Below are 56,739 nucleotides of genomic sequence, written 5' to 3'. Positions count from 1 at the left end.
GTGCCGAGGAGGTCGTCCACGTTCGGCACCAGCATCGGGCGCTGGATGCCGCGGAGCTCCTCGAGCACGTCGGCGTCGGATCTGCCGCTCACCGAACCCGGGTTCCACTCGACCTCGAGGGCGCGGACGGCGTTGATGCACTGACCGAACGTCCCGGCGCGAACGGCGACCCCGGTCGGGATGGTGACGACGTGCGTCACGCCCGGCATCGCCTCGACGTCCTTCTGGTTGCGGACCGATCGCACCGTGCCGTTGTGCTCGGGGGCGCGGCAGACCATCGCGGGAAGGGCGTCCGGGACGTCGAGGTCCATGGTGAACTGCTTCGTGCCGGTGACCGCGTCCAGGGCGTCCTTGCGACGCTGCGGGGTGCCGATGACCGCGAAGTCGGACTTCGGCTTGAGGTCGACGTCGACGACCTTCGTGACCAGTGCCGCGGCGGAGGTGGCGAGCTCGCCGTAGGAGATGGAGGCACCGCCGGGGGCGGAGATCACCCCCTCATAGACGGAGAGGGTGTCGTGAGGCTGCGCGAGCGCGATCGCCGCGGCGTCGAGCAGCGCGCCACGGGCGATGGCGGCGGCGACACGTACGGGCGTGTACATCGCGTGGATCGTGTTGGAGCCACCGGTCATCTGGTTCCAGATCAGCTCGGGGCGCGCCTTCGACAAGGTCACGTTCACCTTGCTGAGCGGCAGGTCGAGCTCCTCGGCGATCAGCATCGCGATCGAGGTGGTGATGCCCTGGCCGACCTCGGCGCGGGGCAGCTCGAACGACGCGGTGCCGTCCTTGTCGACCACGACCTGGATCAGGTTCGCAGTGGGGCGGGCGGCATCGGTCAGCAGGTCGTTGAGGTCGTAGAGGTCGGCCGGCTGCGGCACCCCCGGGACGACTGCCGCGGCCGGGTTGCCGAGGCCGATCCCGAGCTGGGCCGCGCCGGTGACGGTGGCAGCGGCCACGAGGTAGCCGACGAAGCGACGGCGTCCGATCTCGTGCTCGGCCAGGCCCGATACCGACAGGCCTGATGACGTCTCGGGATGTGTTGACAAGGCGGTTACCTCCGTTGGCCCGGTCGGGTCCTGGTCACGTTATGTGCGGTCTGTCACACCTGTGTCGCCATGGAACGCCAACTTCGTTGACTTTCCGCGCCACCGTCGCGGCGGAGCGCGCCTGGTGTGATTCCGAAGCGTGAGCGGAAGGTCCGGGCGAAGTGGGAAGGGTCGGGAAAGCCCCAGCGCGCGGCGATCGCCGCAGTCGAGAACGATGCGTGGGCCGGGTCGAGCAGCGCGTCCCGGATCGCCAGCAGCCGGAACTCCCGCAGATGAGCCATCGCGGAGCGCGGCTGGTCCTCGAAGAGCCGGTGCAGGCTGCGCGGCGAGAGTCCGTGGGCGGCCGCCACGGCGTCGTGGCCGAGACAAGGGTCGGTGGCGTGCGCCTCCACGTAGGCGATGATCCGGGTCCGGAGCACCTCCCCCGGGTCGGCCTGCTCCACGCCGCCGACCAGACACGAGAGCAGCTGGATGGCGGCCTCGCCCAGATGCGCCGCTCCCCCGGCCTGCGGCACCTCGCGGACAGCGCTCCCCAGCAGGTGCCCGAGTACGCCGGTCCGGCCGTCGACCGACGTCCAGCCGCGCGACATCGACCGTTCGATCACGGCGTCCGACGCCGCCAGCGCGCGGCGCGGAAGCGTCATCGCGAGACACTCCCACCCCTCGTCGAAGCGCAGCTCGTAGGGGCGGCTGGTGTCGTAGATCGCGATGTCCCCGGGTGTCAGGACGAGCTCGATGTCACCCTGCCGGACGACCGACTGCCCACGGCGCTGGACGCACACCTTGAACGGATCGTCGGGTACGTCCGCGAGGGAGCGGCGGGTGCGGCGTACAACCTGCGGGGTGCCGCCGACGCGGAACGCATCGACGCGCCCCAGACTGGCGTGCTCGATCGCTCCGGTCAGCGGGCCAGGTGCCACATGGCCAGGTGGCAACCGCTCCGACTGCAGTCCCGCGAAGGCGTCCGCCAGCGCGGTCCGCCACCTCTCCGACATGTCGCCCGAGTCCCCATGCGTCATGCCGTGATCTTGCGTACGCCGCGGGTCGGGCGGTACCCCCGTACGAGGGGCGTCAGTCGATCAGGCCGGCCTCGCGCGCCATCCGGACCGCGTGGACGCGGTTGTTGGCGTTGAGCTTGCGGGTGGCGCTCTTGAGGTAGGACTTCACCGTGCTCTCCACGATCCCGAGAGCCTCGGCGGCCTGCCGGTTGCTGCTTCCGAGCGCCACCTGACGCAGGACGTCGAGCTCACGGGCGGCCAGGCGTACGGCCGGAGCGAGCTGAGCCGGCTGCTTCTCCCCCGGCGCGGCGGTGAGCCGCAGGACCATGGCCTCGAGGCGGCTGCGGACCTCGGGGTCGAGCACTTGGCCGGCCAGGTCGGTGAGCTCGGCCGCCATCTCCCGGCGTTCGGCGAGGTCGCGCTTCGCGGCCGTCTCGTCCGGGGTCGCAGGTCGAGTCGGCGCGGGCGCCAGCCGGGAGAGCCGGTTGCGGACCTCGTCGTCGATCAGGATCTCGCGCTCGAGGGTGCGGATCAGCGGACGTAGAGAGTCGAACCAGACACCGCCGAGACCGAGCCGCGAGCGGGAGGCGAGGTAGATGAGCATCCGCGGGGCGCGGTCGACCAGGATCGGCAAGGCGGCGACGGTCTGGATCTGCTCCTGAGCTACGGCGGTGTCGTAGAGGTGGGTGATCCCACGAGCGGTGTAGTAGTGGTCGACGGAGCCGGGCTGGCGGGTCTGCAGGGTCTTCCCGCCCAGGCCTTCCCCGTTGACGACCCGCAGGCCGCGCAGCGAGGCGCCCTTCGCGCCACAGGTCGCGGTGATGTCGATGGCCGTGCCGTCGCCGCGCACCGGCCCACCGAAGGCGAGGTCCAGCCCCGACGCGGTCCGGAAGGAGGCCAGCGTCTGGGCGATCCGGGACCCGTCGTACGGCGCCTCTGGGGCGATGGCGGTGCTGCTCATGACGTGAGCGTAAGTGACGACCATCACAGGCAACAAGAGGCACACCCCCTCTTTCGAGGGCACTCTTCCGGGGGTATCGGCCAGGTGGTGACAGTCCCACACTCGGTTCACCAATCCGAGTAGGAGGCACGATCATGGCCCAAATCGCGGCTGACCGAGCCGAGGTCGACGGGCGCACCATGCGCCGCGTCGCGACGGCGTCACTGACCGGCACCACCATCGAGTTCTACGACTTCCTCATCTACGGGCTGGCGGCAGCCCTCGTCTTCAATGCCGTCTTCTTCCCATCCATGGGCGGACCCGAGGGCACCCTGGCCTCGATCGCGACCTTCGGAGTCGCGTTCGTCTTCCGGCCGTTGGGGGCGATCCTCTTCGGCCACTACGGCGACCGGATCGGTCGCAAGGCCACGCTGATCACCACCTTGATGATCATGGGCACCTCGACCTTCGCGATCGGCCTGCTCCCGAGCGTGGAGTCGATCGGCAAGGGCGCCGTGGTGATCCTCGTTCTGCTGCGCGCACTGCAGGGCATCGCGCTCGGCGGCGAGTGGGCGGGCGCCGCACTCCTCACCACCGAGTACGCCGCCCGCGGCCAGCGCGGGCGCTACAGCATGTTCCCGCAGCTCGGCCCCAGCCTCGGGCTGATCCTCGCCGCCGCAGCCATGCTCACCACCTTCCGCCTGATGGAGCCCGCCGCGTTCGCGGCCTGGGGCTGGCGGATCCCGTTCCTGGCCAGCGCCGTCCTCATCGCGGTCGGCCTCTGGGTCCGGCTGAAGATCGCCGAGACGCCGTCGTTCAAGAAGGTCCAGTCGACAGGCGCCCGCAGCACGCTGCCGTTCGTCGGCTGCATCCGTGACCAGTGGCGGCAGGTGCTGCTCGGCGGCGGCATCATGGCGGTCGTCTTCGGCGCCTTCTACACCGGCGCCAGCTTCATGGTCGCGCACGCTGTCGGCACCCTCGGCCTGAGCATGAGCCAGGCCCTGCTCGGCGTCATCGTCGCGGCATTCGCCATGAGCGTGACGGTCATCGCCTCCGCGTGGCTCTCCGACGTGCTCGGCCGCCGGGTGGTCCTGCTCATCGGCGCTGCCTTCGGCCTCGTCGCCGGCCCACTGTCCTTCGCCATCATGGAGCCCGGCAGCTTCGCGAGCTTCGCCCTCGGCAACAGCCTGATGCTGTGCGTACTCGGCCTCAACTACGGTCCGATCGCTGCGTTCCTGCCCGAGATGTTCCAGGCGAAGTACCGCTACACGGGAGCCGGTCTGGGCTACAACATCGCGGGCATCCTCGGCGGCGCCGTGCCGCTGGTCATCGCCGAGGACCTACTGGCCAGGTGGGGCACCGACGGCATCGCGTACTTCCTCAGCGCCCTGGCCGTACTGAGCATCGGCTGCCTGCTGGTCGCCAAGGAGACCAGCCGCGTCGAGCTCGACGCGGAGCCCGCACTCGCCTGATCCGGCACCCGCTCACCCTCCTTCGGGGGTGGGGCTGCCACCACGGTCTCGGTCATGCTCGCGGCATGACCGAGACCTCATCCATCACCGCATCGTCGGCCCGTGGCGACATCGACGTTCCGCTGCTCGAGGAGACGATCGGAGCCAACTTCGAGCGCACCGTCGCCCGCCACGGAGACCGTGAGGCGCTCGTCGAGATCGCCACCGGCCGACGCTGGACCTACGCCGAGCTGGACGCCGACGTCGACGCCCTCGCGGTCGGCCTCCGCAAGGCCGGCATCGGCAAGGGCGACCGCGTCGGCATCTGGGCTCCGAACTGCGCCGAGTGGACGATGGTCCAGTTCGCCACGGCCAAGATCGGCGCGATCCTGGTCAACATCAACCCCGCCTACCGGACCCACGAGCTCGCCTACGCGCTCAACCAGTCCGGAGTGCGGCTCCTGATCAGCGCGACCGAGTTCAAGAGCAGCGACTACGTCTCGCTCGTCGGCGAGGTGGCGGGCGACTGCGGAGCTCTCGAGCAGACGATCTTCCTGGGTACGCCGAAATGGGACGCGCTGCTGGCCGCCGGCCGTGGCGAGCTGCTGGCCGACCACGTCGACTACACGCTCGACCCGAACGACGCGATCAACATCCAGTACACCTCCGGGACCACGGGCTTCCCGAAGGGCGCGACGCTGTCGCACCGCAACATCTTGAACAACGGCTTCTTCGTCACCGAGGCGATCCACTTCACCGAGCAGGACCGGCTCTGCATCCCGGTGCCGTTCTACCACTGCTTCGGCATGGTGATGGCCAACCTCGGCTGCACCACCCACGGCGCGACCATGGTCATCCCGGGCCCCGGCTTCGACCCGGCCACGACGCTGCAGACGGTCCAGGACGAGAGGTGCACGGCGCTGTACGGCGTGCCGACGATGTTCATCGCGATGCAGGACGACCCGGGCTTCGCCTCCTACGACCTCTCCACGCTGCGTACCGGGATCATGGCCGGCGCGCTGTGTCCGATCGAGGTCATGAAGCGCTGCGTCAGCGAGATGCACATGAGCGAGGTCTCGATCGCGTACGGCATGACCGAGACCTCGCCGGTCTCCTGCCAGACCCGCACCGACGACGACCTCGAGCGGCGCACCGAGACGATCGGCCGGGCGGCTCCGCACGTCGAGATCAAGATCGTCGACCCGGCCACCGGCGAGGTGGTCCCCCGCGGCACGGCGGGCGAGTTCTGCACCCGCGGCTACTCGGTGATGCTCGGCTACTGGGACGATGAGACGAAGACCGCCGACGCGATCGACGCCGACGGCTGGATGCACACCGGCGACCTGGCCGTGATGCGCGAGGACGGCTACTGCGTGGTCGTGGGAAGGATCAAGGACATGGTCATCCGTGGCGGCGAGAACATCTACCCCCGCGAGATCGAGGAGTTCCTCTTCACCCACCCCGACATCGCCGAGGCCCAGGTCGTGGGCGTTCCGGACGAGAGGTACGGCGAGGAGCTCTGCGCCTGGATCCGGATGCGGCCCGGCGCGGAGCCGCTGGACGCCGAGGCCGTCCGCGCCTTCGCCAGCGGCAAGCTCGCGCACTACAAGGCACCGCGCTACGTGCTGCTCGTCGACGAGTTCCCGATGACCGTGACCGGCAAGGTCCGCAAGATCGACATGCGCGAGCAGAGCGTCGCTCTGCTCGGGCTCTGAGCCGCCGATGAGCTATTGGCACAGGACCGGTCCGCGCACCTTCGCCCCGACTCGGCACGTCGGAGGGGCCTGGGACCTGGACACGCAGCACATCGCCACCCTGCTCGGCATGCTCGCGCACGAGGTCGAGCGGGATCGCGACGCCCGCCGTGACGACGGGCTCCAGATCACCCGGATCAGCTACGACATCCTCGGCACCGTCCCGCTCGAGCCGGTCGATATCGAGGTCACCGTGCTCCGCGCCGGACGCACCATCGAGCTCGTCGAGGCCCGGGCCTGCCATGGCGCCCGGCCCGTCGTGCTCCTCCGTACCTGGCTCACCGCCGGCTACCCGACCGCGGAGCTCGAGGGCACCCGGCACGAACCGATGCCCGCACCTGACGAGGTGCCGGCCTGGGACATGACCGCGCTGTGGGACGGCGGCTTCATCGCCTCGGTCGAGGTACGCCGCCACGACCTCGGCCCGGGACGGGCGCAATCCTGGGTACGTACGGCTCACCCCCTCGTCGCCGACGAGGAGGTGAGCCGGCTGGCGCAGGTCGCCGGGCTGCTCGACATCACCAACGGCGTGGCCGTCCGGGTCGATCCGAAGGTGGTCAGCTTCCCCAACCTCGACCTGACCGCGCACCTGTTCCGTGCTCCAGCTCCTGGCTGGTTGGGGCTCGACACGACCGTCTCGTTCGGCCCGGAGGGCGCCGGCGTGACCACGTCCGTGCTCCATGACGAGCAGGGCGCCTTCGGCGTCAGTACGCAGTGCCTGACCGTCCGTCCCTGACGGCTCAGCTGGCGGCCGCGACCGTGACCGGCGCGGTCGACCTGCTGGCACGCCGGTCGGCGGTGAGCATGACCAGGGCGACGATCACGGCAAGGGCGTAGAAGCCGGTCGCGACGTCGAAGACGGTCGAGTAGCCATGGGCCTGGGCGACGGCGTCCGGCGCGGGGTCGTGGTGCACCGCGCTGCCGTAGACGACGGTTAGGAGCGCGAGTCCGATCGAGCCACCTATCTGGTGGGCGGTGTTGACCAGGCCGGACGCGGCGCCGGCGTCGCCCTGGTCGACTTCGGCCATCCCGAAGTCGGTGAGGAGGATGATCGCGATGCCCTGGCCGATGCCCAGCACCAGCAGCGGCGGCAGGATCGACGCCACCGGGGTCGTCGCGTCGATCCGGCTCAGCCACGCCATCCCGATCCCGGCCGTGACCAGGGAGGTCAGCAGCAGCACAGGCTTGCTGACCCGCGGTCCGGCCCAGCGCACGGCGTAGACCATGGCGAAGAACATGCCGGTCATCGGGACGTAGACGAGTCCGGTGGCGAGCGGGCTGAGGCCGCGTACGTTCTGGAGATACTGCGAGAGGAAGTAGAACGTCGAGAACATCGCGCCGACGATCAGGATCCGGCCGATGTACGCCCCGGAGCGCTGCACGCTGAGGAAGAGTCGGAGCGGCACGATCGGCTGGGCGGCCCGCAGCTCGATGAGCACGAAGGCGACGAGCAGGACCACTGAGGCGGTCAGCGGGACCAGGGTTCGAGCGCTGCCCCAGCCGATCTCGGCTGCCTCGACGAGGCCGTAGACGAGTGCCGACATGCCGATGGTGACGCTCAGCGCGCCGAGGATGTCGACCCGGCCGGGACGGGGCTCGGTCTCGGGGAGGTAGCGCGGTGAGAGGGCGAGGATCAGGATCCCGAGCGGAACGTTGACCAAGAAACCCCAGCGCCAGGAGAGATACTCGGTGAAGACGCCGCCGACGATGATACCGACGCTGGCTCCGGCACCGATCACCGCGCTGTAGATCGCGATTGCCCGGGTGCGCTCCTCGGGCTCGGGGAAGCTCGTGATCAGCAGCGCCAGGGTGGACGGGATCGCGAAGGCCGACGCCAGCCCCTGCAGCGTGCGCGCGGCGATGAGGAGCTCGGCCGACGGCGCGAGCCCGGCCAGGAGCGAGGCGGCGGTGAAGAGCGCCGTGCCGGCGATGAACACCCGGCGTCGGCCGAGCAGGTCACCGGCTCGTGCGCCGAGCAGCAGGAGGCCGCCGAAGGCGAGCACGTAGGCGTTCTGGATCCACGACAACGAGGAGTCGGTGAAGCCGAGCTCGGCCTTGATGTGGGTGAGCGCCGTGGTCACGATCGAGGCGTCCAGGGTCATCATCAGCTGGCAGCCGAGGATCACCATCAGGACCACCACTCGGTTACGGGCACCGGCGCGCGGGGGTGTCGGAGACATGTGTGCACTTCCTAAGTAACTAACGAGTTGGTTATTTCAGTGAAGCACTGACTGCCACGAAATGCAACTAACTAGTTACTTGCTTTAGGGTGGGTGCATGGCCAGAGACTCCGAGGCGACCCGTGTCCGCATCCTCGACGCCGCCGAGGCCGAGTTCGCGGCGTACGGCATCGCCGGCTCGCGCGTCGACCGGATCGCGGAGACGGCGCTGGCGAACAAGGCGCTGATCTACAAGTACTTCGGCACGAAGGACGAGCTCTTCGACGCCGTCTTCGCCCACCGGGTGCTCGCGTTCGTCGACGAGGTCGAGTTCGACGCCACCGATCTGCCCGCCTACGCAGGGCGGTCCTTCGACCTCTACGAGCGCTTCCCCACGACGCTTCGGCTGACGACCTGGTATCAGCTCGAGCGCCCGACCGGGCAGCTCCCGGCGATCGTCGCCTCCAACAACGCCAAGCTGGCCAAGATCGAGGAGGCGCAGCAGGCAGGGAAGCTGACGACCGCCTACTCGCCGCTCGAGCTGCTCACCGAGGTGCGCGCTCTGGCGATGAGCTGGCACCTGCACACACCCGAGCTCGCCCTGGTTCGCCGGCCGAGCCGCGCTCGGTGTCGGGAGATCGTCGTCGAGAGCGTCCGGCGCCTGGTGGCTCAGGACTGACGGGAGAAGAAGTCCTCGTAGCGGTGCTCCCCCGGCGGCCGCTGGTCGACGACCTCCTGCTCGCGGGTCCGGAGCTCGACGCGCCGGATCTTCCCCGAGATCGTCTTGGGCAGGTCGAAGAACTCCAGGCGCCGCACCCGCAGGTAGGGCGGCAGGTGGTCGCGGGCGAACTCGAGGATGGCCCGGGCGGTCTCGGCGGTCGGCTCGTGGCCGGCCGTGAGGGAGACGTACGCCTTGGGGACAGCCAGTCGCACCGGGTCCGGGGCGGGCACGACCGCCGCCTCGGCCACCGCGGGGTGCTCGATCAGGACCGACTCCAGCTCGAAGGGCGAGACCTTGTAGTCGGAGGCCTTGAAGACGTCGTCGGTGCGGCCGACGTAGGTGATGTAGCCCTCCTCGTCCCGGCTGGCGACGTCGCCGGTGTGGAAGAAGCCACCGCGCATCGCGTCGGCGGTGCGCTTCTCGTCGTCGCGGTATTCGGTCATCAGGGTGGCCGGTTTCGCCGAGAGGTCCAGGCAGAGCTCGCCTTCACCCGGTCCCTCGATCACGGTCCCCTCGATCGGGTCGACCAGCACGACCGGGACACCGGGCAGCGGGCGACCCATCGACCCTGGACGTACCGGCTGACCCGGGCTGTTGGCGACCGTCGCGGTCATCTCGGTCTGCCCGAAGCCGTCCCGGATGGTCAGGCCCCATGCCTGGTGGACCTGACTGATCACCTCGGGGTTGAGCGGCTCACCGGCACTGATCGCCTCGCGCAGCGACCCGCAGCCGCCGGAGAGGTCGGCCTGGATGAGCATCCGCCACACGGTCGGAGGTGCGCACATGCTGGTCACGTGCTCCTCCCGAATCCGCTGCAGGAGCGTGGCCGCCTCGAAACGCGCGTAGTTGAGGACGAAGACAGTCGCTCCGGCGAGCCAGGGCGCGAAGAAGTTCGACCAGGCGTGCTTGGCCCACCCAGGGCTGGAGATGTTCATGTGTACGTCGCCGGGGCGGAGACCGAGCCAATACATCGTCGACAGGTGCCCGACCGGGTAGGTGTAGTGGGTGTGCTCGACCAGCTTCGGACGGCTCGTGGTGCCGCTGGTGAAGTAGAGGAGCAGCGCGTCGGTGGTGGCGTTGCCGGGGTGCTCGACCGGCTCCTGCGACTCCGCGGCGGCCGCGGCGTAGCCGTTCCAGCCCTCCCGCTCCCCCACGCTGATCCGTACGTAGTCGCCCGGGACGCCATCGAACTTGTCGGCGTCCTCGGCGTTGCAGACCACGGCCTTCGCCCGGCCCCGGGCGAGCCGGTCGACCAGCTCGGCGGTGCCGACCGCGGTCGTCGTCGGCATCAGCACCGCACCGACCTTCATCGCCGCGAGCATCGTCTCCCACAGCTCGACCTGGTTGCCGAGCATGACGACCACGCTGTCGCCCGAGCCGACGCCGAGACGCCGAAGGTAGCGGGCCACCGCGTCCGAGCGGCGCGCCAGCTCGTCGAAGGAGTACGCAGCCCGCGACCGGTCCGACTCGGCGATGACAAGCGCCGGAGCGTCGTTGCCTCGAGCCATCGGGTCGAACCAGTCGTGGGCGAAGTTGAAGGTCGCCCCGACGTCGGGCCAGCGGAAGGTGTCGAGCGCGGCGGCGTAGTCGAGGCGCTGGGCGATCAGCGCGTCGCGGGCGGCCAGCAGGGCGTCGGTCGAGGTCGAACGAGTCATGGCGGTCATCATCGTCGCGAGGCCGACCCCCGCCCTACCCCCGGAAGAGGGGGCTAACGCTCCAGTCCACCGACGATCACGGTCGGCTCGACGTCGACGGGGAAGTTCACGCTGCTCGCGATGAAGCAGTCCAGGTGGGCCTGGCGGTGGGCGGAGGTCGCCGCCTCGATCATGGAAGCGTCGGCGACGGTGACGACCGGGTGCAGCACGGCTCGGGTGAAATGCCCGCCGGTCCCCTGAGTCTCCATGGTGGCGGTCGCGGCGTCGTGGTAGTCGAGGACGACCACGCCCACCGTCACCGCCTGGTGCAGGTAGGAGAGCATGTGGCACTGCGCCAGCGAGGTCAGCAGCAGCTGCTCGGGGTTGTGCCGGCTCGCGTCGCCGCGGAAGGTCGGATCGGAGGAGCCGAGGATGTCGGGCAGGCCCTCGATGCGTACGACGTGGTCCCGGGCGTAGTCGCGGTAGCCGCTCGTCCCGGTGCCGCGGTTGCCCGTCCACTCCACCGAGACCGTGTAGTCGTGGGTCAAAGCCATGCGCACACGCTAGCGCCGGGCCACCAACCGGCAAGTATGCGCGGCGCGCCACACGGTTACCGCCCACGTCATGACCCACCTGACACCCGCTGAAGGAGAACGCACGCGCACCGGTCCTGGGTGGTGGCGATCCGCCGTGGTCTACCAGGTCTACCCACGCAGTTTCGCCGACGGGAACGGTGACGGCGTGGGCGACCTCCGCGGGATCAGGCAGCGCCTCGACCACCTCGAGTGGCTCGGGGTCGACGTCCTGTGGATCTCCCCCGTCTACCCCTCTCCGATGGCCGACAACGGCTACGACGTCAGCGACTATCACGATGTCGACCCGACGTACGGCACCCTCGCAGAGCTCGACGCGCTGATCGCCGACCTTCACGAGCGCGGGATGAAGCTCGTGATGGATCTCGTCGCGAACCACACCTCGGACGAGCACCCCTGGTTCGTGGAGTCGAGCTCGAGCCCCGAGAGTCCCAAGCGTGACTGGTACTGGTGGCGCGACGAGCCCAACAACTGGGGGTCGTTCTTCTCCGGGCCGGCCTGGACCTACAGCGAGGGCAGGGCCGCCTACTACATGCATCTGTTCACCAAGAAGCAGCCGGACCTGAACTGGGAGAACCCCGAGGTGCGGCACGCGGTGTACGAGGTGCTGCGCTGGTGGCTGGACCGCGGCGTCGACGGCTTCCGGATGGACGTGGTGAACCTGATCTCCAAGGACCCGGAGCTGCCGGAGGCACCGGTCATGCCTGGGCAGCGCCACGGCAACATGCGGCAGTCGGTGATCGACGGGCCGCGCGTGCACGAGTTCCTCGCCGAGATGCACCGGGAGGTCTTCGACCGCTACGACCGCGACCTGCTGCTGGTCGGTGAGACCGGCGAGACGACGGTCGAGGAGGGCCGGAAGTACACCGATCCGGCACGCCGCGAGCTCGACATGGTCCTGCACTACGAGCACGTCGAGATCGACCACGGCACCTTCAAGTGGGACGTACGCCCCTTCGACCTCGGTCGCCTCCGGGATCGGCTCGCGGCCTGGCAGGAAGGTCTGGCGGACGTGGGCTGGAACAGCCTCTACTGGGACAACCACGACCAGCCGAGGATCGTGTCGCGGTACGGCGACGACGGCCGCTGGCGAACCGAGTCGGCCAAGCTGCTCGCGACCGTCCTGCACCTGCAGCGAGGCACCCCGTTCGTCTACCAGGGCGACGAGATCGGCATGACGAACTTCCCGTTCACCTCCATCGACGAGGTCGACGACGTGGAGGCGGTGAACTACTACCACGAGGCGATTGCCCTGGGAGTGGATCCCGAGGACGTGATGGCCTCGCTGCGGGCGATGTGCCGCGATAACGGACGTACGCCGATGCAGTGGGACGCCTCCCCCGCGGCCGGCTTCACCACCGGAACGCCCTGGCTCGCGGTCAATCCGAACTACCCCGAGGTCAACGTCGCCGCCCAGATGGACGACCCGGACTCGGTGCTCTCGCACTACCGCCGGCTGATCCGGCTACGACACGAGGACCCGGCCGTGGTCGACGGCGACTTCACCCTGCTGAGCGACAGCCATCCGCAGATCTTCGCGTTCCGCCGCCGCCACGAGAGCGGGCAGCTGGTCGTGCTCGCGAACTTCAGCAGCGACGAGGCGGACCTGGGCGAGCTCGTCGAGGAGAGCCGCGGCGAGCTCGTGATCGGGAGCGGCAGCGGCCCGGTGATGGCACCATGGGAGGCGCGGGTCCTCCGCCGTTGAGCCCTACGGCTGAGCGGCCTCAGCCGTCGTTGAACAACCAGGCCGCGGTGTCCGGCGGCAGCTCGGAGGCGAGTGGCTCACCGCTGCAGATCACGACGTCGCCGTGCGGCAGCGGCGCAGGCACCGCGCCGCAGTTGATGACGACGCTCAGGCGGCCACGCCGAAAGGCGATGACGTCCTCGGGCGCATCGAGGAACTCCACCTCCTCGTCGCCACCGAGGGCGTAGCGGCGACGGGCCGCGAGCGCGGACCGGTAGAACTCCAGCGTCGAGCCGGGGCTGCCGGTCTGCGCAGCGACGGTCAGGTTTGCCCATTGAACCGGCTGCGGTAGCCACGGCTGGCCGTCGCCGGGGCCGAAGCCGAAGGGCGGAGCGTCACCGCTCCACGGCAACGGCACCCGACAGCCGTCCCGGCCGTTGCCGCCCTCCGCCCACGGGTCCTGCTGGTGCTCCGGCGGCAGCTCGACGTGCGGCAACCCGAGCTCCTCGCCCTGGTAGAGGTACGCCGACCCCGGCAGTGCCAGCATCGTCAGCGTCGCCGCGCGGGCGCGGGCCAGCGCCTGCTCCCCGTCGCCGTAGCGCGTCCGGTGGCGTACGGCGTCGTGGTTGGAGAGGACCCAGGTCGGCCAGGCGCGGGAGGGACGCAGCGCCTCGAGCGTCGAGGTGATCGCGTCGGTGAATTCGCGTGCCGACCAGTGCGACTGCAGCCACCGGAAGTTGAACGCCTGCTCGAACTCGTCGCTGCGCAGGTAGCCGCGCAGGTCTGCCGGCCCCTGGGTCCACGCCTCGGCGATCAGCATCCGCTCGCCCGGGTAGGACGCGACGAGATCGTGCCAGTCCCGGTAGACCCCGTGGACGTCCGGATGGTCCCACATCGGATCGTCCTCGATGCCCTCGTCGTACATCACGGCCGGGTCGGAGTTGGGTGATCGTCCCTCCGGGACGTGCTGGTCGCGCAGCGCCTTGACCAGGCCGTGGGCGACGTCGACACGGAAGCCGTCGACGCCGCGGTCCAGCCACCACCGCATCACCGAACGGAACTCCTCGGCCACCTCGGGGTGGCGCCAGTTGAGGTCGGGCTCCTCCTCGTCGAACATGTGGAGGTACCACTGCCCGTCCTCGACGCGTGTCCATGCCGGCTGGCCGAAGACGGATCTCCAGTTGGTCGGCGGCTCCTCGCCGTCGGGCCCTCGACCATCGCGGAAGATGTAGCGATCGCGCTCCGGCGACCCCGGGTCGGCCGAGAGCGCCTCGGCGAACCACGGGTGCCCGGAGGAGGTGTGGTTGGGGATCAGGTCGATGATCACCTTCAGGCCGAGCTCGTGCGCCTTGGTGAGCAGGTCCTCGGCGTCGGAGAGGGTCCCGAAGAGCGGGTCCACGCCGCGGGGGTCAACGACGTCGTACCCGTAGTCGATCTGCGGCGAGGGATAGAACGGCGAGAGCCAGATCGCGTCCACGCCGAGGTCTGCCAGATGGTCCAGCCGGGAGGTGATACCGGCGAGGTCGCCCGTGCCGTCTCCGTCCGCATCGGCGAACGATCGCGGATAGATCTGGTAGGTCACGGCCTCACGCCACCATGGAGCATCCACGGGAGCCCGGTAACCGGATGCCGCCCAGGTCATGCCATTGTCGGAGTCAGTGGTCGTGGTCGGCCGGGTGCAGCTGGGGGCCGGTCACACCGCAGTGCGTGCACGTCTCGATGTGCATCCGGTGGTCGTCGGGCTGGGGTTCGGCGGCGAGCGGACGCCGTACGAACACCGCCGCGAGCGCCGCGCCGAGGATCAGCAGGCAGGCGTTGATGATCATCGCCATGCCGTAGCCCTCGTCGAAGGTCTCGGGGTTGGTGTAGTCGGCGCCGGCGATCCCGACCGCGGAGGGGATGACGGCGACGGCCAGCAGCCCGGCCGTCCGGGCCACCGCGTTGTTGACGCCCGAGGCGATGCCGGCATGCCGGTCGTCCGCGGCGTCGAGCACGGTGGCGGTCAGCGGCGAGACCAGCAGGGTGAGCCCGATGGCGAAGAGCAGGACTGGCGCGAGGACGTCGAGAACGTAGGACGCGTCAGTTCCGATCCGCCCCATCCAGAGTGCGCCGCCGGCCGCGAGCAGCGGCCCTAGCGTCATCGGCAGCCGCGGACCGATGCGCTGCGCCAACGCGCCCGCACGGGACGAGAAGAGCAGCATCACCACGGTCACCGGCAGCAGCGCCGATCCCGCGGCGAGGGGCGACCAGCCACTGACGATCTGGAGCTGGAGGACGAGCAGTACGAAGATCACGCCGAGCGCGGCGTACACGAGCAGGGTGACGGCGTTGGCCGCGCTGAACTGAGGGTTGCGGAACAGCTCGAGCGGGACCAGCGGGTGGGTCGAACGGGCCTCGACGACCACGAAGGCGACCAGGCAGGCGACTCCGAGCGCGGCGGTCGCCACCACAGAGCCGACCAGGCCCACCTCGCCGGCCCGGGTGAGCCCGAAGGTGAGAGCGCCGAGTCCGGCCGCGGCCAGCACCGTGCCGGTCAGATCGAGCCGGCCGCTGGCATCCGGGTCTCGGCTCTCCGGGACGTGGCGCAAGGCGACGATGACGATGAGCGCCGCGACGGGGACGTTGATGAGGAAGACCAGCCGCCAGTCGATCTCGACCAGCCAGCCGCCGACGAGCGGTCCGACCGCGGCCGCGACGCCGCTGAAACCCGACCAGGCGCCCACGGCCGCGGGCCGGTCGTCGACATGGAACGACGCGGCGATGATCGCCAGGCTCCCCGGAGTCAGCAGCGCACCGCCGACCCCCTGCAGCCCGCGGGCGGCGATCAGCAGCTCGATGTTGGGAGCCAGCCCGCACAGCAGCGACGCGAGAGCGAACCACACCACGCCGATCAGGAACACCCGGCGCCGGCCGAAGCGGTCGCCGAGGGAACCGCCGAGGAGGATCAGCGCCGCGAGGCTCAGCGTGTAGGCGTTGACCGTCCACTGCAGACCGGAGAAACCTGCGTCGAGGTCCTCGCCGATCCGGCCGAGGGCGACGTTGACCACGGTCGAGTCGAGCAGTGCCAGGCCGGAGCCAAGCACCGTCGTAGCCAGCACCCAACGGCCGCGAGACGTGCCCAGCCGGAGAGGAGCCCGATCACTCGGAAAGTCCTGCATGATCGGGCTCCTTCCCTCGGCGACACAGACGCGGTGCCAGCAGTATCCCAGTCAGGTGCCTACTGGTCCGCCACCCACGTACGCAGCCCCGTGCCGTGCTGGTCGAGGGTGGGCGGCGCGGCGTGGTCGGTGGGGGTCACCTCCGACCCGTCGGTGAAGAACCGCAGCGGCGGTCCGGGAAGGGTCAGATGACCGAGGGTGGAGTGGTCGACGTCGATCAGCAGACCCTGGCTGGCGGTCTGCTCCCAGGCGTAGACCTCGTCCAGGGAGCGCACCTTGCCGGCCGGGACGCCGGCCTCGGCGAGCTTGGCGAGCAGCTCCTCGGCCGGCCAGGGCGCGAAGAGCGTCTCGACGAGCTCGACGACCTTCTCCCGGTTGGCCGCTCGCTCGGGGTTGGTGGCCATCCCCTCGAGGTCGGGTGGGATGTCGAAGGCGGTGCAGAACCTCCGCCAGAGCCCTTCGCTCCCGACCGCGATCTGCACGGTCCCGTCGGCGCAGCGGAACAGGCCGTACGGCGAGATGCTCGGGTGATGGTTGCCCTGGGCGCGGCCGACCTCGCCGGCCACGGTCCAGCGGGTGCCCTGGAAACCGTGGACGCCGACGACCGCGGAGAGCAGCGAGGTGCGTACGACGGTGCCTCTGCCGGTGCGGTCGCGCTCGTGGAGAGCGGCGAGCACGCCGTAGGCGCCGTACATCCCGGCCAGCAGGTCGGCGATGGGGGTGCCGACGCGTTGCGGGTCCTCGGGACCCGACCCGGTGAGCGACATCAGCCCGGCCTCGCCCTGGGCGATCTGGTCGTAGCCAGACCGCCCACCCTCTGGGCCGTCGTGGCCGAACCCGGTGATCGAGAGCACGACCAGGCGCGGATTGCGGGCCTGGAGCTCGTCGATGCCGAGGCCGAGCCGGTCCAGGACGCCGGTGCGGAAATTCTCGATGAGCACATCGGCCCGGTCGACCAGACGCAGCAGCACGTCCTTGTCGTCGGTGTCCTTGAGGTCGAGGGTGATCGACTCCTTGTTGCGGTTGGCGGAGAGGAAGTACGTCGCCTCCCGCTGTCCCTCCTCCCCCACGAACGGCGGGCCCCAGCCCCGGGTGTCGTCGCCGCGTCCGGGCGCCTCCACCTTGATCACGCGGGCGCCGAGGTCACCCATCATCATCGCGGAGTGCGGCCCGGCCAGGGCGCGGGAGAGGTCGAGAACGACGACGTCGTCGAGCGGTCCACGCATGCCCGTCACCAGCCCGGGAGGACCATGGTGGCCCAGACGAGGAGGGGACCGACGAGCACCACGATGACGCTGTAGCCGAGGATCTGCTTGTAGTAGCGCTCCTCGGTGATGGTCTCGGGCCGGTTGGCCAGCATCAGCGCGCCGTTGGTGGAGAACGGGCTCACGTCGACGATGGTCGAGGAGATCGCCAGCGCGGCCACGAACATGGCTGCGGAGATCCCGCCCTCGGCGATCAGCGGCACCGAGATCGGGATGATGATGGGCAGCAGCGCCGTCGAGGAGGCGAACGCGGAGACGACCGCGCCGACGTAGCAGAGGATGAGCGCGCCGATAGCCGCGACACCCAGGCCCGCCGCCCAGCCACCCACGAACTCCGGCGCTCCGGCGGTGTTCAGGATCGTGGCGTACGTCGAGACGCCGGCGACCAGGAGGACCGTCGGCCAGGCGATCTGGCGGATGGCGTCCTTGTGCTGGCTCGGCGAGAGCGCCGCGAGCACGGTCGCCGCGGTGATCGAGGCGAAGCCGATGTTCTTGTCGAAGAACAGGGCGACGGCGGCGACGATGACGAACGCGGCCAGGGTCAGGACCTGCTCGGTGCGGATGCCGGCCTTGGTCCCGGTCGGGGCGACGGTGCCGTAGCCACGGGCCGGGACGGTCACGCCGCCCTCGTGAAGCTCACCCGGTACGCCGGCGGCGGCGCCCGCCGCCTCATCGGGGTCGAGCCGCATGCTCATCAGCGATCGCCCGCCGAGCAAGAAGAACAGGATCGTCGCCATGATCAGGTTGACCACCAGGCTGGCCACGAAGATCGTCATCTCGCTGGAGGGCAGGCCGTTGTCGACCATGACTGAGTTGGTGATCGTGCCGTAGATGCTGATCGGCGAGAAACCGCCGCCCTGAGCACCGTGCACGACGAACATGCCCATCATCAGCGGGTTGATCTTGTAGCGGCCCGCGAAGCCGAGCGCCACCGGCCCGATGATCGCGCAGGCCGCCGGGCTGGCGGCTCCCATGGCGGTCAACAGCGCGGTCACGCCGAACATCACCCACGGGATCAGAGCGACCCTGCCGCCCACCGCGCGTACGGCACTACTGACGATCAGGTCGACCGTGCCGTTGTTCCTCGCGATCGCGAACAGATAGGTCACGCCTATCAGCGTCAGGATCAGGTCGGCACTGACTCCGGCCAGGATCTCCTTCTCGTCGAGGTTCAGCGCGAACATCCCGACCAGCCATGCTGCGACGTACGCCAGCGCTCCCATGTTGATCGGCAGCAACGTGCCTGCCACGAACAAGGCGACCAGCGCGATGATCGCCACCCATTCCGGTCCCATCGGACTTCCCTTCTGTTTGGCCCCCGTCTGGCACCGGTTGTGATTCGCATCACTGTCGGCTCAGTGGACTAGCCAATAGGACAATCGGCCGAACGTCAATACCCTGTAGCCATGAGTGAGTCCGCGCGCTTTCCACGTCCACTGCAGCGAACCCGCCTGTACGAGCAGGTCGCGGAGCAGATCACGGCTTGGATCTCGGAGAACGATCTGAAGTCCGGCGACCGATTGCCGCCGGAGAGACAGCTCGCCACCAGCCTCGGGGTGAGCCGAGCGACCCTCAGCCAGGCGCTGGTCGCGCTCGAGGTCATCGGCGTCGTCGCGGTGCGCCATGGCGACGGGACGGTGCTGACCGACAAGCCGCGCGTCGAGCGCATCACCGATGCGATCCGGGCGCACGCGGAGCGGATCCCTGACGTCATTGAGGCGCGTGACGCGCTGGAGACGAAGATCGCCGCATTGGCGGCCGAGCGGCGTACGCAGGAGGACCTGGACCGCATCGACGCGGCGCTGAAGGCGATGGACCGGGACATCACCGGCGGCGGGCGCGGTGTCCACGGCGACGAGCTCTTCCACCAGGCGGTGACCCAGGCGGCCCACTCCCCTCTGCTCGAGCAGATGATGTCCGAGATCAGCGAGCTGATCCGCGAGACCCGCATCGAGTCGCTCTCCCAGCCCGACCGCCCCCGGACCTCGCTCGCCGGGCACCAGAAGATCGCCGACGCGATCGCCGCGGGCGACGCCCAACGTGCCGCCGCCGCGATGCACGGCCACGTCATGCTGGTCAGTGACGTGGCGCTTCTCCGCGACGCATGACGCCGGTCGACCAGCTCGTGGTGCTCGCCGCGGGCCTGGGCGCGGGCATCCTCACCTCGACCGTCGGCGTCGCCTCGCTGCTCAGCTTCCCCGTCCTGGTCGCGGTCGGCCTCCCGCCGGTCGTGGCCAACACCTCCAACACAGTGGGGATGACGCCGGCCGGGCTCAGCGGCTCCTTCGGCTACCGGCGGGAGCTGGCCGAGCATCCGCGCGTGACCGCGGCGGTGCTGATCACCGCGGGCGCCGGCAGCATCGCCGGAGCGTTGCTGCTGCTGTGGTTGCCGGGATCGGTCTTCGAGGCGGTCGTGCCGTGGCTGATCCTGGGCACCTGCGTACTCGTGGGGGTGCAGCCGCGGCTGAGCCGGTTCCTGCGCCAGCACGCCGCCGATGCCGAGCCGCGGGTGCGGATTTCCGGCTTCACCACATTGTTCGCGACGCTGACCGGCGCCTATGGCGGCTACTTCGGCGCCGGGTCCGGGGTGATGATGATGGCCGTGCTCGGGCTCGGGACCGATCTGGAGTTCCGTACGGTCAACGCGCTCAAGACGTTCGCGGTGATGGCCTCGAACGTGGTCGCGACGGTGATCTTCCTGGCCATCGCCGATCTCGACTGGCGGGCCGTCGGCCTGCTCGCCGCAGGATCGGTCGTGGGTGGGTACGTCGGGGCGCACATCGGTCGCCGGCTGCCGGCCACGGTCCTGCGGTCACTGATCGTGGTCGTCGGGATCGGCGCCGCGACGCTCATGATCGTGCGCTGAGACCCCACGACCCGCACGGCGTCAGAACGGTGGCTTTCCCGTCCCGGCGATCCGGAACCGTCCCCAGGGGTCGATGTCGGAGAGCCGTCCCTCGGCCTCGCCGTGGTCGGTGCGGACGGTGACGCTCTGGCCGTTGCGTACGCCTTCGATGGCCGTGCCGACGCGGCCGTACCAGTGGAAATGGCCGTCGATCGGCTGGAAGGCGCCGCGCAGCGCGACATCGACCTCCCAGGTGCCGTGCTCGGAGTCGAGGCGGGCGGGACCGTCGTAGAGGTGCTGGGGCTCGTGCTCGCTCATCGGGGGCTCTTTCGCAGCGGGGTGACGATCTCGGGGCGGTCCAGGGCGCTCAGGTCGACGCCGTACTCGGCGGTCGTGCCTTCAAGTGCGTGCCAGACGAACTCGCTCAGATAGCGGGTGAAGGCGGCGCGGGACATGGTGCGTCGGTCGAGCCACCACTGACCCGCGGACTCACCGATCCCGACGAGGCTGTGGGCCCACGGCTCGGCGCCGGCGGCGTCGACACCGAGGCGACCGAAGGTGTCGCCGAGCAGCCGCGCGAAGGTCGCCGCGATGAGCTGCTTGCCGTCCGCGAGCGGGTCGGTGCCGCCGGTGTGCTGGCGCACCACGAGCAGGTAGACGTTGGGGTGCTCGGCGATGGTCTCGACGTACGCCGCCACCCCGGCCTCGACGCGCTGCCGGGTCGGCGCGGGGGCGAGCACGGCGTCGACGACCGCGTCGAGGATCTGCCGCGCCGCCCACATCCCCACCGCGCCGTGCAGCTCGGCCTTGTCGGCGAAGTAGCGGTAGAGCACCGGCTTGCTGACCCCGGCCTCCGCGGCGATGTCGGCGATCGAGACCTCGGTCTCGCCCGAGTCGACGGCGCGTACGGCTGCCGCCACCAGCTCCGCCCGTCTGGTCTCGCGGTGGGCGTCCCAGCGTGAGGATCGGCCGTCGTCCTTGACCTTCCGTGTCATGTCCTGCACTCTAGCAACTACCCGTAACTCTGGGTAACACCTAGTTTGACCGCTCAGTCAGGGAGAAGAAATGACCATCGCCGATCCGACCTCCGACCGGCTCCTGCGCTCCACCGCGCGTCAGTCCTACGACCCGGAGGTCGACCTCGACTGGGACGCCGCGCCCGTCGAGGGGCTGTGGTGGATGCAGCCCGAGCGCGTCTCCCTCTACGGCACCCCGACCTGGGACCGGCTCAGCCAAGACCAGCAGATCGAGCTCTCCCGGCACGAGGTCGCCAGCATCATGAGCGTCGGGCTGTGGTTCGAGGTGCTGCTGATGCAGCTGCTCCTCCGCGAGGTCTACGGGGCGGACCCGCGCACGGCGCGGACCCAGTACGCACTGACCGAGATCGGTGACGAGACCCGTCACTCGGTGATGTTCGGCCGGGCGATCGCGGCGATGGGCGCGCCTGCGTACGGCCCCCGGCCCGCCGTCCTGCGCATCGGGAAGCTCGCTCCGCTGCTGCACGGAGCCAGCGTCTTCTCCGCGACTCTCGTCGGCGAGGAGCCGCTCGACCGGTGGCAGCGCGAGCTGATGAAGGACGAGCGCTGCCAGCCGCTGACCCGGATGGCCTCCCGCATCCACGTCACCGAGGAGGCCCGCCACGTCACCTTCGCCCGCGAGGAGCTCGCCGCGGCGATGTCGCAGAAGATGGGACGTACGCAGCTCCGGATGCACCAGAACCTCACCGCCCGCTCGGCCTATGTGATGGCGCGCTCGCTGGTCCATCCGGACTGCTACGCGGCCGTCGGCCTCGACCCGATGGCGGCCCGCCGCGAGGCGCTCGGCAACGAGCACTACCGCGCGACGCTGGCCTGGATGGGCGAGAAGATGATGCCGTACCTCATCGAGAACGGGATGGTCTCGGAGAAGGACCGCAAGCTCTGGCGGGCCTCGTTCCTGGTGCCGCGCGACTGACGCGAGGCGTCAGAGCACGGCGAGACGGTCGACCAGCAGCTCGATCCGGCGCTCGGCGTCCTCCGGCAGCAGCCGCCTCGACCGGGTCAGCGTCGCGACACCGTGCAGGGACGCCCAGAACACCTCGGTGAAAAGCTCCGGGTCGACGCCGTCGCCGGCGACCTCACCCAGGGTCTCCATCAACGCCGCGAAGGCGTCCTTCAGCTGCTCAGGGGTGTCCTCCTGTGCGTACGCCAGGCCGCCGTCGAGCTGGAACAGGGCGTCGTAGACCGCCGGGTTGCGCTCGGCGAAGTCGAGATAGGCGCGGGCGAGGGCTGCGACCCGTTCGCGCGGCGTGCTCGCGGCCGCTGTCGCCGAGCGCATCGCCACGGCCATCTCGGCGGCACCATCGAGGGCGACGGCGCCGATGATCTCGCGCTTGCCGCGGAAGTGGCTGTAGAGGACCGGCTGGCTGTATTCGATGCGCTCGGCGAGGCGGCGCGTGGTCACCGCGTCCCAGCCCTGCTGCTCGGCGAGCTCGCGGGCCGTCGCCACGATGAGGCGTTCGCGATCCGCTCGCTCGCGCTGCTTGCGCTCCTGTACCGACATGGCTTGATCCTAGCAGTGCTAGACATTCGAGCAGCAGCACCGGTGTCGGCTGTCATGCCCCAGCCAGATTCTCGGACCCACCGACGACGATCGTGAGCTCGACGTCGACGTCAGCGAGGCCCTCGGCATCAAAGGCCGCCCGCAGGTCGCCGCTGGCGGGGGCTGGTGGGGTGCCGATCACCACGACGTGAAGAGAGCTCCCCCGGAGGAACACGTCGGACACCTGCCAGCCCTTGGCCGCCGCCCAGGAGGTGGCGATGGGTTCGGCCTGGCTGACCAGGCGCTGCTCCTGCAGCACGCGAACGCTGCCGGCCGCGAGCGGAACAGCGACCAGGACGAGGGAGGCGGCGACGGCGACCAGGGAGCGCCCCCGGAGCCGACCGACCCTGACGTCGGCGATGTCAGCCTCTTCGGCGACATGGCGGACACCCGCCGCGAGCATCACGACCGTCCCCGTGGCGATGATCGCGGCGACGTTGGTGCCGAAGAGAAGCAGGGCGCCGGCCGCCTCGCCGGCCGCGCCCGACTCGAGAGTGAGCCCCACGACGGCGAGCGGCGGGACCAGTGAGATGGCGATCGCCACGCCGGGAAGGGTGTCGGAGACGTCGGGCCTCACCAGGGCGAACGCACCGACCATTCCGGTGGCGACGGCGGCGAGCAGATCGATCAGCCGCGGGCTCACCCGGCCCGAGACCTGGCTGTTGGTGGCGGCGACGACGTCGACCTGCACCGTCAGTCCGATCACGAACCCGATGAGGATGACCGCGATCGCGGCACCGACCACCAGGGCGACGTTCGTCGCCAGCTGGCGGCGGTCCGCGAGAACCAGCGCCAGCGCCGTGCCCAGGATCGGCGTCATCAGCGGAGCCACGATCATCGCTCCGATGACCGTCGCGGTGGAGTCCGCGACGACTCCGGCGGCGGCGATGACGCCGGCGAGCACGAGCAGCACCCAGAAAGCCGTCAGGTTGCGCCGGCGGTCGCCCACCGTCAGGAACAGGCGCTCGATGATGCGCGAGACGTCAGCCGCCGTAACGGCCAGAGCTCCTCTCATGCACGAAGGATCGGTGGCGTACGTCCAGCACGGCTCCCCCGGAGCAGGTGAGCTTCGCGTCTCAGCGGAAGGCGGACTCCCCCGTCAGCGCCTGGCCGATGATGAGCTGGTGGACCTCGCTGGTGCCCTCGTACGTCAGGACCGACTCGAGGTTGTTGGCGTGGCGGAGGATCGGATACTCCAACGTCACCCCGGCCGCGGCCAGGATGGTGCGGCACTCGCGGGCGATGGCGATGGCCTCGCGGACGTTGTTGAGCTTGCCGAGGGAGATCTGCTCGGAGCGGAGGGTGCCCTCGTCCTTGAGGCGGCCCAGGTGGAGGGCGAGGAGCATCGCCTTGCCGAGCTCGAGCGTCATGTCGGCGAGCTTGGTCTGAGTGATCTGGAAGCTCGCGAGGGGCCTGTCGTAGATCTCGCGGGAGGCGGCGTACGCGATGGCGGACTCGAGGCAGTCGCGGGCCGCGCCGACGGCGCCGAAGACGATGCCGAAGCGGGCCTCGTTCAGACACGACAGCGGACCTTTCAGGCCCCTGACGTCGGGGAACGCGGCAGACTCCGGGAGGCGTACGTCGTCGAGGACGATCTCGCCGGTGACCGAGGCGCGCAGGGACAGCTTCTGCTTGATCACCGGAGCGGAGAAGCCCGGGGTGTCAGTGGGAACGACGAAGCCGCGGATGCCCTTGCCGTCGGGTGCCTCGTCGGTCTGGGCCCAGACGACCGCGACGTCGGCGACCGGCGCGTTGGTGATCCACATCTTGGTGCCGTTCAGGATCCAGTCGCCCGATGCATCGCGGCGCGCCCGCGTCCGCATCCCGGCGGGGTTGGAGCCGAAGTCGGGCTCGGTGAGCCCGAAGCAGCCGATCGCCTCGCCGGCCGCCATCCGCGGCAGCCACTCCTGCTTCTGCTCCTCGCTCCCCCACTTCCAGATCGCGAACATCGCCAGCGAGCCCTGCACGGAGACCAGCGAGCGGATCCCGGAGTCGGCCGCCTCGAGCTCCAGGCAGGCCAGGCCGTACGCCGTGGCGCTGGTGCCCGCGCAGCCATAGCCCTCCAGGTGCATCCCGAGCACGCCCAGCTTGCCGAGCTCGGGCGCGAGCTCGCGGACCGGGACCTCACCGGCCTCGAACCAGTCGGCGAGGTGCGGCTTGATCTCCTTCTCCGCGAAGGATCTCACCGTGTCGCGGATCGCGCGGTCCTCATCGCCGATGAGGGCCTCGGTGCCGAAGAGCTCGAGCGGGGTCTGGGGCATGGGGTCTCCTTGGGGTCGAGAGAGGGCGCTGCCGATTGTGTCACCCGTCACTGGAAGTCGTTTGAACCGTTCGCCACCGCGCTCCGTAGTAGGGGTGAAGGCCGGCATCGGGTCAGCCTCCAGGCGAGAGGAAACGGCGTGCGGACACGTACGAAAGCAGCAGTCGGGGTCGGTGCGGCAGTGGTCGTGGTCGGAGGCGTCGCGGCGATCTTCGGACCTGGTTGGTACGCGGACCGAGCCGAGGACTCGGTCGCGGACAAGCCCAGCCTCAGCGCTTCGGCGGCGCCCGCGGACGGCGCCGACAGCAGTGGGACCTGGACCGTCTCGGACGGCTCGTACGCCGGCTACCGCCTCGACGAGGTGCTCCGGGGCGAGGACGTCACCGTCACCGGCCGCACCGAGGACGTGACCGGCGAGGTCACCATCGCCGAGAGCGAGGTCACCAAGGCGAGCATCGAGGTGAAGGTGGCCACGATCGCCACCGACTCCGGCAACCGCGACGGCTACTTCCGCGAGAACGCGATCGAGGCCGACCAGTTCCCCACCGCCACCTTCGAGCTGACCGAGCCCGCCGCCCTCGAGGAGGGCGCGACCGAGGTCCAGCTCGTCGGTGACCTCACCGTGCACGGCGAGACGAAGTCGGTGACCGTCGACGCGGAGGTCGGCGGCGACGGCACCAACGCGCTCCAGGTCGTCGGCAGCGTGCCGATCACCTTCGCGGACTTCGATGTCGAAGCGCCGAACCTGGGCTTCGTGAGCGTCGAGGACACCGGCAGCGTCGAGTTCTCGCTCGACCTGGCCAAGGGCTGATCCGGGACTCTGGGATCCTTGGGGCATGCGGGAGGTGACATGGGTGCGGAGGACGAGCTGCTCGTAGCGGTGCACGACGCCCACTCGGAGGCGCTCTACCGCTACGTCGTACGCCGCACCGGTGACGCCGAGGAGGCGCGCGACGTGGTGCAGGAGACACTGCTGCGCGCCTGGCGTCATCCGGAGGTGCTGCAGCGGCCCGACGAGGGCGTGCGCGCCTGGCTGTTCACCACCGCCCGCAACCTCGTCATCGACGACATGCGCAGCGCGCGCCGGAAACGGGAGTACGCCGCGGAGTCGCCGCCCGAGGCGACGCGGGCGGACGAGACCCAGGCGGTGCTCGACTCCTGGGTGGTCGCCGATGCGCTGCTCGCCCTCTCAGCCGAGCACCGTGCGGTGGTGGTGGGCGCCTACTACGGCAGCCGGTCGGTCGCCGAGCTCGCCCATGAGCTCGACATCCCGCCCGGCACGGTCAAGTCCCGGTTGCACTACGGTCTGCGAGCCCTGCGTCTCGCCCTGCAAGAGAAGGGGGTCACCTCATGAACGACGACCTGGACGCCTCCGCACACGAGACGTACGCCGACTGGGACGCGTCCTACGTGCTCGGGGCGCTGAGCCCTAGCGACCGGAGGGCCTACGAGCGGCACCTGACCGGCTGCAGCATCTGCCACGACGCCGTCGCCGAGCTCGCCGGGATGCCCGGCCTGCTCGGCGCGCTCTCGCGCGAGGAGGCCGAGGAGCTGCTCGAGGAGACTGCCGAGGTCGCGACGCCGCCGCTGGCGGAGCTGGCCGGGGCCGTACGCAGGTCGCGGCTGCGCCGCCGGGCGTTCGCGGTCGCGGCCGCCGTCGTCCTCCTCGCCGGCGGCACGGCGATCGGCGGCCTGGCGCTCGGTCGTGACGGCAACCAGCAGCCGACCGCGGCCCCCTCCGCCGCGCCGTCATCTTCGGATGCTGCCGGCGTGAACGTACGCACCGTCGACCTGCGGCCCGTGGGCAGCGTCGACATGTGGGCCCAGCTCGTCGTCACCCCGACCTCCTGGGGCACCAAGCTCAAGTGGAGCTGCCACTACCCGCCCGAGCCCGGCAAGAGCCCGCCGGGACCGTCCGACTATCCGGGTGAGCCGGTGACGTACGACCTGGTGCTGGTCGGCCGCGACGGCGCGCGCACCGTCGCCGGGTCGTGGACCTGGTCGGGTGGGGAGACGCTCGGTCTGGACGCCTCCTCCGCAGTGCCGATCGCCGACGTCGAGCGGGTCGAGATCACCCTCGTCGGCGACGACACCGCGGTCGCGGCAGCGTCGCTGACCTAGAGCCCTTAGAGTCCGAGCTCGGAGACGGTCTTCTCCCGCATCTCGACCTTGCGGACCTTGCCGGTCACAGTCATGGGGAACTCCTCGACGACCAGGACGTAGCGCGGGATCTTGTAGTGGGCGAGCTTGCCGACGGCGTACGCCCTCAGGGTTTCGGCCGTCATCCGCTCGGCGCCGGGGCGCAGGCGGACCCAGGCGCAGAGCTCCTCGCCGTACGTCTCGTCGGGGACGCCGATGACCTGGACGTCCTCGACGTCGGGGTGGGTGTAGAGGAACTCCTCGATCTCGCGGGGGTAGATGTTCTCGCCGCCACGGATCACCATGTCCTTGATCCGGCCGACGATGCTGCAGTAGCCGTCGGGGTTCATCACGGCGAGGTCACCGGTGTGCATCCAGCCCTCGTCGTCGATCGCCGCCCTGGTCTTCTCCTCGTCCGCCCAGTAGCCGAGCATCACCGAGTAGCCGCGGGTCTGGAACTCACCCGCCTCGCCCCGGGGCAGCACCGCACCGGAGGTCGGGTCGACGACGCGCACCTCGACGTGCGGGTGCACCCGGCCGACGGTGGCGGTGCGGTGCTCGAGATCGTCGTCCATCCGGGTCTGGGTCGAGACCGGCGAGGTCTCGGTCATCCCGTAGGCGATCGAGACCTCGCTCATGTGCATCTCGTTGACGCACCGCTTCATCACCTCGACCGGGCACGGGCTGCCCGCCATGATCCCAGTGCGCAGTGTGCTGAGGTCGAAGGTGCCGAAGTCCGGATGGTTCTGCATCGCGATGAACATGGTGGGTACGCCGTAGACGGCCGTGCAGCGCTCGTCCTGGACCGCCTTCAGGGTGGCCGCCGGGTCGAAGGCCTGACCCGGGATCACCATCGTGGCTCCGTGGGTGATGCAGCCGAGGTTGCCCATCACCATCCCGAAGCAGTGGTAGAAGGGCACCGGGATCGCCAGCCGGTCGTTCTCGGTGAACCCGATCGTCTCGGTGGTGAAGTAGCCGTTGTTGAGGATGTTGCGGTGGCTCAGGGTCGCGCCCTTGGGATAGCCCGTGGTGCCCGAGGTGTACTGGATGTTGATCGGGTCCTCGGGGCTCAGCTCGTAGGTGACGTGATCGGCCAGCCGCTCGCCGGCGCCGGCTTCGAGGAGCGCGGTCCACTCCGGGTCGCCGATGAAGACGGTCTGCTCGAGGTCGGGGCAGTCGCCGCGGACGTCGGCCACCATCGAGCGATAGTCGGAGGTCTTGAACTCGGGCGCGGAGACGAGCAGCCTGATGCCCGACTGCGTCAGGGCGTACGCGAGCTCGTGGGTGCGGTAGGCCGGGTTGATGTTGACCAGGATCGCGCCGATCTTCGCCGTCGCCACCTGGGTCAGGGTCCACTCCGCGCAGTTGGGTGCCCAGATCCCGACCCGGTCGCCCTTCCCGATCCCGGCCTTGCGAAGCCCGACGGCCAGAGAGTCGACGTCGCGGCTCATCTCGGCGTACGTCCACCTTCTGCCGGAGGCAACCTCGACCAACGCCTCCCGGTCACCGAATCTGGCGACGGTGCGATCGAAGCTCGCGCCGATCGTCTCCTCCAGCAGCGGGGTCGTGGTCTCTCCGGCAGCGTAGGAATCCGTCATGAGCCCAGTGTGACCTGACTCACGGGCGGGTCCAAGGGTCTGCTGCGGGGTGTCAGTCGCTGGTGATGAGCTCCGCGGCGCGCTCGCCGATCAGGATCGCGGGCGCGTTGGTGTGGCCGCGCACGATCCTGGGCATGATCGAGGCGTCGGCCACGCGGAGGCCCTCGACGCCGCGTACGCGAAGCCGGGGGTCGACCACGCTGGCCTCGTCCGTGCCCATCCGGCAGGTGCCGGTCGGGTGGTAGAGCGTGTGGGCGTGACGTGCCAGGAGCGCGTCGGCGACCTCGTCCGCGGACGAGTCCATCGGGACGTCGGGGCGCAGGAACTTGCCGAGGAACGGCTTGAGAGCGGGCTGCGAGGCGATCTCCAGCGTCACCCGGACTCCCTCGACGATGGCGGCGCGGTCCCTGCCCTCGGGGTCGGAGAGGTAGCGGGGGTCGATGATCGGCTTGGCAGCCGGGTCCGTGGAGGTCAGCGTGACGCTGCCGCGGCTGGCCGGGTCGACGAGGATCGGACCGGCGACGACCGCCTCCCCCACGAACGGAATCAGGCCCTCGTCGAAGAAGCCGACCGGGGCGAAGATCATCTCGATGTCGGGCGCCTCCAGGTCGGGGCGCGATCGGATGAAGCCGTACGCCTCGCCGACGTTCGAGGTGAGCATCCCGCGTCGGCGCAGCAGGTAGTTGAGCAGGTGACGCGCCGACTCCGCGGTCGCGAGCGAACCCTGCTCGACCTCCCAGCCGATGCCGGCGACGAGGTGATCGGTGAGGTTCTCCCCCACCTCCCTCGCATCACGTACGACATCGATGCCGAGGCCCTTCAGCTGCGCCGCCGGGCCGATCCCGGAGAGCATCAGCAGCTGCGGGGTGTTGATCGCGCCGCCGGAGAGGATCACCTCACGCCGGGCGGTGATGGTCGTCTGCTGGCCATCGACGACGGCCTCGACACCGGTCGCGCGGCTGCCGTCGAAGGTCACCCGCGACACCAGGGCACCGGTCACCACGTTCAGGTTGGCGCGCCTGGCGGCAGGCTTGAGGTAGGCCGCGGCGGTGCTCCAGCGGGCGCCTCGGCGCTGGGTGACCATGGTCTCCGCGTACGCCTCGGGGTTGGGGCCGTTCGCCCGTCCGCGCCGGTAACCGGCCTGCTCGGCGGCCTGGAGGAAGGACTCGGTGTAGGGACGCGGGCTCCGTTGCCGCTCGACGCGGACCGGACCACCGGTGCCGTCGAGAGCGGTGGCGTCCTCGACGTCCTCGAGCTTCGCGTACGTCTTCTTGACGACGTCCCAGCCCCACTCGGGTCCCGCGGCCGCACCCCACTCCTCGTAGTCGGCCTGGAGGCCCTTGACCCACATCATCGCGTTCATCGAGGACGAGCCGCCGAGCATCCTGCCGCGCGGCCAGTAGATCCGCCGGCCGCCGAGCGCCGGCTGTGGCTCGGTCGAGTAGTCCCAGTCGTGCTCGGACTGGAACAGCTTCGAGAACGCCGCCGGGATGTGGATGTTCATGCTCTTGTCGCGCGGCCCTGCCTCGAGCAGCGTGACCCGGACGCTCGGGTCCTCGCTGAGCCGTGCCGCGAGCACGGCACCTGACGATCCGGCCCCCACCACCACGTAGTCGCTGGTCAGTTCCTGGCTCATACCGGATCTCCTTCGTCAACGATGACGGGCGTCCGAAAGCCTACCGCCCGCCGAGACGTCATTTCTCAATCGCGAGAAGTCAGATTTTGACCGCGAGAAGTCAGGTCTTCTGACGTTTCGCGGTCAATTTCTGACGCTTCGGCGCGGGGTCAGTCGGCGAGGAAGGCGCCCAGGGCGTAGGCGGGGTGGCGGTCGAGGTTGTGGCGGCCTCGGTCGTAGCGCCGGGTGGTGCGGGGATCGGCGTGGCCGGCGGCGTCCTGGACGTCCTCGAGAGGTACGCCGGCCTCGCGGGCCAGGGTGACGAAGGTGTGGCGGAGACTGTGCGGGGAGAGCTTGTCGCCGTGCTCGATGCCGGCCGAGGTGCCGAGTCTGCGGATGAGTCGGAAGGCCTCCGAGCGGTGCCAGCGGTTGCCGGTGGCGGTGATGAAGACCGGGCCGTCGGCGCGGGCGTCGAGGTAGGCGTCAAGCGCCTGTGAGGTCGCCGGGTTGAGTACGACATCGCGCCGGGCGCCGCCCTTGCGGGTGATCGTCAGGATGCGGTGGCCGCGGGAGTGACTGAGGTCGGTCACGTCGGCGCCCAGGGCCTCGGAGATGCGCAGGCCGTCGTGGAGCAGGAGGGTCACCAGTGCGGCAGCGCGGCTGGAGTGCTCCCGTGCGGCGGCGAGGAAGGCGCGCGCCTCTCCCCTATCCATGCCCAGGGTCTGGGAGTCGTTGCTGGTCTTGGGGCGTTTGATGTGCTCGGCCGGTGAGGCGCTCAAGACGCCCTCCGCCACGCCGTAGCGGTAGAAGCCGGCGATCGCGGAGAGGCGGCGGGCGATCGTCGCCGGGCTGCGCCGTGTCTCCAGATGGCGGGCGTAACCATCGACCATCGCCCGGTTCGCGGCGAGCGGGTCGATCTCCAGGGCGGCGCACCAGCCGAACCAGTCGGCGAGGTCTCGCCCGTATGCAGCGCGGGTGTGTCCTGCGTACGAAAGCAGGAACCTTCTGGCGAGCGCCTCGGCCCTCTTCTCCTGGGGCAGCTCCCCCAGGTTCTCGAGGAACAGCTCTCTGACGGATTCCGTCACGGAGAGGTCTGTTGCCGGGGCCTGGAGACGGTGCTCGATCGCGCTCACAAGCACACATCATAATGCCAGTTATGTTGTGTGTCTCATCCGGATCTCATTTGAACGGAGTTGAGTATTCGTTTCGTCTTTCGTCACGCTATGCTGACGTAATGACGGAAACGATTGTTGTCGACGAGAAGCTGTGCCGCTTCCCCGGCTGTCCGCTGCCCGCGGCGGCCTCGGAGAGCGGAAGCGGCCGACCGCCGGAGTACTGCGACGATCCCGCCCACAACCGAGCCGCAGCCTGGCGCGAACGCAAGCGCCTGCAGCGGCTCGTGGAGACACGGGATCCCGAGGAGACCGCGCGACCGGTGCAGGCCGCCCAGCAGCGGGCCACGGAGATCACCACCCAGCTGACCCAGCTCGCCGACAGGTTCCTCGACCAGCTCCCGAAGGCGCTGGAGGAGCTGCGTACGCTCGGCGACCTGACCGCTGCTGAGGCTCAGATCGCCACCGTGCAGAGCGAGGCACAGGAGCAGATCGCTGCCGCGAGCGCTCGTGCTGTGCGCGCTGAGCAGGCGCAGCGTACGGCCGAGGCGGAGCGCGATGAGGCAGATGCCGCCGCGGCGGAGGCGTTGGAGGAGTCGGAGCGATCTGCCGAGATCCTGCGGGAGGCGCTGTCCGCCACGACCGCGGCCGAGGAGTCCCGTCAGGCCGCCCAGGCGGCGCTGGAGAGAGCAGAGTCCGGCGCGGCTGCCGCGGCGAAGACCGCCTCCGCGAGCATCACCTCCCTCGAGAAGCGTGTCGAGCAGACGACCGCCGCGCGCGAAGCCCTGGCCGAGAAGCTCGAGAAGCTGCAGGCCGAGCACGCCTCGGCTGTGCAGCACCGGCGGAGCGAGACCGCGCGCGCCGACCATGCCGAGAAGGCGATGGCACGGCTGCAGGAGCAGCTGATCGCCGAGAAGAAGGCCGGCGAGAAGGCGTCCGCGAGCGCGGAGGCGACGATCTCCGGCCTGCGTACGCAGCGCGACGCCGCCCGCGAGCAGATCGACGCTCTGCGGGACCAGGTGGCAGACCTTCGCGGGAGCGAAGCAGCGGCGAAGGCGGATCGCGATGCCACCCGCGCCGAACTGGACCGCGAGCGCGTCCATGCGAGCGAGCGGCTCGAGGATCTGCGGGCAGCACACCAGGCCCAGGTAGCGCAGCTGATCGAGCAGATCGAGCGGCGTACGTCCTCCCCCGATGTGCCGGAAGAGGGTGCGTGACACGCGGGACCCCAGTTGGAGGTGAACGGACCACATCCGCTACTGTTCTTCTCGCAAGCGGACGTAGCTCAGTTGGTAGAGCGCAACCTTGCCAAGGTTGAGGTCGCGAGTTCGAGCCTCGTCGTCCGCTCCACATCGAGGGCCGCCCGATCGGGCGGCCCTCGATCAATTTCCCGTGGCGAAACCAGCATCTCGCCGCAACTGCTCTAGGATTTCATTGCTCTGGGATTTATGCGCCAGGTGTGGATGAGCCCGGGGGCGAGGCCGACAACCGAAGGACTGTGCGTGGGGGGCGTTGAGTGAGCGGGAAGTTCATCGACGCCTATGCCGTGCTCGAGATCGCTCCGGACGCGGACGACGCGGCTGTCCGAGCTCGCCATCGTGAGCTCGCGAAGCAGTTCCACCCGGACCGTGGCGGCCGTGCTGCCGACGGCGAGCTGATGATGCGCATCAACCGGGCGCGCGACGTGCTGCTCGACCCAGTCGCCAGGGCCACCCTCGACGAGGAGCTCGCCCGTCGCCGCCGTAGGGCCGCTGCCTCGGCGGCCGCCGGGAAGGCGCCCGCGTCTGCTTCTCCTACTCCGCCGCTCAGCCGCGACCGGCGCTGGCGAGCCGAGTGGGGCGCCGCGACTCCGCGTCCCGCCCCGGCGCCCGGCAGCAGCTCACCCGCCCCGGTGACACCACCGGCTCGGGTGCGCCCGTCGGCCAGCCGGCTGCGCCAGGCCACGCGGCAGGCTCGAGCGGCGAATGCAGCGATGGCCTCACGACAGCGACCCGCGGCGCCGAAGCCTCCTCGCACGGCGACCGAGCCGCCTCCTCCCCAGCCCGCCGCGCCGCAGCCCCCGAACCCTCAGCCGGTGGCTCCGCAGCAGGCTGCCCCGCAACAGCAGACCGCGCCGTCAGCGGACAAGCCGGCCAACGCCTGGTCGCTCTATTCCGTGCCGCTCGACGCGGTCTCGGTCGCGTCGCTGCTCGCCAGCGTGCTGATGTGTGGCCCGCTCGGCTTCATCCTCGGCATCATCGGCCTGGCCCGCACCGCCGACGACAAGCGTCGCGGCCGCTGGGCCGCGGTCGCCGGCATCGCCATCAGCAGCCTGACGATGCTGGTCGCCGTCGGCTACGTGATGCAGGCGATGTCCGCACCTGGACCCTGACGCGGGACTCCGCCCAGCGGCCACTCGGCGATGGTCCGGCAGCCGTGGTTCGCGTACCAGTGCAGGCTGACCCGGTCCGCGTGACATCGCGCGGGGAGGAACGGCACCAGGGACGTACGTGTCGAACCGAGGTCCACTCCCCCGGCGATGTGGTCGATGGTCAGGTGCGGCACCGGTTCGAAGAGGCCGTCATAGGGTGGGCACTGCGGGAACGCCGCGCTCAACTCGGAGGTCAGCGCCGCGAACGGCTCCGCGGGATCAGGGTGCAGATAGATCGTGCCCCCGGCGAAGAGACGTACGTCGTCCAGCACGAAGTCGAACGCAGCGGCCGCAGCCGCGATCTTCCCGACCCGCTCCAGATCGTCGGTCGTAGGTGAGGCCAGAAACGGCGCGAGCAGCGTGATGTGCGCGTGCACGAACGCAGGGTCCACCGAGACGAACGAGTCGTCGTAGTGGCGCGTCCGCTCCAGGACGTACGTCTCCAGCTCGGGCACCGGGACGACGAGCACCGAGTGCCCGGCAGCGGATCTGCTCATGGCCGGATTCTCGCGGGCGCGCCTGGTCGATGACCACTCGACGCGGGCCGCTCGCGACTCGGCTAGGGTGCCCGGGTGTCTACGCCTGAGATGCCCGCCGAACTGCTCAAGCACGCCCTCGACGCGACGGGGTTCATGCCTCCCGAGGAGGGCACGGCGCTGTTCGAGTACGCCGTGGAGCGGCTGCCGCACGGGCCGGCCGTCGAGATCGGGACCTACTGCGGAAAGTCGTCGGTCTATCTCGGCGCCGCGGCGAAGCTGACCGGGGGCACGGTGTTCACCGTCGACCACCACCACGGCAGCGAGGAGAACCAGGCGGGGTGGGAGCACCACGACACGACCCTGGTCGACGAGCGCACCGGGCGGCTGGACACGCTGCCGACCTTCCGGCGCACGATCGAGCAGGCCGGCCTCGAGGACGAGGTCGTCGCGGTGATCGGCGCCTCGACGACCGTCAGCCGGTGGTGGACCACGCCGGTCTCGCTGCTCTTCATCGACGGCGGCCACGGCGTGGAGCCGACGCAGCTGGACTACCGCGGCTGGGCCCCGAAGGTGATGCCCGGAGGGCTGCTGCTCGTCCACGACGTCTTCCCGGACCCGGCCGAGGGCGGACGGCCGCCGTACGAGGAGATCTACCTCCCCGCGCTCGCCTCCAAGCAGTTCGAGGAGATCGACGCCGTCGGGTCCCTGCGGGTCCTGCGTCGGCTCACCTGATCCCAGGCGCCACAGGAGTCACATCGATCGGGGGTATTCCTGCACTTCTCGGGCAATGCAACACCCGAGAAGTGCAGGAATACCCGGTTAACCGGGTATTCCAGCCGAAGACGTCTCGCACCCACACTCCAGCGCCAGCTCCTCGAACGGAGCGGCGAGGGAGGTGCCGCGCATGATGCCGGAGCCTGGGGTGGACCCGCCGTAGCGCTCGCCCAACGCGTCCGCGGCCAGGATGACAGCGGCGGCGGTGAAGGTGGAGTGCTCCTCGGGCCAGTAGGCGTTGGGGTTCGGGTTGGGGTAGTCGAGCGACTCGTAGACCCAGCCGGTCCAGTAGCCGCCGTCGTCGGCACGCATGTGCTGCATCTCGGTCAGCAGCCGGAGCCCGCGGCGGTGGTCGCCGATGTTGTCCAGGGCCATCACCAGCTCACACGTCTCGGCGCCGGTCACCCACGGGTTGGTGTCGACACAGAGGGCGCCGAGGCCGGGCCGTACGAAGTGGTCCCAGCGAGACTCGATGAGGTCGTGGCCGTCGGCACCGACGACGGCGCCACCGAGGACCGGGTAGTACCAGTCCATCGAGTGGTGCGACTTGTCCTCGAACGAGTCACGGTGGTGGCGCAGCGCGTGACCGAGCCGGCCGCCGACGATCTCCCACTCCGGCTGCGGGTCGTCCATCAGGTCGGCCAGGGCGACCCCGGCGCGCAGCGACTGGTAGATCGAGGACGAGCCGGTGAGCAGGGCGAACGGGTCGCGCGGGGTCCAGGCGATCCCGCCGAAGGGCAGCTGCAGCCCGACCACGAAGTCGAGCCCGGCGCGCACCGAGGGCCAATGCCGCTCCACGAACGCCCGGTCACGACGGATCAGCCAGTGGTGCCAGAGCCCGACGGCGAAGTAGGCCGACATGTTGGACTCGCCGATCGTCTCCACGGGTGAGCCGGAAACTATCTTCATCGGCCAGGACCCGTCGCCGTTCTGCAGCGACGGGATCCAGTCGTACGCAGCCTCGGCCTCCTCCACCAGGCCACCGACCAGGAGGCCCATGGCGGCCTCGACGTGGTTCCAGATGTCGGTGTGCTGACCCGGGACCCACGGGATCGCGCCCGACGCCTCCTGGACGCGGGCGATCGACCCGGCCGTGGCGACGATCTGGGCAGGGGTCAGCACCCCGTCGACGTACGGGATCTCGACTCTCATCCGCGAATCAGGCGGCCGAGGTGGGGTCGGAGGCGACAGGACCCGGCTTGCGGAAGTAGAGGACCATGCTCTTGCCGATCATCGGGTCGAGAACCTTCCCGGCGAGGCGCAGCGGCAGCGGGTTCTTCATGATCTCCCAGACCAGGACCTGGTGGTACGCCTTCACCAGGACGTGCTTGTCGTTGTCGACGCCGACGGCCGACTTCAGCCACCAGTAGGGCGCGTGCAGGCCGTGGGCGTAGGACTTGCCCTCGAAGATCATCGCCTCACCAGGGGTGCCGTCGTTGGGCCGGCCGGCCTTGGTGACCTTGTCGATGAGCTCGTGGTCGGTGTAGATGCGGATGTGGCCGCCGGGGGTGTTGTGGTAGTCCTCGGAGAGCTTCCAGTTGACGACCTCGGGCAGCCAGCGCGGCACCGAGATGGCCAGGGTGCCGCCGGGGCGCAGCACCCGGACGAGCTCCTTGATCGCGTCGACGTCGCGGTGAATGTGCTCGAGCACCTCGGCGGCGACGATCCGGTCGAACTCGCCGTCGGCGAAGGGCAGCGACAGGGCGTCTCCCTCCTTGACCTCCGCGTTCGCGCCCTCGGGGACCTCGTCGCGCATCGCGAAGAACCAGTCGCTGACCTTGGCCAGCTCCTCGGCGTCCTGGTCGAACGCGATCACGTCGGCGCCGCGGCGATACATCTCGAAGGCGTGCCGGCCACCGCCGGCACCCATGTCGAGCACGCGCTCTCCGGGCTCAAGGCCAAGGCGGTCGAAGTCAACGGTGAGCACGGCTCACTTCCTCTCATCTGTGGTGAACTCGTCGATGGACTGCTGATAAAGGGCCGTCATCCGCTCGGCCACCGCGTGCCAGGAGAAGTGCTCCTCGACCCGGGCCCGCCCGGCGGCCGAGTAGCGGGCCCGGCGCTCGGGGTCGTCGAGCAGCGCCGCGATGGCCTGCTCGAGCTCCTCGGTCTCCCCCGGGGTGACCTGCTTCGCGCACAGGTCGTCGGGGCCGACGACCTCGGGGATCGCGCCGGCGCGGGAGACGACGAGCGGAGTGCCGCACGCCATCAGCTCGGCGGTGGGCAGCGAGAACCCCTCGTAGAGCGAGGGCACGCAGGCGATCTCCGCGGAGCCCATCAGCTCGACGAGCTCGGCGTCGGAGATGCCGTTGACGAAACGTACGTGGTCCTTGATCGCGAGCTTCTCGATGAGCTGCTCGGTCGGACCGCCCTTCTTGGGCTTGGAGACCAGGACCAGCTCCAGGTCGCGTTCGGTACGCAGCTTGGCGAAGGCCTCGAGCAGGAAGGCGATGCCCTTCAGCGGGGCGTCGGCACTGGCCATGGCCAGGACCCGGCCACTGACGCGAGGCCCCGTCGGCGGGACGAACTCCTCCGGTACGCCGAGATGCACGGTCTGCACCCGGTCGGAGGGGACGCCGAAGTCGGTGAGGATGTCGCGCTTGGAGTTGTCCGAGGGCGTGATCACGTGCTGCAGCTGCGAGGCGACCTTCGCCTGCATCTTCACGAACGAGTACCAGCGCCAGACCCCGAACTTCTTCTTCCAGCCCACCGCGCTGTCCAGCTCGATGCGTCGGTCGAAGGAGATCGGGTGGTGGATCGTGGTCACCAGGGGCAGGCCGACCTCGGGCTCGATGCGAAGCAGCGGCGTGGCCAGAGTCTGGTTGTCGTGGACGATGTCGAAGTCGTCCTTCCGCTCCTTCAGCACCTTCAGGACGCGCTTGGCGAAGGTCAGCGGCTCGGGAAAGGCGCCGGTACGCATCCGGGCCCACTCCTCGACGTCGACCAGGTCGCGGAGCTCGGAGAACTTCGGGTTGCCGAACGGGTTGGGCTCCTCGTAGAGGCCCAGGCTCGGCACCTTGGTGAGGGTGACGCCCTCCCCTACTAGGTCGAGATCGGGATAGGGCTGACCGGAGAAGACCTCAACAGTGTGCCCGAGCTTGGCGAGCTCCCGACTCAGATGGCGGATATAGACGCCTTGACCGCCGACGTGCGGCTTGCTGCGATACGACAGCAGAGCGATCCGCATCCGCCACCTCCCTCAAACCTAGGCAGAGCAAAACTAGAACGTGTTCTATACTAGCAGGTAGCCAGCGCGAGTCACTCTAATGCAGGCGCTTCAACAGACGGTGTCGGGCTTGGCGTCTAGGCTGGTGGTGTGGAGGGTTTCTGGACCCGGTTCCGTCTCGATCCGAGACAGGCCGACAACGCACGCATGCGCGCCTCCGATGCCGATCGGGAGGTTGTGCGCACCGTTCTCACCGATGCCTTCGCCGACGGCCGGCTGACCCGCGAGGAGCACGAGGAGCGGGTCGGCACCCTCTTGGAGGCCCGTACGCTCGGTGAGCTGCCCGCGCTGGTGGACGATCTCGTGGTCGTCGAGCCCGCTGCCGGCGAGCCCGGGGCGAACCTGCCCGGGACGCTCGGCTTCCGTGAGCAGGGCGCGGCTGCGTACCGCAAGGAGCTCCAGGAGGCGGTCGCCACCTTCTTGATGGTCAGCCTCATCACCTGGGGCATCTGGCTGTTCACCAGCGCCCCAGATGGGCACCCGTGGCCGATCTATCCGATGCTCTTCCTGGTCGTCAACCTGGTCGGCACCGGCGTACGCCGCGAGGCGATCGTGGAGCGCGAGGTGCACCGCCTCGAGAAGAAGGCCGCCAAGAAGGCGGCGAAGAAGGCGGCCAAGGCCGAGATCGAGGCAGCCCCCGAGACAGCTGCCCCGATCCTCGACCCGCCGGCCCAGTCCGAGAAGGACCGGCCCGGCGATCCCTCCTAGCTCCCCAGCTGCGGGTCGCTCACGGAGGGACGTCCGGTTTCCAGGTGGCCGGCGAACCCGCGTGCCCAGGTGGTGCCCGGGACGGTCAGGGTCAGGTCGTACCAGCCCCCGGTGGCGCGGGTGTCTAGGTGGCGGGAGCGGATCGGGCCGGCGTACGCGCTGGTGATCTCGGCCTTGCGGGGCGCGGTCACGGTGAGTCGCTGCGAGCGGCCATCCCGCCGGAGGTTGGCGGGCGCGGGGTCTGCGCCAGCGGTGCCGGCGTAGGAGCGGAAGAACCCGTTGGGGCCGTGCAGGTGGATCTCGTAGTCGCCGCTGACCGGCCAGCGCACCGAGAGGGTGTCGCCGGCGCCGACGGTGTAGCTGTGTGGCGCACCCTCCGGGGCGAGCAGCCGGGCCTGGAAGTGGGCGCCGACGCTGCCGGCGTTGTGGATCTCGACGGCGATCTCGCCGGCGGCGGCGGTCTCGACGACCTCGAGCCGGTAGGGGGTCGGGCGAGCCGGGCGGGTGCCGCGCTCCTGCGTCGGCATCGTCCCCTTCGCCGGCGCCTCCGGGGCGTAGTCCGGGTGGCGCTCGCGGTCGGCGGGCTCCCACCCGCTCGTGTCGGGCAGCACCGGCGGCTCGGAGGTGCGGGAGAAGTCGAAGGCCGAGGTCAGGTCGCCACACACGGCGCGACGCCAGGGCGTGATGTTGGGCTCGACGACACCGAAGCGCTCCTCCATGAACCGCAGGATCGAGGTGTGGTCGAAGGTCTCCGAGGAGACCCAGCCGCCGACGCTCCACGGGGAGACGACGAACATCGGCACCCGCGGCCCGAGGCCGTAGTGGCCGTCGCCGTGGGAGCCGGTGTAGAGCTCGTTCTCGGTCGAGACGGTCGACTCCCCCGGCACCAGCGGGCTGTTGATGTGCGGCGGCACCAAGTGGTCGAAGAAGCCGTCGTTCTCGTCGTAGGTGATGAAGAGCGCGGTCTTGGCCCACACCTCGGGGTTGGAGGTGAGCGCGTCGAGGACCTTGGCGATGTACCAGGCGCCGTAGTTGGTCGGCCAGTTCGAGTGCTCGGAGAACGCCTCCGGCGCCGCGATCCAGCTGATCGAGGGCAGGTTGTCGGCCTCGACGTCGGCTCGCAGGATCTCGAAGTAGTCCTGGCCGTCGATCGCGCGGGTGCCGGTGCGGGCCTTCTCGAAGAGCGGGTCGCCGGGCTGGGCGTCCTGGAACCTGTTGAAGTAGAGCAGCGAGTTGTCGCCGTAGTTGCCGATGTAGGCGTCCTTGGTCCAGCCCCACCAGTTGTCGCCCTCGGCGTTGAGGCCCGTGCCCTCGTCCTGGTAGACCTTCCAGCTGACCCCGGCCTTCTCGAGCCGCTCGGCGTAGGTAGTCCAGTCGTAGCCGGCCTCGTCGTTGTAGAGCACCGGCCCGCCACCCTTGCCGTCGTTGCCGGTCCAGCCCGAGAGCATGTAGTAGCGGTTGGGGTCGGTGTTGCCGATGAAGGAGCAGTAGTAGGCGTCGCACACCGTGAACGCGTCGGCGAGCGCGAAGTGGAAGGCGGCGTCCTGCCGCTGGAGGTACGCCATCGTGGTGGTGCCCTTGGCCGGGACCCACTGGTCGTAGCGACCGCCGTTGATCGCCTGCTGGCCGTCGGTCCAGCCGTGCGGGAGGCCCTCGAGGAAGGCGGCGCCAAGGTCGTCGACCTCGGGGTGGAACGGGAGCAGCTCGCTGTCGCCGTTCGGCTGGTGCCACACCGGCTTGCCCGAGGGCAGGATCGCCGGGTGCGGGTCGCCGAAGCCGCGTACGCCGCGCAGCGTGCCCAGGTAGTGCTCGAAGCTGCGGTTCTCCTGCATCAGGACGACCACGTGCTCGATGTCGCGGATCGTGCCGGTCTTGCGGGCGGCGGGAATGGAGGCGGCTCGCGCGATGCTCTGGTCGAGCATGGTCAGCGCTGCTGCGCCGCCGGCAAGACCGAGGAACCGACGACGATCGATGTCAACCACTGGTACTCCTTGACGGTGGGGGTGAGCGGCGACCACGATCTCGGCTCAGTGGCTCACCTGGGCGACGCGTGGTTGGTCGTCAGATGACCGGCGGGCGAAGAGTTCGCCGCCCGGCCGCAGCCTGCGGCGCAGCTGCGCGGTGACGTACGCGGCGACGACGAACATCACCAGGTCGGCTGCGATCAGCGCGAACAGCCAGGAGGCATCGGCCGGTCCGTCGATCCGCTGCTGGATGTGGAGGTGGGCGACCATCGCCGAGACGATGAACCCGACGCTGGCATAGAGGGTGATGCGCAGATCCACTTCCTCTTCATCGATGCCGCGCACCCAGTGGCGGCCGACCCGCAGGATCGCGAGCGAGGTCAGCGCCGCGATCACCGACAGGAACGGCACCGCATAGCGGGCGTGGATCCAGCCGCCGCCGGCGTGGAACGAGGCCAGGTTGACGATGATGATCACGCAGTAGATCCCCATCAGCGCCCGCACCGCCACCTCCAGCCGGCGCTCCAGGACGGTCGGCTCCGGCCCGGGGATCACGACGCGGCGCATCACCCCGTCCGGCCTCGGCCGGGCCTTTGCGTTGACGTCGAGCACCATGCCAGTGACCGTGACCGCTAGGGTCGCCGCGGCGGCCACGATCCAGATCTTCGGGATGACGTCGTCGGCCCACAGCGAGCCGTAGAGGTGCAGGTAGAGCTCCGGGTTGACCAGCTGGAAGAGCGTGTCGCCGTGGGTCTGGCGGGAGAACTTCTCGAAGAGCGCCGCGGAGGCGGTCGCGTCGCCGTAGAGCACGATGTTGCGTACGTAGAACCAGCCGATCACGACCACTGGCGCCAGCCCGATGCGGATCGCGAGGAGCACACCCCGGCGGAACGTACGCAGCGTCGGGTCGCGCAGCCACAGCGCGGCCAGCACGCAGGCACCCAGCACGAGCACCGCCACCAGGCCGGTCGAGCGGAAGCTGGCCGCCGCGACGCCGGCGACTGTCGCCCAGATCAGCCGGTCCCGGGTGACGCCCTCGCGGATCATCCGGAAGCCGAGCAGCAGGGTCAGCGAGGCGGCGACCGTGCCCCAGCCGTCGTTGTAGATCGCGCCGCCATCGTAGGTCACCGCGCCACAGCCGAGCACCATCGCAGCGGCGAGCACCGGGACCACCCGTCTCCTGGGCACCAGCTCACGCGCGAGCAGCCCGACCAGGATGATGCTCAGCGCGTAGCCGAGCGCGTTGAGCAGCCGCATCCCGAGAAGCGTCACCCCGACGTTGCCGACGGCGTCGCCGAGCCAGACCAGCGGCAGGCTCATCACGTAGAACAGCGGCGGGTGGTTGGCGACCCAGATGTCGCGGCGCGGCTCGTCGAGACCGAAGAGCGCCTCGGCGAACTGCGGGTAGCGCACCGGGTCGGCCGGGGTGTTCGTGTCGATCGTGGGCAGGACGCCCTGGGACAGGACGATGGCGTAGGCGGCGTGCTGCTTCTCGTCGGCCTTCAGCAGTGGAGGCATCCCGATGGCGTACTGCGCGCTCATCGCGAAGCCGAGCACCCCGAGCAGGAGCAGGCATACGGTCACCTGGGACAGCGAGCGCGTGGGCGTGAGCACCTCGACAAGCTAGTGGGCCCAGATGCCGTCCAGCCGCCACCGCGGTTGGCGGTCAGGTGACGAGTCGGCGAACTGTGCGTGGTGGCTCTGCTGCATTCAGTCGATGACCATCGAGGAGCCGGCAGCGACCTGCTCCCGGGTCGTACGCCGTCGCACGTCGCGCCGGTGACGCCAGATCTGCACTACCCCGAGCCCCCAGAACAGGTACTGCACCGACATCGCCCAGCGGAACGCCTCCGGCGTGTAGGAGGTCGAGGCCCCCGGCGTACGCCAGTCGAGGATCCAGCCGACCAGCACGATCACGAGCAGCGCGGCGACGAAGCCGCCCTGGTTGATGATCCCGCTGGCGCTCGCCATCCGGGCAGGCGGGTTGCTGGTGCGGCCGACGTCGAAGCCGATCATCGAGGCGGGTCCGCCGAAGCCGACCACGGCCATCAGGAGCAGCAGCACCGGCAGCGGCGCTTCGCCCGGCCAGGCGAGCACGAGCGTCCACACCGACACCAGCGCGGCGATCATCGTCAGCGCCACCGTCGAGCGGTGCCACGGGTGGCGTCCGGCGAGGATGCCGATCACCGGGCCCGCGGCCAGTGCGGCGACGACGGTGACCGAGAGCAGGGTGCCGGCGAGGGTGTCGGAGAGCCCTTCCGCGGTCACCAGGAACGGGAAGCCCCACAACAGCCCCATCAGGTGAGAGCTGAACGGGGTGGAGAAGTGGATCCAGAACCCCAGGCGCGTGCCCGGCTGATACCAGGACGCCTTCAGGCTGCGGCCGAGCTCGCGCGGCTTGAGGGAGCTGCCTCGGCGGTGTCGGTCGCCGGGTCCGTCGTGGACGAAGAGGCGCAGCAGCACGAGAAGCACCGGGCCGATCAGCGCTGCCGTGAGGTAGGCCCGGGTCCAGCCGAGCTGGCCCAGCGCCCACGTCATCGGGACCGCCGCCGCGATCGCGCCCAGCTGTCCGACGGTGCCGGTCAGCTGGCTGACCAGCGGCACCTTGCGCGCCGGGAACCACGACGGCACCAGCCGCAGCACGCAGATGAATGTCATCGCGTCGCCCATCCCCACGAACGTGCGCGCGAGCAGCGCCAGCGGATAGGAGTCCGCGAATGCGAACCCTGCCTGAGCGACCGCCAAGATCAGCGCACCCGCGGAGAGGACCGTACGCGAGCCGTACCGGTCGACCAGCAGCCCGACCGGCACCTGCATGAGGGCGTAGACGAGAAGCTGCAGCATGACGAAGGTCGCCAGCTGGCTCGCGCCGATCCCGAAGCGCTCCGTCGCCACCAGACCGGCCACCGCGAGGCTGCTGCGGTGGAAGACCGCCAGGCCGTAGACCGCGAGGGCGATACCCCACACGAGCCATGAGCGTGCGGACGACTGGGGATCTTCGTGGCTCACAGAGAGAGGTTACGGCGCCTTCGAGGTCGTCGAGATGCCGGTGGTCTCCCGTGGACGGTCGGAGGCGACCTCGGTCACAGACCCGATCGCAAGGTCCGCGGCGAAGGTGCGCGGAGTGTCGAACGTGCCTGGCCGCATCCGCCGGCGCAGCTCCGTGGCGACGTACGCGGCGACCGCGAACATCACCAGGTCGGCCGCCACCAGGGCGACGAGCGCGAAGGTGCTGCTGACCGGCCCGTCGACGTACTGCTCGGTGTCGAGGTGGCAGACCAGGCCGACGACCATGAACGCGAGGGAGACGCCCAGACCGATGCGCAGGTCGCGCGCCTCGTCGAGGGCGGTCACGCCGTTCCGCGAACCGGTCGGGACCCGCAGCGGCAGGAGCCGCCCCAGGCGCAGCGCGGCGATTCCGGCGCCGGCGGCGAGGAAGGGCAGGAACGGGACCGCGTAGCGCGCGTGGATCCAGCCCCCGCCGGCGATGAATCCGGCAACGTTGATCAGGATCAGCAGGCAGTAGCCGCCCAGGAGCGCCCAGATGGCCAGGTCCTGGCGGTGCTGCATCGTGCTCTGCGGGGCGAGGTGGATGAGCCGCAGGACTCCCGTACGGCGCGGGTTGGCCTTCGCGGCGGCATCGAGCCCGAGGCCGACCAGGGTGAGCGTCAGCACGATGACGGCCGCCTGGCTCCAGGTGTTGGCGATGTTGCCATCGGTCCACAGACTGCCGAGCAGGTGGCCGTAGAACTCGGGGTTGACCAGCTGGAACAGGGTGGTGCCGTTGGGCTCGCGCCCGAACTTCTCGAAGAGCGAGCCCGACGCGGTCGGGTCACCGTAGAGCTGGATGTTGCGCACGTAGAACCAGCCGAACACGACCACCGGCGCCATGCCGATGCACGCCGCGATCCCGACGGCTCGCCAGAAGGTCCCGCGCAGGAACGTACGCAGCGACGGCTCCCGCAGCCACATCGCCACCAGCACACAGGCGCCGAGGAAGAGGACCGCGACCAGGCCGGTCGAGCGGAACCCGGCAGCCGCGACGCCGACCGCGGCCGCGGCGATCAGGCGCTCGCGCGTCACGCCCTGGCGGATCATCCGGAACCCGAGGTAGAGCGTCATGAACGCCGCCGCCGAGGACCAGCCGTCGTTGTAGATCCCGCCGCCCACGAACGTCATCGCGCCGCAGCCGATGCACATCGCCGAGGCGATCACCGGCACCGCCGGGCGTCGTGGCACCAGCTCGCGCGCCAGCAGGCCGACCATGATCGTGGTCAGGGCGAACCCGAGCGCATTGAGGAGGCGCATCCCGAGCAGCGTCAGGCCTGGCGAGCCGACGGCGTCGCCGAGCCAGACGAGCGGCAGGCTCATCGCGTAGAAGAGCGGCGGGTGGTTGGCGACCCAGATGTCGCGATGGGCCTCGTCGGCACCGAAGAGGCTCTCGGCCAGCTGCGGGTAGCGCGCCGGGTCGTCGGGGATGTCGGTGTCGATCGTCGGCAGCGTCCCCTGGGAAAGCGCCACCGCGTACGCCGCGTGGGCCCGCTCATCGGCCTTGAACAGGGCCGGCATCGCGATCGCCACCTGGGCGCTCATCGCGAAGCCGAGCACACCCAGCAGCAGGACGCAGATCGTGGATTGGGACATCGAGACCCGTGGAACAGTCACGTACACGACGTTAACCGCCGAAACTGACGGGACACACGAGCCACGGCTCACGGGCGGTGAACAGCACGCGACGCGCGGGTGAGCGAAGGTTGACGCAAAACTCGGTCGCATCCGCCGCTGGCGGGCCGATAGCGTCCGGAGGTGTCATGCCTACTTCACCGCGGTCGCTGCCGCACCACATCGCCATGGTCGCCTCCCCGGCGATCAGCCACCTCCTGCCGAGTCTGGAGCTGATCAAGGAGCTGGTCGAGCGCGGCCACCGGGTCACGTACGCCACCCACGAGTCGATGTCCGACGCGATCAAGCCGACCGGGGCCGAGCTGGTTCCGGTGCCGACGGTGCTGCCCGTCGAGGACCGACTCTGGCCCGAGGACCCGGTCGCCGGGATGGGCATCTTCCTCGACGACGCCATCCAGGTCCTCCCGCATCTGGAGTCGTTCTACGGCACCGAGCCCGCCGAGCTCTACCTCTACGACATCGGTGGCTATGCCGCCCGGGCCCTCGCGGAGAAGCAGCAGCGTCCGTTCGTGCAGCTCTCGCCGACGTTCGTCGCCTGGGAGGGGTACGCCGAGGAGGTCGGCGCCCAGGTGCGGCAACTGCCGGGCTACGACGGCTACCTGGATCGGTTCGGGGCGTGGCTCGAGGACGCGGGAGCAAGCACTCGTGACCCGGAGACGTTCGCCGGGGCGCCGAAGCGGGCGCTCGCCCTCATCCCGAAGGCGATGCAGCCCAACGCGGACAAAGTCGACGAGGAGGTCGTCACCTTCGTCGGACCGTGCTTCGCGCTCGACTCCGAGGAGACCTGGACCCGCCCCGCCGACGCCGATCACGTCCTGCTTGTCTCCCTCGGCTCGGCCTACGCCGCCGGCGCGGACTTCTTCCGCGCCTGCATCGAGGCGTACGCATCCCTCCCCGGCTGGCACGTCGTGATGTCGACCGGCACCCAGCTCGACCCGGCCGACCTCGGCGACCTCCCCGGCAACGTCGAGGTCCACTCCTGGCTGCCGCAGCGCGCCGTCCTCGCCCAGTCTGACGCGTTCGTCACACATGCCGGGATGGGCGGCAGCAGCGAAGGTCTGATGGCAGGCATCCCCATGGTCGCGATCCCGCAGGCGGTCGACCAGTTCATGAACGCCGATCGTCTCGTCGAGCTCGGCGTCGCTCGAAGGATCGACGCCGAGGACGTCACTGCCTCTGCGCTGCGTACGGCACTGCTCGAACTGCTCGACGACCCCGACCGCGCCGTGCGCTCGGCTCAGCTGCGCGCCGACGCCATCGCCGAGGGCGGCACCCGCCGCGCCGCTGACCTGATCGAGGCCATGCTCGCTGGTTGATCGCAGCACCCGCTGGTCGAGCCGCCGGAGCCGCTAGGCGGAGGCGTGTCGAGACCAACGCGGTACGATCGAGCGCTGACGGGACTGTGTTGGTCTCGACACGCTCGCTGGCGCTCGCGGCTCGACCAGCGGTGTTACTTAGTGGCTTCCATCATCTGCCGCAGTTCCTTCTTGAGATCAGAGATCTCGTCGCGCAGACGGGCGGCGACCTCGAACTGGAGCTCGGCGGCGGCGCCCTTCATCTGCTCGGTGAGGTCGCCGATGAGCTGAGCCAGGTCGGAGGAGGGGAGTCCGACGAGGCCGCGCTCGCGGGCCTCGCGGGCGGCGTCTCCGAGCATCGGGGTCGGGGACTTGGCAGCGGTCTTGCCGGCGCGGCCCTTGGCCTCGGTGCCGGCCCAGGTGTTGAGCAGCTCCTGGGTGCTCTCGTCCTCGCGGGCGAGCATGTCGGTGATGTCGGCGATCTTCTTGCGCAGCGGCTGCGGGTCGATGCCGTTGGCCTCGTTGTAGGCCATCTGGATCGCGCGGCGGCGGTTGGTCTCCTCGATCGCCGACTCCATGGAGGGGGTGATCTTGTCGGCGTACATGTGCACCTGACCGGAGACGTTTCGGGCCGCACGGCCGATGGTCTGGATCAGCGACTTGTCCGAGCGAAGGAAGCCTTCCTTGTCGGCGTCGAGGATCGAGACCAGCGACACCTCGGGAAGGTCGAGGCCCTCACGGAGCAGGTTGATGCCGACCAGGACGTCGTACTCCCCCAGCCGCAGGTCGCGGAGCAGCTCGATCCGCTTGAGCGTGTCGACCTCGGAGTGGAGGTAGCGCGTCCGGATCCCGGCATCGAGCAGATAGTCGGTGAGATCCTCGGACATCTTCTTGGTGAGCGTGGTGACCAGGACGCGCTCGTTCTTGGCGACCCGGTCGTTGATCTCGCCGATCAGGTCGTCGATCTGGCCCTTGGTCTGCTTGATGATCACCTCGGGGTCGATCAGGCCGGTCGGGCGGATGATCTGCTCGACCACGTCAGGCTCGCCGCCGTCGCGGCTGACCAGGTCCAGCTCGTAGTTGCCCGGCGTCGCGGAGAGGTAGATCGTCTGGCCGATCCGCTCCAGGAACTCCTCCCACTTCAGGGGCCGGTTGTCCTGGGCGCTGGGCAACCGGAAACCGTGCTCGACCAGGTTGCGCTTGCGGGACATGTCGCCCTCGTACATCCCGCCGACCTGCGGGACCGCGACGTGGGACTCGTCGACCACGAGGACGAAGTCCTCCGGGAAGTAGTCGAGCAGACAGTTGGGCGCCGAGCCACGCTCGCGGCCGTCGATGTGCATCGAGTAGTTCTCGATCCCGGAGCAGGACCCGACCTGCCGCATCATCTCGATGTCGTAGGTCGTACGCATCCGCAGCCGCTGCGCCTCGAGCATCTTGCCCTGCTTCTCGAAGGTGCTCAGCTGCTGGTCGAGCTCGGCCTCGATGCCGTTGATCGCGCGCTCCATGCGCTCGGGGCCGGCGACGTAGTGGGTCGCGGGGAAGACGTAGAGCTCCTGGTCCTCGGTGAGGACCTCGCCGGTGACGGCGTGCAGCGTCATCAGCCGCTCGATCTCGTCGCCGAAGAACTCGATCCGGACCGCGTGCTCCTCGTAGACCGGGAAGATCTCCAGGGTGTCGCCGCGCACCCGGAAGGTGCCTCGAGTGAAGGAGAGGTCGTTGCGGGTGTATTGGATCTCCACCAGCCGCCGCAGGATCGAGTCGCGGTCGTGCTCCTCCCCCACCCGCAGCCGGATCATCCGGTCGACGTACTCCTGCGGGGTGCCGAGACCGTAGATGCAGGAGACGGTCGAGACCACGATGACGTCGCGCCTGGTCAGCAGCGAGTTGGTCGCCGAGTGGCGCAGCCGCTCGACCTCCTCGTTGATCGAGGAGTCCTTCTCGATGTAGGTGTCAGTCTGGGGGACGTACGCCTCAGGCTGGTAGTAGTCGTAGTAGGAGACGAAGTATTCGACCGCGTTCTCCGGGAAGAGCTGGCGCAGCTCGTTGGCGAACTGGGCGGCGAGGGTCTTGTTGGGCTGCAGCACCAGCAGCGGGCGCTGCAGCTGCTCGGCCGTCCAGGCCACGGTCGCCGTCTTTCCGGTGCCGGTCGCGCCGAGCAGGACGACGTCCTTGACGCCGCCCTGGATCCGCTTGGTGATCTCCGCGATCGCAGCCGGTTGGTCACCCGAGGGCTGGTAGTCGGAGACCACCTTGAACGGGGCGACACGACGCTCGAGATCGGTGACTGGACGCATGATGTCCAGGCTACTCGGGACCACCGACAGTCTTGGCGCCCTCGACATCCACGCCGACGCTCCGACTACTCGCGGCGACGAAGCACCATGACCACCGCCACCGTCCGAGCCAGACCCGCGATCGGGCCGAACGGCAACGCGAAGCCCCACCAGTAGGCGAGCTCGAACGGGAGCAAGGCGATCGAGAGCCACCCGCCGAGGCGCGGACGCGTCCACAGCACGAGGCCAACCACCGCCTCGGCCACGCACACCGCCGTGAACCCGGCCAGCAGCAGCACGGTCGTCGGGATACCGACGTCGACGAACGGACCGTCGCCGTACGTCGGGAAGCCCATGAACATCCACACCTCGCCGTCGTGCGTCGCGAAGTGGTAGGTGCCGTAGGCGGCAGGGATGCCGAAACCGACGCTGAGCAGACCGGACAGCACCGCGGCGATCCTGCTCCAGACCGTCGATGCTGTGCGGTGGGAGCTGGGGATGACATCGGCGCTCATGCAGACACTCAACCGCGCCCCACACCCGAGAGAGCGAGTAGTGCGCTACCTGTCACGCTGTCGTCTGCACGTGGCCGCCAGAGGAGCGGAAGTGCCACCGCCGCGAGTGCGCAGAGTCCGCCGGCGGCGAGGATGACGTACGGCACCAGCCGGAGCTCCGGGAGCATGAGATCCGCGCCCATGCGGATCTGGGTGCGCATCCACACGGCGAAGGTGGCGGCCGCCATGCCCACCAGGAACGCCGAGATCAGCACTGTCGCGACCTCCTCACGCCGGCGGACCTCGCCCCACGGCAGCGCATCGACGATGGCCAGCAGACCGACCGAGAGCACGATCGCGATCAGCGGCATGATCGTCATCAGGTAGCGCTCGTGCGGGTTGCCGCCGCCGGAGCGGAACTGGGCCAGGTTGACGACGATCACGAACGCGTGCGCGATCAGCACGAGCAGACCGACGGCCGCGACCGACGGGACCCGGGGCGCGCTGACGACGACACCCCGCTCGCGACCGTGGTCACGCAGACGCGCGAGGATCCCCAGGGCCAGTCCGAGCAGAGCGACGAGCGTGATGGCGTCGATCACCCAGTGCAGCGTCGTGCCGCGCAACTGGACCGGCACCCACAAGTGGTCGTACCAGCCGTGCCAGAAGCGCGGCGCGGTCATCACCTCGAACCAGGTATCGATCTGCACCCGCTGGTAGCGCGCCAGGAGCGCCGAGCTCGCGGTCGCGTCGCCATAGAGCACGATGTTGCGTACGTAGAACCAGCCGATCGCCAGCCCCGGCACCCCGGTGGCGATCGCGGTGAGCCAGGTAGCCCGGAGGAAGCTCTTCGGGGTGCGGTCGCGGAGCAGCAGCGTCACCCCGAGCGCGGCACCGCACATGATCACCGTGATCACGCCGGGCGCTTTGGTCGCGGCGGCCAGAGTGCCGGCGACCGCCATCACGATCATCCGGTTCCGGGTCACCCCGAGGCGGAGGATGCGCAGGGTCGCGAGCACGGTCAGCGAGGAGGCCGCCACCGCCAGGCTGTCGTTCATGACGAACCCTGCCGCGATCGCCAGCACCGCCGGCGAGGCCATGATCGCGGTGGCGAGCATCGCGGCGGGCGGACGCCGTGGCGTCACCTCGAAGGCGATCAGGCCGACCAGGAACACCAGCGCCCCGTACGCCAGAGCGCTCACCGCCCGCATCCCGGCGATCAGCACCTGCGGGTTGTCCAGCGCGTCGGCCAGGGCGACCCACGGCACGCCGAGGAGGTAGTAGAGCGGCGGATGGTTGGCGGTCCAGATCATCCGGTGGCGATCGAACTCCTCCCGGTTCGCGCCCCGGGTGATCTGCGGGAAGCGCTCCCTGTCCTGCGCCACCGGTGTGTCGATCGTGGGCAGCTCGCCGGTGTGGAGCGAGATGGCGTACGAGGCGTTCGGGCCCTCGTCACGCGCGTGGTACGACAACGCCTGCGTGGTGGCCACGTAGAGGCTCATCGAGGCCGCGAAGGCGCCCAGCAGCGCGAGCACCGTGACCAGCCTGACCGAAGGCCTGGCGGGCGCGTCCGTCGGTTCGGCGCTCAGCACCGCAGCATGGCTCATCACATGGCTCCCGAGGTTGGACGGCGTCATGAGCCGCACACCCGTGAGCTCGCGTCGAACCGTAGGACATCTCGATGAAGCACCGGTGGATGCCGTACGGAATCAGAGGGTGAACGCCTGGCGAACCTCGTCCTCCGTCAGCCCGTAGTCGGCCAGGCTGTAGTCGTGCTTGGGCCGGGCGCTCCCCGAACGCGACTCGGCATCGATGCGGGAGACCTCGGCTCGCGCGGCGTCGCTCCAGGGGATGTCGAAGTGGGTGTAGATGTTCTCGACGGTGCCGACCGGGTCCTTGACGAACCCGCGGTAGTCGACGTCGAGGAACTGCGCCGGGTCGTACCTCTTCCGGGTCTCGGCGAAGGAGCGCCACGAGCGGGAGAGCATCTCCAGCTGGGTCTCGCCGATGGTCTCACCGACGAACGTGGTCGACATCCCCGCGGTCGCCTCTGCGGAGAGCGAGCAACCGGAGGCGACCGAGACGACCGGCTCGCGGTGGGTGACGACCACGAGCGCGTCCGGGTAGACCTCCATCAGCGCGTCGAGCGCGACCAGGTGGGAGGGGTTCTTGAGCACCCAGCGCTTGTCGGTGTCGTTGAGCCCGATGAGCTGCAGGGTGCGGCGGTGCAGCTCGTACGCATCGCGCCAGTCCTGCTTCGCCAGCCAGGCCGAGTAGCGCGGGACGTGGGCCAGCGACTCGAAGGAGATCGACCTGCCGCTCTGTCGCAGCACCCGCCAGCACTCCTCGACGCTGGTGGCGTCCATGTAGTGGATCCCCATGAACTCGGGGTTGGTGACGTGGTGCTGCCGGTAGGCGCCCTGCAGGGCGTTGAAGACCGGGTCCTGCTCCCAGGTCTCGCGCGGGGGACGCGGCTGGGGGAACTCGGTCAACCAGGTCTCCAGACCCTGGTGTGCCGGGTCGGCGGCCAGGAGCCGGTGCAGGGCGGTGGTGCCGGTGCGGACGAGTCCGGTGACGAAGATCGGGCGCTCGATGCGTACGTCCTGGTGCTGGGGGAACTCCGCGAGCCGGGCCTGCGTCATGAGCCGGCCGACGAGGGCCGACTTCACCTGGGACCGGTGGAAGTAGTTGCCGACCGGGGTGAGCCCGGCCTCGGGCGAGGCCAGGTCCTCGACCAGGAGCCGCAGCCCCTCCTCGTGATCGGTCCCACCGAAGTCATTCAGTCCCGTGGTGCGGATGGCGGCCGCGCAGATGTCCTCGTACGTCCCCACATCCGCCCGCTCGCGCTGTGTCGTCTTTCCTGGGCCAGTCTCAGTCATGGAACTCCCCGCAGTCCACGTTGAGCACGGTCCCGGTGACCGCGGAGGCCAGGTCGCTGCCGAGAAAGAGCGCCGCCCGGGCGACCTCCTCGGGGGTGGCGAGCCGCTTCAGGTCGGTGGGGGCTGCCTTCTCGGCGTACACCTCCTCGTGGGTGCGCCCGGACTCCGACGCCATCCAGTCGAAGTAGGCCTTGTTGACGTCCTCGTAGATGTAGGACGGCGCGATGGAGTTGACCCGGATGCCGCGCGGGCCGAGCTCGGTGGCCAGCGAGGAGGCGAGGTGGGCGAGAGCACCCTTGGAGAGCTTGTAGCCCGCGAACTCGGGCTGGCTCTGGTAGAGCACCGCGGAGTTGATCATCACGATCGCGCCGCCGGGCTTGTCCGGCGTGGCCGCCAGCGCGTCGGCGAAGAGTGCCGAGAGCCGCAGCGGGGCGTAGACGTTGGACTCCTGGGCCAGCCGGAGCGCGTCGAGCGGGATCTGGGTGAGCGGGTCCATGGGCGGGATGCCGAAGGCGTTGTTGAGGAGTACGTCGACGCGCCCGAACTCTTCCAGCGTGGCGTCGACCAGGTGCCGGCGCGCGTCCTCGTCGGTGATGTCGGTCGGCACCACCAGCGCACGTCGTCCGTGCTCCTCGATGACGCCGGCCATCTTCTGCAGCCGCTTCTCGGTGCGGCTGGCGAGCACCAGGTCGGCGCCCATCAGCGCGGCCTGCTCGCCCAGCGAGCGACCGAGGCCGGGGCCGACCCCCGAGAGCACGACGACCTTGCCATCCAGGAGTCCAGTCATGGCGCCTAGACTAGAACGTGTTTCACTTTTCCGGAAGAGGCGCAGCTGGAAGGGTCAGGTCGGGAAGCTGAACCTGGCGACCTCGTCGACCCAGGCGGCGTACGCCCCGACCTCCTGCGGCACCTGCTGTGCCCGGACGAGGTCGGCGTGGGCACGGAGCACCCGGGACCAGTCGGCGCACGAGCCACAGGTGGCCCGGCCGCATCCCGCCGTGTGCTCGCGCGCGACCTTCTCGAGCAGCTTGCGGAACGTCGCGCCGTCCTCGCCCGCAGCCAGCGACTCGACCACGGCCCCGAGCACCTGGACGGCCTGCGCCGGCGCCCCGACCAGGATCGCCATCAGGATCCCGAGGGCGTGGTGGCCGGCCGGCTCGGTGCCCACGCTCGCCACCGGGGCCGTACGCGCCAGCCGATAGACCGCGAGCAGCTTCCTGGCAGCCCCGGGCGTCGGGCAGAACCTGGCCAGCTCGCTCGTGAACAGCGCCTCACCGGGGGTCATCTCGAAGGTCTCGAACGGGTTCAGGCGCCCCGCCCGGTCTCTGGTGCCCGCGGCCAGCGCGGCCGGCCACGACGGCACCGCCTGACGCATCAGCGACCGCATGAACCGCACCGCGGGGTCCCCCGCGAACGCCCGCAGCGCGAACGGCACGTCGAAGACGCGGGAGAGGTACGCCGCAGGCTCCGCCACTCGCCCCTCGATCGCTCGTCGCAGCACCTGCGCGTCCACGGCCGCGACTACCGCGACACCCTCCTGGCCGCTCAGCTCGTCGATCGCCTGCAGCACCCCGGCGGCAGTGGCCGGGTCGCACTTGTCCAGGTCGTCGACGTAGACGATCGTACGGCTCGCCAGCGGCGCTCTCAGCGCGCCGGCCGACGGTCCCGGCGGGGGTCCGGGCGGGGCCGCCCGCAGCGCGGCCTCGTAGGCCGCGACCTCGCGGTCCATGGCCGCGAGCGCCATCGTGGTGCTCATCGGCTGCGCGCGGCGCTTGCCGCGGGGGCCGTCGTCCTCGGGCACGCCCGCGAGCGCGGCCCGCAGCTCGGCCGTCCGTCGCTGTGCGGCCTGATGCTTCGCCACCAGCGGCGGCGGCTCACTCTTCCCCGCGCTGCGCACACTGTCGAGCACCGCGCCCGCCACGTCTCCCTCGGCATACTGGCGGGCGTCGATGCGTACATGGGTGGTGCGGGCGGGGTAGGTCTCGTCGTGTTCGGTGAGCCACTCCATGCGCTCCTGGACCTTCCGCAGGAAGGTCGACCGGCCGCTCCCGGGCAGTCCCTGGACGGCGACCGAGATCGGGAGCTGGGTGCGCGCGGAGGCGAGCAGACGGGCCAGCCGGTCGACGTCGCCCCGGTGCCCGAGGACGTCGTCGTCGGTCTGCTCGAGCATCGGTGCTGGGGCAATCATGGGTTCGACCACGGGGTCGATCACTGGTTCGTTCACGGGGCCGGTGACGATCGGCACCTCTGCGGTGTCCCCCGCTCCCGGTGACTCGGTCTGCGACGGAACCGGATCCGGAGCCACCTCGATCGGGGCCGGTTCGGCCACCTCAGCCACCTCCGTGACTTCGGCAACCTCAGGAACCTCGTCCCGGGGCTCGCGCATCTCCGCGAGCGGCGTGACCGGCAGTCCAAGCTCGGCCTCGACCGCTTGGAGCGCCTTGGCGAAGTCGGCGGCACTCCAGTGCCGCCCGGCCCGGCGCTTGAACATCGCCTTGCGCAGCGCCTCCTCGAACGACGGCGGGACGTCGTCGCGGTCGATGGACAGCGGGTCGTACTCCCGGATCCGCTCCACCAGAGCCACGGGGGCGTCGCGGCCACTCGACCCCTCGAAGGGCGTACGTCCCGCGAGCAGCGTGTAGCAGGTCGCGGCGAGGCTCCAGATGTCCGCCCAGGCGCTCGGCTCGGGCGGATCCGAGAGCATCTCCGGCGCCATCCACGGCAGCGAGGTCGAGTCGGCGCCGCCAGGACGACCGGCCGAGGAGAGACCTCCGAAGCCGACCAGCTGCGGCTCCCCGCCACTGGTCATCAGGATGTTGGCGGGCTTGACGTCGCCGTGCAGGATCCCGTGCCGGGCGGCGACGTCGAGCGCTCCAGCGACCTTGATCGTGATGCTCAGGGCCTCGGCGACCGGGAGCCGCTCGCGCTTCCAACGGGTCTGCAGGTCGCCGCCGGCGCGATGGTCCATCACCACGAAGCAGCGGTCGTCATCACTGACGCCGACGGCGTGCAGCGGCAGCACGTGGGGGTGGGCGGCGAGCTCGGCAACCTCTTTGGTCTCCTTGGCGAGCGCGTCCTGGGTCTCGCCGCTGAGCCGGTCGTTCCAGACCTTGACGGCGACGTCGACCTTCTCCTGCGGCCACGCGTAGAGGAAGACAACGGAGGATCCGCCTGCGCCGATCAGCCGACGATGATCGAAGCCCGGGATCGTCGGTGGCTCGTGGTGGGGACTGGCCATGGGCGGCAAGCATAGGCGTCCTTCGCCTCCGCGTCGCGCCCCGTCCTCAGCTGAGCATCCGGCGCGCAACCGCCCGCTGACGTGCGGCGATCCGCTCCTCATACCCCCCAGGGTTCAGCGACTCGGCGTGAGGAAGCAGGTCGCGCACGTCGGCCAAGCCCACCTTGTGGACCACCGGTCCGTCGGCGGCAGTGAGGTCTCGTTCGAGCCGCTGCCAGCGCAGCATCAGCGAGCCGGTGCGGTGCCCGGTGGTCTCGAGCCAGTTCGCGATCGGCTTGCCGTCCAGGGGCGGCTGCTCCGAGATCACGAAGCGCATCACGCCGTCGGGGTCGGTGACGGCCTGGGCCTTGGTGAGGCTGGTCTGGTGGGTCTCGTAGTCGGTCGAGGCGTACCAGTCCGAGCCGACCTGGATCCCCTGGTAGCTGCAGTCGTCGCAGCGCGGCACCTCCACCACGAGCGCCTCGTCCTCGGCCAGCTCGTAGTGACCGATCGAGGAGAACTGCGACTCCAGCCCGCCCGGCGTCCGGGCTGGGACGGTGAGCGTGTTGACCGGCTCCTTGTACTGGAAGAACTGGGGGAAGGCGAACCAGGTCTGGATCGAGCCGGTCAGCGACCGGCCGGCGACCTCGTACTTCTTCCGGAGCAGCTCCTGGGTGAGCGGGCGGCGCGGCCGGCCGAGGGTGTCGGGACGCTCGATGGTGATCGCGCCGCGGGTCTCGGTGTCCCAATCGTTGAAGACCTCGCGCACGATCAGGGTCTTCGCG

49 protein-coding genes and 1 tRNA gene (2 of these 50 cut by a window edge) are annotated in these 56,739 nt (G+C 69.8%); 17 read left to right on the top strand and 33 right to left on the bottom strand.

Annotated elements, in window-relative coordinates:
* The 3 genes in view from AB0F44_RS00805 to AB0F44_RS00795 are tightly spaced (at most 53 nt apart) and all read right to left on the bottom strand, a layout consistent with a single transcriptional unit that may run on beyond the window.
* Positions 1–1,043, bottom strand: the start of a protein-coding gene (locus AB0F44_RS00805) for a molybdopterin cofactor-binding domain-containing protein (RefSeq protein ID WP_357351738.1). The gene continues 1,363 nt to the left of window position 1, outside the view; the window shows 1,043 of its 2,406 coding nt (coding positions 1–1,043); it begins with the start codon at positions 1,041–1,043; its stop codon lies beyond the left edge, outside the window.
* A 53-nt stretch (positions 1,044–1,096) separates the two neighbouring features.
* Complete coding sequence (locus tag AB0F44_RS00800) at positions 1,097–2,062, bottom strand: helix-turn-helix domain-containing protein (RefSeq protein WP_357351736.1); 966 nt, start codon at positions 2,060–2,062, stop codon at positions 1,097–1,099.
* Positions 2,063–2,114: 52 nt separating this feature from the next.
* The gene (locus AB0F44_RS00795) at positions 2,115–3,002 is read right to left on the bottom strand and encodes a helix-turn-helix transcriptional regulator (protein ID WP_357351734.1); all 888 of its coding nucleotides are present in this window, start codon (positions 3,000–3,002) and stop codon (positions 2,115–2,117) included.
* Between the two features lie 134 nt (positions 3,003–3,136).
* Here AB0F44_RS00795 and AB0F44_RS00790 point away from each other — a divergent pair, with 134 nt between their 5' ends.
* From AB0F44_RS00790 to AB0F44_RS00780, 3 genes are all read left to right on the top strand, one after another.
* Positions 3,137–4,453, top strand: coding sequence for an MFS transporter (locus tag AB0F44_RS00790; protein WP_357351732.1), 1,317 nt, complete (start codon positions 3,137–3,139; stop codon positions 4,451–4,453).
* 65 nt (positions 4,454–4,518) lie between these two features.
* Positions 4,519–6,147, top strand: coding sequence for an AMP-binding protein (locus tag AB0F44_RS00785; RefSeq protein WP_357351730.1), 1,629 nt, complete (start codon positions 4,519–4,521; stop codon positions 6,145–6,147).
* A gap of 7 nt (positions 6,148–6,154) precedes the next feature.
* Complete coding sequence (locus AB0F44_RS00780; RefSeq protein WP_357351728.1) at positions 6,155–6,922, top strand: thioesterase family protein; 768 nt, start codon at positions 6,155–6,157, stop codon at positions 6,920–6,922.
* A gap of 4 nt (positions 6,923–6,926) precedes the next feature.
* On the opposite strand, the gene AB0F44_RS00775 is transcribed toward AB0F44_RS00780, so the two are convergent.
* On the bottom strand, positions 6,927–8,366 hold the full coding sequence (locus tag AB0F44_RS00775; protein WP_357351727.1) for an MFS transporter: 1,440 nt from the start codon (positions 8,364–8,366) through the stop codon (positions 6,927–6,929).
* A 97-nt stretch (positions 8,367–8,463) separates the two neighbouring features.
* Between AB0F44_RS00775 and AB0F44_RS00770 the strand changes: the two genes are divergently transcribed.
* A complete protein-coding gene (locus tag AB0F44_RS00770) occupies positions 8,464–9,024 on the top strand; it encodes a TetR family transcriptional regulator (protein WP_357351725.1) in 561 nt (186 codons plus the stop codon).
* On the opposite strand, the gene AB0F44_RS00765 is transcribed toward AB0F44_RS00770, so the two are convergent.
* Positions 9,015–10,721 (bottom strand): AMP-binding protein, encoded by a 1,707-nt coding sequence (locus tag AB0F44_RS00765; RefSeq protein WP_357351723.1) that lies wholly within the window; start codon positions 10,719–10,721, stop codon positions 9,015–9,017. The two genes, AB0F44_RS00770 and AB0F44_RS00765, sit on opposite strands and share 10 nt — an antisense overlap.
* Positions 10,722–10,774: 53 nt before the next feature.
* Positions 10,775–11,254, bottom strand: a complete 480-nt coding sequence (locus AB0F44_RS00760) for an OsmC family protein (RefSeq protein ID WP_357351721.1) — start codon at positions 11,252–11,254, stop codon at positions 10,775–10,777.
* Positions 11,255–11,324: 70 nt separating this feature from the next.
* Here AB0F44_RS00760 and AB0F44_RS00755 point away from each other — a divergent pair, with 70 nt between their 5' ends.
* Entirely contained in the window at positions 11,325–12,998 is a 1,674-nt protein-coding gene (locus AB0F44_RS00755) for an alpha-glucosidase (RefSeq protein ID WP_357351718.1), read from the top strand.
* Between the two features lie 19 nt (positions 12,999–13,017).
* Here AB0F44_RS00755 and AB0F44_RS00750 read toward each other — a convergent pair whose 3' ends face one another.
* The 4 genes from AB0F44_RS00750 to AB0F44_RS00735 all read right to left on the bottom strand — a co-directional run bounded on the left by AB0F44_RS00750 (position 13,018) and on the right by AB0F44_RS00735 (position 18,695).
* Complete coding sequence (locus tag AB0F44_RS00750) at positions 13,018–14,559, bottom strand: glycoside hydrolase family 13 protein (protein ID WP_357351716.1); 1,542 nt, start codon at positions 14,557–14,559, stop codon at positions 13,018–13,020.
* 73 nt (positions 14,560–14,632) lie between these two features.
* Positions 14,633–16,135 carry an MFS transporter gene (locus tag AB0F44_RS00745; protein WP_357351714.1) on the bottom strand — a complete coding sequence of 501 codons (1,503 nt, stop codon included), beginning with the start codon at positions 16,133–16,135 and terminating at the stop codon, positions 14,633–14,635.
* Positions 16,136–16,194: 59 nt separating this feature from the next.
* Positions 16,195–17,361, bottom strand: coding sequence for a CoA transferase (locus AB0F44_RS00740; protein ID WP_357351712.1), 1,167 nt, complete (start codon positions 17,359–17,361; stop codon positions 16,195–16,197).
* Positions 17,362–17,366: 5 nt separating this feature from the next.
* Positions 17,367–18,695 (bottom strand): SLC13 family permease, encoded by a 1,329-nt coding sequence (locus AB0F44_RS00735; RefSeq protein ID WP_357351710.1) that lies wholly within the window; start codon positions 18,693–18,695, stop codon positions 17,367–17,369.
* A gap of 111 nt (positions 18,696–18,806) precedes the next feature.
* Between AB0F44_RS00735 and AB0F44_RS00730 the strand changes: the two genes are divergently transcribed.
* Positions 18,807–19,508 carry an FCD domain-containing protein gene (locus tag AB0F44_RS00730; protein ID WP_357351708.1) on the top strand — a complete coding sequence of 234 codons (702 nt, stop codon included), beginning with the start codon at positions 18,807–18,809 and terminating at the stop codon, positions 19,506–19,508.
* Positions 19,505–20,266 (top strand): sulfite exporter TauE/SafE family protein, encoded by a 762-nt coding sequence (locus AB0F44_RS00725; RefSeq protein ID WP_357351706.1) that lies wholly within the window; start codon positions 19,505–19,507, stop codon positions 20,264–20,266. The genes AB0F44_RS00730 and AB0F44_RS00725 overlap by 4 nt, the downstream gene beginning before the upstream one ends.
* A gap of 21 nt (positions 20,267–20,287) precedes the next feature.
* On the opposite strand, the gene AB0F44_RS00720 is transcribed toward AB0F44_RS00725, so the two are convergent.
* Together AB0F44_RS00720 and AB0F44_RS00715 are read right to left on the bottom strand one after the other, a co-directional pair.
* A complete protein-coding gene (locus AB0F44_RS00720) occupies positions 20,288–20,563 on the bottom strand; it encodes a DUF4873 domain-containing protein (protein WP_357351704.1) in 276 nt (91 codons plus the stop codon).
* Positions 20,560–21,240, bottom strand: a complete 681-nt coding sequence (locus AB0F44_RS00715) for a TetR/AcrR family transcriptional regulator (protein WP_357351702.1) — start codon at positions 21,238–21,240, stop codon at positions 20,560–20,562. The genes AB0F44_RS00720 and AB0F44_RS00715 overlap by 4 nt, the downstream gene beginning before the upstream one ends.
* Positions 21,241–21,310: 70 nt before the next feature.
* Between AB0F44_RS00715 and AB0F44_RS00710 the strand changes: the two genes are divergently transcribed.
* Positions 21,311–22,198, top strand: coding sequence for a diiron oxygenase (locus AB0F44_RS00710; protein WP_357351700.1), 888 nt, complete (start codon positions 21,311–21,313; stop codon positions 22,196–22,198).
* Positions 22,199–22,207: 9 nt separating this feature from the next.
* Here AB0F44_RS00710 and AB0F44_RS00705 read toward each other — a convergent pair whose 3' ends face one another.
* The 3 genes from AB0F44_RS00705 to AB0F44_RS00695 form a co-directional block, all read right to left on the bottom strand.
* Positions 22,208–22,786, bottom strand: coding sequence for a TetR/AcrR family transcriptional regulator (locus AB0F44_RS00705; RefSeq protein ID WP_357351698.1), 579 nt, complete (start codon positions 22,784–22,786; stop codon positions 22,208–22,210).
* A 52-nt stretch (positions 22,787–22,838) separates the two neighbouring features.
* Positions 22,839–23,840: a DUF389 domain-containing protein gene (locus AB0F44_RS00700; protein ID WP_357351696.1), complete on the bottom strand. Its 1,002-nt coding sequence runs from the start codon at positions 23,838–23,840 to the stop codon at positions 22,839–22,841.
* Positions 23,841–23,901: 61 nt separating this feature from the next.
* Positions 23,902–25,086 (bottom strand): acyl-CoA dehydrogenase family protein, encoded by a 1,185-nt coding sequence (locus AB0F44_RS00695; protein WP_357351694.1) that lies wholly within the window; start codon positions 25,084–25,086, stop codon positions 23,902–23,904.
* 138 nt (positions 25,087–25,224) lie between these two features.
* On the opposite strand from AB0F44_RS00695, the gene AB0F44_RS00690 reads away from it, so the two are divergent.
* From AB0F44_RS00690 to AB0F44_RS00680, 3 genes are read left to right on the top strand one after another with little or no spacing between them, the layout of a single operon-like run.
* Entirely contained in the window at positions 25,225–25,896 is a 672-nt protein-coding gene (locus AB0F44_RS00690) for a YceI family protein (protein ID WP_357351692.1), read from the top strand.
* A gap of 39 nt (positions 25,897–25,935) precedes the next feature.
* Positions 25,936–26,439: a sigma-70 family RNA polymerase sigma factor gene (locus AB0F44_RS00685; protein ID WP_357351690.1), complete on the top strand. Its 504-nt coding sequence runs from the start codon at positions 25,936–25,938 to the stop codon at positions 26,437–26,439.
* Positions 26,436–27,206: a zf-HC2 domain-containing protein gene (locus AB0F44_RS00680; protein ID WP_357351688.1), complete on the top strand. Its 771-nt coding sequence runs from the start codon at positions 26,436–26,438 to the stop codon at positions 27,204–27,206. Before AB0F44_RS00685 ends, AB0F44_RS00680 begins: the two co-directional genes overlap by 4 nt.
* Positions 27,207–27,211: 5 nt before the next feature.
* On the opposite strand, the gene AB0F44_RS00675 is transcribed toward AB0F44_RS00680, so the two are convergent.
* The 3 genes from AB0F44_RS00675 to AB0F44_RS00665 all read right to left on the bottom strand — a co-directional run bounded on the left by AB0F44_RS00675 (position 27,212) and on the right by AB0F44_RS00665 (position 31,570).
* Entirely contained in the window at positions 27,212–28,822 is a 1,611-nt protein-coding gene (locus AB0F44_RS00675) for an AMP-binding protein (protein WP_357351686.1), read from the bottom strand.
* 52 nt (positions 28,823–28,874) lie between these two features.
* Positions 28,875–30,458, bottom strand: coding sequence for a GMC family oxidoreductase N-terminal domain-containing protein (locus AB0F44_RS00670; protein ID WP_357351684.1), 1,584 nt, complete (start codon positions 30,456–30,458; stop codon positions 28,875–28,877).
* Between the two features lie 149 nt (positions 30,459–30,607).
* Positions 30,608–31,570, bottom strand: coding sequence for a tyrosine-type recombinase/integrase (locus AB0F44_RS00665; RefSeq protein ID WP_357351682.1), 963 nt, complete (start codon positions 31,568–31,570; stop codon positions 30,608–30,610).
* 101 nt (positions 31,571–31,671) lie between these two features.
* On the opposite strand from AB0F44_RS00665, the gene AB0F44_RS00660 reads away from it, so the two are divergent.
* From AB0F44_RS00660 to AB0F44_RS00650, 3 genes are all read left to right on the top strand, one after another.
* The gene (locus AB0F44_RS00660) at positions 31,672–32,766 is read left to right on the top strand and encodes a hypothetical protein (RefSeq protein ID WP_357351680.1); all 1,095 of its coding nucleotides are present in this window, start codon (positions 31,672–31,674) and stop codon (positions 32,764–32,766) included.
* Between the two features lie 57 nt (positions 32,767–32,823).
* Positions 32,824–32,899 (top strand) — tRNA-Gly (locus tag AB0F44_RS00655).
* A 166-nt stretch (positions 32,900–33,065) separates the two neighbouring features.
* Positions 33,066–33,920, top strand: a complete 855-nt coding sequence (locus tag AB0F44_RS00650) for a DnaJ domain-containing protein (RefSeq protein ID WP_357351678.1) — start codon at positions 33,066–33,068, stop codon at positions 33,918–33,920.
* Here AB0F44_RS00650 and AB0F44_RS00645 read toward each other — a convergent pair.
* Positions 33,884–34,456 (bottom strand): 2'-5' RNA ligase family protein, encoded by a 573-nt coding sequence (locus tag AB0F44_RS00645; protein WP_357351676.1) that lies wholly within the window; start codon positions 34,454–34,456, stop codon positions 33,884–33,886. The genes AB0F44_RS00650 and AB0F44_RS00645 overlap by 37 nt on opposite strands.
* Positions 34,457–34,531: 75 nt before the next feature.
* Here AB0F44_RS00645 and AB0F44_RS00640 point away from each other — a divergent pair, with 75 nt between their 5' ends.
* Positions 34,532–35,170 (top strand): class I SAM-dependent methyltransferase, encoded by a 639-nt coding sequence (locus AB0F44_RS00640; protein ID WP_357351674.1) that lies wholly within the window; start codon positions 34,532–34,534, stop codon positions 35,168–35,170.
* Positions 35,171–35,257: 87 nt separating this feature from the next.
* Here AB0F44_RS00640 and AB0F44_RS00635 read toward each other — a convergent pair whose 3' ends face one another.
* Genes AB0F44_RS00635 through AB0F44_RS00625 form a run of 3 tightly spaced genes read right to left on the bottom strand, consistent with a single transcriptional unit; the run spans position 35,258 to position 38,399 of the window.
* On the bottom strand, positions 35,258–36,364 hold the full coding sequence (locus AB0F44_RS00635; protein ID WP_357351672.1) for a prenyltransferase: 1,107 nt from the start codon (positions 36,362–36,364) through the stop codon (positions 35,258–35,260).
* Between the two features lie 7 nt (positions 36,365–36,371).
* Positions 36,372–37,139 (bottom strand): class I SAM-dependent methyltransferase, encoded by a 768-nt coding sequence (locus AB0F44_RS00630; RefSeq protein ID WP_357351670.1) that lies wholly within the window; start codon positions 37,137–37,139, stop codon positions 36,372–36,374.
* A 3-nt stretch (positions 37,140–37,142) separates the two neighbouring features.
* On the bottom strand, positions 37,143–38,399 hold the full coding sequence (locus AB0F44_RS00625; RefSeq protein ID WP_357351668.1) for a glycosyltransferase family 4 protein: 1,257 nt from the start codon (positions 38,397–38,399) through the stop codon (positions 37,143–37,145).
* Positions 38,400–38,528: 129 nt separating this feature from the next.
* Here AB0F44_RS00625 and AB0F44_RS00620 point away from each other — a divergent pair, with 129 nt between their 5' ends.
* Positions 38,529–39,146 carry a DUF1707 domain-containing protein gene (locus AB0F44_RS00620; protein WP_357351666.1) on the top strand — a complete coding sequence of 206 codons (618 nt, stop codon included), beginning with the start codon at positions 38,529–38,531 and terminating at the stop codon, positions 39,144–39,146.
* On the opposite strand, the gene AB0F44_RS00615 is transcribed toward AB0F44_RS00620, so the two are convergent.
* From AB0F44_RS00615 to AB0F44_RS00600, 4 genes are all read right to left on the bottom strand, one after another.
* Positions 39,143–41,128, bottom strand: coding sequence for a phosphocholine-specific phospholipase C (locus AB0F44_RS00615; protein WP_357351664.1), 1,986 nt, complete (start codon positions 41,126–41,128; stop codon positions 39,143–39,145). The two genes, AB0F44_RS00620 and AB0F44_RS00615, sit on opposite strands and share 4 nt — an antisense overlap.
* 45 nt (positions 41,129–41,173) lie before the next feature.
* The gene (locus AB0F44_RS00610) at positions 41,174–42,724 is read right to left on the bottom strand and encodes a hypothetical protein (protein ID WP_357351662.1); all 1,551 of its coding nucleotides are present in this window, start codon (positions 42,722–42,724) and stop codon (positions 41,174–41,176) included.
* A 96-nt stretch (positions 42,725–42,820) separates the two neighbouring features.
* Positions 42,821–44,119, bottom strand: a complete 1,299-nt coding sequence (locus tag AB0F44_RS00605) for an MFS transporter (RefSeq protein WP_357351660.1) — start codon at positions 44,117–44,119, stop codon at positions 42,821–42,823.
* Between the two features lie 9 nt (positions 44,120–44,128).
* Positions 44,129–45,775 (bottom strand): hypothetical protein, encoded by a 1,647-nt coding sequence (locus AB0F44_RS00600; RefSeq protein WP_357351658.1) that lies wholly within the window; start codon positions 45,773–45,775, stop codon positions 44,129–44,131.
* A gap of 146 nt (positions 45,776–45,921) precedes the next feature.
* Here AB0F44_RS00600 and AB0F44_RS00595 point away from each other — a divergent pair, with 146 nt between their 5' ends.
* On the top strand, positions 45,922–47,109 hold the full coding sequence (locus AB0F44_RS00595) for a macrolide family glycosyltransferase (protein WP_357351656.1): 1,188 nt from the start codon (positions 45,922–45,924) through the stop codon (positions 47,107–47,109).
* A 134-nt stretch (positions 47,110–47,243) separates the two neighbouring features.
* Here AB0F44_RS00595 and uvrB read toward each other — a convergent pair whose 3' ends face one another.
* From uvrB to AB0F44_RS00560, 7 genes are all read right to left on the bottom strand, one after another.
* Positions 47,244–49,385 carry an excinuclease ABC subunit UvrB gene (gene uvrB / locus AB0F44_RS00590; protein ID WP_357351654.1) on the bottom strand — a complete coding sequence of 714 codons (2,142 nt, stop codon included), beginning with the start codon at positions 49,383–49,385 and terminating at the stop codon, positions 47,244–47,246.
* 65 nt (positions 49,386–49,450) lie between these two features.
* Positions 49,451–49,879, bottom strand: coding sequence for a hypothetical protein (locus AB0F44_RS00585; RefSeq protein WP_357351652.1), 429 nt, complete (start codon positions 49,877–49,879; stop codon positions 49,451–49,453).
* A gap of 8 nt (positions 49,880–49,887) precedes the next feature.
* Entirely contained in the window at positions 49,888–51,465 is a 1,578-nt protein-coding gene (locus AB0F44_RS00580) for a hypothetical protein (protein ID WP_357351650.1), read from the bottom strand.
* Between the two features lie 102 nt (positions 51,466–51,567).
* Positions 51,568–52,737, bottom strand: coding sequence for a sulfotransferase (locus AB0F44_RS00575; RefSeq protein WP_357351648.1), 1,170 nt, complete (start codon positions 52,735–52,737; stop codon positions 51,568–51,570).
* Positions 52,730–53,524, bottom strand: a complete 795-nt coding sequence (locus AB0F44_RS00570) for an SDR family oxidoreductase (protein ID WP_357351646.1) — start codon at positions 53,522–53,524, stop codon at positions 52,730–52,732. The genes AB0F44_RS00575 and AB0F44_RS00570 overlap by 8 nt, the downstream gene beginning before the upstream one ends.
* Before the next feature lie 54 nt (positions 53,525–53,578).
* Positions 53,579–55,975, bottom strand: coding sequence for a protein kinase (locus AB0F44_RS00565; protein WP_357351644.1), 2,397 nt, complete (start codon positions 55,973–55,975; stop codon positions 53,579–53,581).
* A gap of 46 nt (positions 55,976–56,021) precedes the next feature.
* A protein-coding gene (locus AB0F44_RS00560) for a hypothetical protein (protein ID WP_357351642.1) crosses the window boundary here: on the bottom strand, positions 56,022–56,739 show its 3' portion. The gene runs 440 nt beyond the window's last position; 718 of the gene's 1,158 nt are visible here — the last part of the coding sequence; the start codon falls outside the window, past its right edge; it ends in the stop codon at positions 56,022–56,024.

The sequence above is a fragment of the Nocardioides sp. NPDC023903 genome, assembly GCF_040639295.1.
GTDB lineage: Bacteria > Actinomycetota > Actinomycetes > Propionibacteriales > Nocardioidaceae > Nocardioides.
Note: the sequence above shows the minus strand (reverse complement) of the source record. Positions and strands in the feature narration are given on the sequence as shown.

Excerpts from the sequence above, each read along its gene's own strand:
- AB0F44_RS00800 (WP_357351736.1), bottom strand. The coding sequence starts at position 2,062 with ATGACGCATGGGGACTCGGGCGACATGTCGGAGAGGTGGCGGACCGCG.
- AB0F44_RS00795 (WP_357351734.1), bottom strand. The coding sequence starts at position 3,002 with ATGAGCAGCACCGCCATCGCCCCAGAGGCGCCGTACGACGGGTCCCGG.
- AB0F44_RS00790 (WP_357351732.1), top strand. The coding sequence starts at position 3,137 with ATGGCCCAAATCGCGGCTGACCGAGCCGAGGTCGACGGGCGCACCATG.
- AB0F44_RS00785 (WP_357351730.1), top strand. The coding sequence starts at position 4,519 with ATGACCGAGACCTCATCCATCACCGCATCGTCGGCCCGTGGCGACATC.
- AB0F44_RS00780 (WP_357351728.1), top strand. The coding sequence starts at position 6,155 with ATGAGCTATTGGCACAGGACCGGTCCGCGCACCTTCGCCCCGACTCGG.
- AB0F44_RS00775 (WP_357351727.1), bottom strand. The coding sequence starts at position 8,366 with ATGTCTCCGACACCCCCGCGCGCCGGTGCCCGTAACCGAGTGGTGGTC.
- AB0F44_RS00770 (WP_357351725.1), top strand. The coding sequence starts at position 8,464 with ATGGCCAGAGACTCCGAGGCGACCCGTGTCCGCATCCTCGACGCCGCC.
- AB0F44_RS00765 (WP_357351723.1), bottom strand. The coding sequence starts at position 10,721 with ATGACTCGTTCGACCTCGACCGACGCCCTGCTGGCCGCCCGCGACGCG.
- AB0F44_RS00760 (WP_357351721.1), bottom strand. The coding sequence starts at position 11,254 with ATGGCTTTGACCCACGACTACACGGTCTCGGTGGAGTGGACGGGCAAC.
- AB0F44_RS00755 (WP_357351718.1), top strand. The coding sequence starts at position 11,325 with ATGACCCACCTGACACCCGCTGAAGGAGAACGCACGCGCACCGGTCCT.
- AB0F44_RS00745 (WP_357351714.1), bottom strand. The coding sequence starts at position 16,135 with ATGCAGGACTTTCCGAGTGATCGGGCTCCTCTCCGGCTGGGCACGTCT.
- AB0F44_RS00740 (WP_357351712.1), bottom strand. The coding sequence starts at position 17,361 with ATGCGTGGACCGCTCGACGACGTCGTCGTTCTCGACCTCTCCCGCGCC.
- AB0F44_RS00735 (WP_357351710.1), bottom strand. The coding sequence starts at position 18,695 with ATGGGACCGGAATGGGTGGCGATCATCGCGCTGGTCGCCTTGTTCGTG.
- AB0F44_RS00730 (WP_357351708.1), top strand. The coding sequence starts at position 18,807 with ATGAGTGAGTCCGCGCGCTTTCCACGTCCACTGCAGCGAACCCGCCTG.
- AB0F44_RS00725 (WP_357351706.1), top strand. The coding sequence starts at position 19,505 with ATGACGCCGGTCGACCAGCTCGTGGTGCTCGCCGCGGGCCTGGGCGCG.
- AB0F44_RS00720 (WP_357351704.1), bottom strand. The coding sequence starts at position 20,563 with ATGAGCGAGCACGAGCCCCAGCACCTCTACGACGGTCCCGCCCGCCTC.
- AB0F44_RS00715 (WP_357351702.1), bottom strand. The coding sequence starts at position 21,240 with ATGACACGGAAGGTCAAGGACGACGGCCGATCCTCACGCTGGGACGCC.
- AB0F44_RS00710 (WP_357351700.1), top strand. The coding sequence starts at position 21,311 with ATGACCATCGCCGATCCGACCTCCGACCGGCTCCTGCGCTCCACCGCG.
- AB0F44_RS00705 (WP_357351698.1), bottom strand. The coding sequence starts at position 22,786 with ATGTCGGTACAGGAGCGCAAGCAGCGCGAGCGAGCGGATCGCGAACGC.
- AB0F44_RS00700 (WP_357351696.1), bottom strand. The coding sequence starts at position 23,840 with ATGAGAGGAGCTCTGGCCGTTACGGCGGCTGACGTCTCGCGCATCATC.
- AB0F44_RS00695 (WP_357351694.1), bottom strand. The coding sequence starts at position 25,086 with ATGCCCCAGACCCCGCTCGAGCTCTTCGGCACCGAGGCCCTCATCGGC.
- AB0F44_RS00685 (WP_357351690.1), top strand. The coding sequence starts at position 25,936 with ATGGGTGCGGAGGACGAGCTGCTCGTAGCGGTGCACGACGCCCACTCG.
- AB0F44_RS00680 (WP_357351688.1), top strand. The coding sequence starts at position 26,436 with ATGAACGACGACCTGGACGCCTCCGCACACGAGACGTACGCCGACTGG.
- AB0F44_RS00675 (WP_357351686.1), bottom strand. The coding sequence starts at position 28,822 with ATGACGGATTCCTACGCTGCCGGAGAGACCACGACCCCGCTGCTGGAG.
- AB0F44_RS00670 (WP_357351684.1), bottom strand. The coding sequence starts at position 30,458 with ATGAGCCAGGAACTGACCAGCGACTACGTGGTGGTGGGGGCCGGATCG.
- AB0F44_RS00660 (WP_357351680.1), top strand. The coding sequence starts at position 31,672 with ATGACGGAAACGATTGTTGTCGACGAGAAGCTGTGCCGCTTCCCCGGC.
- AB0F44_RS00645 (WP_357351676.1), bottom strand. The coding sequence starts at position 34,456 with ATGAGCAGATCCGCTGCCGGGCACTCGGTGCTCGTCGTCCCGGTGCCC.
- AB0F44_RS00635 (WP_357351672.1), bottom strand. The coding sequence starts at position 36,364 with ATGAGAGTCGAGATCCCGTACGTCGACGGGGTGCTGACCCCTGCCCAG.
- AB0F44_RS00625 (WP_357351668.1), bottom strand. The coding sequence starts at position 38,399 with ATGCGGATCGCTCTGCTGTCGTATCGCAGCAAGCCGCACGTCGGCGGT.
- AB0F44_RS00595 (WP_357351656.1), top strand. The coding sequence starts at position 45,922 with ATGCCTACTTCACCGCGGTCGCTGCCGCACCACATCGCCATGGTCGCC.
- uvrB (WP_357351654.1), bottom strand. The coding sequence starts at position 49,385 with ATGCGTCCAGTCACCGATCTCGAGCGTCGTGTCGCCCCGTTCAAGGTG.
- AB0F44_RS00585 (WP_357351652.1), bottom strand. The coding sequence starts at position 49,879 with ATGAGCGCCGATGTCATCCCCAGCTCCCACCGCACAGCATCGACGGTC.
- AB0F44_RS00580 (WP_357351650.1), bottom strand. The coding sequence starts at position 51,465 with ATGAGCCATGCTGCGGTGCTGAGCGCCGAACCGACGGACGCGCCCGCC.
- AB0F44_RS00575 (WP_357351648.1), bottom strand. The coding sequence starts at position 52,737 with ATGACTGAGACTGGCCCAGGAAAGACGACACAGCGCGAGCGGGCGGAT.
- AB0F44_RS00570 (WP_357351646.1), bottom strand. The coding sequence starts at position 53,524 with ATGACTGGACTCCTGGATGGCAAGGTCGTCGTGCTCTCGGGGGTCGGC.
- AB0F44_RS00565 (WP_357351644.1), bottom strand. The coding sequence starts at position 55,975 with ATGGCCAGTCCCCACCACGAGCCACCGACGATCCCGGGCTTCGATCAT.